Genomic DNA, 57,671 nt, shown 5'->3' with positions numbered 1-57,671 from the left:
CGGGCCGTACTGGTTGGCGAGGGTGGGGTTGCCCGTGAGTTCGACGAAGCGCTCCAGGGCGGGGGTGACGATCGGCTGCTCACCCGCGGTGATGATCTCCGTCAGGCGCGGCAGGTCCTGGCCGCCGTCGAACGCCCAGTCCGCCATGGACTGGAGGACGGCGAAGGGCACGAAGATCCGCTGTACGCCGTGGTGGTGGGCCAGTTCGAGGACCCGGGCCGGGTCACGCCGGTCCTCTTCCCCGATGAGCACCAGTTCCCCGCCGCTGCACCAGGTCGAGAAGATCTCCTGGAAGGAGACGTCGAAGCCGATCGGCGCGAACTGGAGGGTGCGGGTGCCGACGCCCGCGGTCGAGGAGGCACGCTGCCACTCGATGAGGTTGACCAGCGGTCGGTGCGGCATCACCACACCCTTGGGCCTGCCGGTGGACCCGGAGGTGAACAGCACGTACGCCTCGGACGAGGCCTGCGGGCGCAACGGCCCCGGGTACGCCTCGACGCTCTCCCCGGACAGCCGCGGCGCCGCGATCACTGCGCCCGTCGGCCGCGGGCCCGTGTACGCGTCATCGCTCACCAGCAGTTTCAGCCCGGCGTCGTCGATCATGCCGCGCAGCCGCCGCTCGGGCAGTGCCGGATCCAGCGGCACATAGCAGCCGCCCGCCATGAGGATGGCGAGGACGGACACCATCTGCGGAATCCCGCGCCGGGTGGCGAGGCCCACGCGCAGTCCGTCCCCCACTCCGTGACCGTCCGCCAGTGCCGTCGCCATCGAGGCGGCGGCGGAAAGGAGTTGGCCGTACGTCAGTGCCCGGTCGCCGTGGCGTACGGCCACCGACTCCGGATGCCGCTCGGCCTGCCGCACCACCAGCTCCACGACCGTGTCCGCCGTGAGTCGCCGGTGCGCTCCCGCTCGCACGGATGCTGTCGTCGTCATCGCCTGTCCCCCCGTCAGAACCGGTCGCCGCCGGCCAGAACTGCCTTCATCACCGAGCCGTCGGCGACGGCCGCCAGCGCCTGCCCGTGGTCCGCCAGCGCGTACTGGGTCACGAGGTCCGCCAACGCGAACCGGCGCGTCAGGGCGGGCAACAGCCGTACGTACTCGACGAGATGGGCGCCGGTGAACGCCCAGGAACCGACGACGTCGAGCTGCCGGTACACGATCTGGTGCGGATTGATCAGGGTGTCGCCGCTGTCGGTGTACTGGCCGACGATCAGGTACGAGCCTCCGCGCCGGGCCAGCCCGAGCCCCTGCCCGACGGCTCCGGGCACCCCGGTGCACTCGACGACGAGGTCCGCGCCGGCCCCGCCGCCCGTGAGCCGGCGGACCTCCGCGAGCGCGGTGTCGGTGTCGGCGGCCTCGACCAGATTGACGTGGTGGTCGCCGATGCCCGCCTGGGCCGCGAGCTCCAGCCGCTGCGCGGGGCCGCCGACGAGGATCACCCGGGCGGCTCCGGCGAGTTGGGCGAGCGCGGCGGCGGCGAGGCCGACGGGACCGGATCCCTGGACGACGACCGTCTCACCGACGCGGACCGGCCTGCGCTCGTAGAAGGCGTGCACCATGGTCGGCCCCGCGCAGGCCAGCGACATCGCGGCCAACGCCCCTACCTCGTCCGGGACCTTGACCACGGTGGTGCCGGGGTGCAGCACGATGTGGTCGGCCCAGGACCCGGCGAGCGGATACGCCCCGGATGCCGGCCGGTTCACCCCGTAGGTGCGGCGCTGCTCGCACAGTGTCGGCTCACGCTGCAGCCGGCAGGGCGGACAGGTGCCGCAGGCGAGCGAGGACGCCCACATCACCTCGTCGCCCGGCACGAGTGGAGCGCCGGAGGCGTCGAGATGGGTGCCGGGGGAGAGGGTGTGCACGGTGCCGAGCCCCTCGTGGCCCAGGACCAGGGGCACCGGTACCGGCAGATGCCCCTGCTGGAGGTGCAGATCCGTACCGCATACCCCGCCGTAGCGGCCGGCGACGACCATGCCGCCCTCGGGCGGTCGCGGCAGCTCGAAGTCGCGCAGGGCGAGCGGGCGTCCGAACTCCTCGAGCACCACGGCACGGCTGCGTCCGCGCTCGGTCACACCGCCTCCCCGACGCCCGCGAGAACGGGTGCGTCGTCGAGGACGCGCAGGGGAGTGGTGTCCCGGCAGACGACATGGTCCGGCCGGGGCTCGCCCAGCGGCCGGGGCTCGTTGGTCACGTCGTTGTACGTGAGGATCAGCAGCCTGCGGTCGAACGGCGACATGTTGGGCGCGGAGCCGTGGACGATCTCGGGATCGAAGAAGATCACCGAACCCGCGGCGCCCTTGGGGCTGTCCATTCCGTGCTCGGCGGCGAGCGCGACCATGTCGGCGGGCTTGAGCGCGATGTCGTCGGGGTCCAGGTGCTGTGCGGACCTGGCGTCGGACCGCGTGCGGCCGCTGCGCACGAGACCGTCGCGGTGCGAGCCGGGCACGAAGATGACCGGCCCGTTGAACTCCGTGACGTCGTCGAGAAAGACACCCACGTTCACCAGGCGCGGCGCGGGCAGGTTGTCGGCGATGCGCCAGGCCGCGAAGTCCTGGTGCCAGGCCCAACCGCCGCCACCCATCGCCGGCTTCGCGTTGATCTTGAATTGGTATACGTAGACCTCCGCCCCCAGCAGCCGGCGCACGGGCCCCAGGACTCCCGGGTGCCGCACCAGGGCCGCGAACTCCGGCTGCCGCCGGTGGGAGGCGTACACCGCGCGGACAGCGCGTCCGTCGTCCTCGACGATGCGGTGCTCGCCGGGTATCTCGCCGTCCCGGCGGAAGGACTCACGCAGTGACTCCACCTCGTCCGGGGTGAACAGGGAGTCGACCACGACGAATCCCCGGTCCCGGTATTCTCTTTCCTGCTCTTCACTGAGAAGCATGCGTCTCCCGCCCCACATTCGTTTTCTGCTCGTCCCGATGCGTTTCGTGGTGTTACGGCGTGGGCGCCGGCCACGAGGTGTCGAGCAGAACGGCCGACGGCTGGGCGGCCCGTACGTCGGTCGCGGCGGAGGATCCGGAAAACGTCGGAGTGGCCACGGCGAAAATGGCCAGAGCGAGCCCGAAGGCCGCCATCCACGCCGACTTCTTGCTGTTGTACTTGTTGCGGCTCTTGCGCTGATCCACGGCAGGCGTCCCTTTGTCTGTCGTACGAATCTTTCGCTCGAAATGCTCGCCGACCGCGGCATCCGCGTCCAGGGATTCGGGTTGACCTCGTGCGGCCATGGCCACTCCAGGTCAGTCCTGCCCTCGATGGCCGGCGCGCATACGGAAGACCCCGGCGGCCCAGTGGGCCGCCGGGGTGCGACGAGGTGCGAGGAGGGGGCGGGGGAGGGGAGGTGAGTGCGTGTCAGTCGTGCGGGGCGGCGTCCAGCCAGCCGCGGGCCGTGGCCTCGACTCCGGCCTGGAAGCGGCTCTCGCAGTCGAGCCGACGCATCAGGTCGGCGATGAGCCTGCGCAGCGTGCGCGGTGACACGCCCAGGTCGCGGGCGATGGCCTCGTCCTTGAGACCCTTGGCCATGAGCCGCAGCAGGGCCTGTTCGCGGCCGGTCAGCCGGTCGCCGCCGCTCTCCTCGTCGGCCTCGTCCTCCCCCTCCACAGCGCCTTCGACGGCAGGAGTGAGAGGGACGGCCTCATGGTCCCAGAGGTGGTCGAAGAAGCGGGTCAGGATTTCCAGGAAAGCGCCGCATTCCAGACGTAGGGCGGATCCTGCCTGTTCCATGGAAGGGGTCGACACCAAGGCCACCCGCCGGTCCGCGATAACCAGCCGGGCGGGAAGTACCGCGGCGATACGGACACTTGCCCCCGCGCTCTCCAGATCCCGCAGATGAGCGGGTCCGAACGAGGTGCGCAGCATCGCCGTCAGATGCATGGAACGCATGGCGACACCGCGGTCCAGCAGTTTCTTGTTCCGGACCCGGCCTTCCGCGAGCCGTTCCGGAGAAATGGGAATTCCGGGATGCATTCCGATCACCTCGGAACGGGCCAGACCCACGGCTTCTTCCAGGGCGCGGGATATCTCCGCCGAACCGTTCAGAACGTTCGCCTGGGCGAGATCCGTTTCACCGACGCGGGCGACCGCCAACTGCTCCACAATTTCGGAGAAGAGGCTGCGCGCGTGCTGTACTTCCGAGAAATGCCGTTCGAGAGACCGTTGTTGGGAGTCGAGCATCTCCCTGAGGGCCACCTCGGGGGACAGGACCGCCTCGTCCTGACACGCGTCTGTGCCGTTCTGTCGGTGCATGTCCGCCCCATCGCCGAGCCCCCCAGCTCACGGCGACGGTGACGTGATGCTCCGTGGGCCCGGCTGCCTCGCCAGGCCCTGCGTAACCATAGGGTTGCCATCAGGCAACCTCAAGGGGCCGTCTTGTCATACGAGATGGAACGTGTCACTCCGGCCCTGATGATCATTTTCCCTGGCCAGACGGCCTTCGCGGGTGTGGCGCCGTGCGGCCTGAACACCGTGTCCGGACCTTGGGGCACCGGTGAAAACCCTGTGGAAGCGGTGTCGGTGGGGGCCCTTATGCTGCACCGGACGATCACGCGGGACCACGGGAGGGCGCGGCATGTTGGGCAAGCTGTTCGGGAGCGGTGCGGAGAGAACGGCGGCGCACCCGCATGCCCTTCCGCCGCGCAAGCAGAAGCACGGGACGTACGCGTTGCGCGCGCTGGGGGACGCTCGGGTGCTCGCGCTGGTCGAGGCGGCCGACGCGGGCGACTGGACGGCGGTCAAAGCGGCGCTGGCCCCCTTCGACCTCGGCCGCGAACAGGCGGTCCTGGGGCAACTGACCGATGTGGACGGTGTGGAGGAGTGGATCGTCCGGGCCGCCGAGGAGGACAGGGACGACAAGGAGCTCCGGGCAACCGCCTTGCTGATATCGGGTGCGCGCCATGTCGCCTGGGGCTGGGAGGCACGCACGTCCGCCCGTGCCGTGGACGTCGGTCGCGAGCAGTGGCAGACCTTCTACGAGCGGCTGCGCATCGCCGAGGAGCATCTGCTCGAGGCCGCCGAGCTGCGGCCCGGCTGGGTCACACCGTGGCGCCATCTACTCACCTCGGGACGCGGCATGTCCGTCGACGACAGTGTCCAGGAGGCCCGGCTCGCGGCGGGTCTGCGCCGTGATCCGCTGAACCTGGACATCCATCTGGAGTGGGTGTCGCACCTGCAGCCTCGCTGGGGCGGAGAGCCGGGCCAGGCCCTGGAGTTCGCCCGGAAGGCCTGCGCCGCCGCGCCCGACGGGCACCGGCTCGGCTGTGTCATCGCCATGGCACATATCGAGGACTGGGTGGAGTCCGATGACCCCGAGTGTCTGCAACAGCCCCGGATCCGGGCCGAGTTGAGAGAGGCCGCGGAGCGCAGCATCCTGCATCACGCCTACGAGCGCCGCCTGGGCTGGCAGGGCGACTACAACACCTTCGCCATGGCCCTCTCGCTGGCGGGCAGCAGCACGGCCTCCAATGTCTTCCGCGAGCTGGAGGGTGTGATCACCCAGTGGCCGTGGACCTTCATGGCGGACCCGGAGACGGCGTACGCGCGCTTCCGCAAGGCCTTCTGAGCCACCGGCCATACCGCGGCTGCACCGGCCACGCCGTCGACGCCCGTCTCCGGCCGGCCCCGCGGACCACCGACCACCCCTGCCGTTCCCTCGACTCCGGACTGCCTCATGCCCCTGCGCGACACCTCCGCCCACCAAGCCGCCACCGACCGCACTTTCCAGGTCGACCTCCGCGGCCTGGTGGACCTGCTCTCCCACCACCTCTACTCCAGCCCCCGCGTCTACCTGCGTGAACTGATGCAGAACGCGGTCGACGCCCTCACCGCACGGCACGCCATCGAGCCCCACGGCGCCTTCGGCATCCGCCTCTACGCTGACGGCTCGGTGGTCCGCGTCGAGGACGACGGCGTCGGTCTCACCGAGGACGACGTACACACCTTCCTCGCCACGATCGGCCGCAGCAGCAAGCGCGCCGAGGGGATCGCCGAGCAACGCGCGGACTTCATCGGCCAATTCGGCATCGGCCTGCTCTCCTGCTTCCTGGTCGCGGACGAGATCCACGTCCTGAGCCGCTCCGCCCGCACTCCGGACGCCCCGGCGGTGGAGTGGCGGGGACGCGGCGACGGCAGCTACACCGTGCGTACGCTCCCCGCCTCCGCCCACCCCCGCCCCGGCACCACCGTCACGCTGACGCCGCGCACCGACGCGGGCGAGTGGACCCGCCCGGCCCAGGTGCACACGCTGGCCCGGCACTTCGGCTCCCTGCTGCGCCACCCGCTGACCTTCGACGACGGCACGGGCGGCCAGGGCGCGGCCATCAATCCCGAGCCCGCGCCCTGGGCGCGCACCCACCCCACCCCCGGAGCCCGCTCCCGCGCTCTGGCCGCGTACGGCCAGGAGGTCTTCGGCTTCACGCCGCTGGACACCATCGAACTGGACCTGCCCGCCGTGGGTCTGAAGGGCATCGCGTGCGTGCTGCCCGAGGCGGTGCCGGCCGGGCGCCGGCACGGCCACCGGGTGCACGTCAAAGGCATGCTGCTGTCCGAGCAGGCCGAGGAGATCCTGCCCGAGTGGGCCTTCTTCGTCCGTTGCGTCGTCGACGCCGAGAGCCTGCGCCCGACGGCCTCCCGCGAGTCCCTGTACGAGGACGACACCCTTGCAGCCGTCCGCGACGCCCTCGCCGAGCGGCTGCGCGCATGGATCGCCCGGGCCGCCGCCAGCGACCCGGACCTGCTCCACCGCTTCCTCCAGGCCCACCACCTGGCCGTGAAGTCGCTCGCGGTGCACGACGACGAGATCCTGCGGATGCTGCTGCCCTGGCTGCCGTTCGAGACCACCGACGGCCACTGCACCCTCGACGAGTTCGCGCGCACCCACCGCACGGTGCTCGTGACGTCGAGCGTGGAGGAGTTCCGACAGGTCGCGGCGATCGCCTCGGCGGCCGGACTGGGCGTCGTCAACGGCGGCTACACCTACGACCGTGAACTGGTCCACCGGCTGCCCGAGATCAGGCCCGAGGCCAGCGTCGCCGACCTCGACCCGGCGACCCTCACCGCCCATCTGGACCCCGTCGACCGGGAGACGGAACTGGCCGCCGCGGCCTACCTCGCCCAGGCCCGCGACGCCCTGTCCGTCTTCGACTGCGATGTCGCGCTGCGCACCTTCCAGCCCGCCTCCGCACCCGCCCTGCTGGTGGACAGCCGCGAGGCCCGGCACGAGCGCACCCGCTCCCAGCTCGCCCGTGAGCAGGAGGGCGGTCTGTGGGGAGACATCCTCGGCGCCCTGCGCCAGGAGGCGCCGCGGGCCCAGCTGATCCTCAACCAGCTCAACCCGCTCGTCCGCACCGCCGTGTCCATCGACGAGCCCGAGCTGGCCCGCACCAGCGCCGAAGCCCTCTACGGACAGGCCGCGATGCTGTCCCGGCGTCCGCTCAGGCCCGCCGAGTCGAGCCTGATCAACCGCTCCTTCCTCGACCTTCTCGCCCACGCCCTGCGCAAGGACAGCTGACGATGCCGACCGCACCCCTCCCTCAGAACACGGACGAACTGTTCCAGGCGCTCCAGGAGAACGACCGGCGCCCGTACGGCCGTACCCGCACCGTCACCGCCGAGGAACTCGTCGACGCCGCCGAGCAGTTCGAGGACCCCGCCGTCCTCATCCACGCACTCCTCGAACTCCAGGAGGCGTACACCTACGGCTCCGAACCCCGGAAGTCGCCCGTCGTCTTCGCGCGTCTGCTCACCCTCTTCGACGAGCAGCCCGACATCTTCGACGAGCGCCTGCGGCACATGCTGTTCTGGCGGTTCAAGTGGGTGTCCCACGCGCTGCGTCAGCTGCCCGAGATACCCCTGACCAGCCTGCGCCAGTGGCTGACGGAGATGCGCGACCGGTACGAGAAGGCCGACCTCGGCCTCCAGCCCTACTACGGACAGGCGTACCAGCTCGCCGTCCACATCGGAGAGGACACCAACCTCGCCTACGAGTTGTGGGCGGGCCGCACCCGCACCCGGCTCAGCGACTGCGAGGCCTGCGAGATCTGCCAGCGCGCCCGGTACCACCTCAGGGCGGGCGACGACGAGCGGGCCCTGCGCGCCTGGGAGCCCGTCCTGGCCGGGAAGGAGTCCTGCAAGGAGGAGCCGGCCCGCTCCGCCTCGTACGCGCTGCTGCCCCTGCTGCGTACCGGCCGCACCGACCGGGCCCGCGAACTGCATCTCGTCGGCTACCGCGCCTGCCGCCGCAACCCCTCGATGTCCGAGGAGGTCGGCCGGCACCTGGAGTTCTGCGCGCTCACCGGCAACGAGGCACGCGGTCTGGAACTGCTCGCCGAGAACCGGAACCAGTTCGACGAGGTCGACTCGCCGCTGGACCAGTTCGGCTTCCTCACCGGCGTGGAGGTCCTCCTCCAGCGCGTGGAAACCCTCGGCCACGGCGAACTGCCCACCGTCGGATACGCGGGCCGCACCTGGACGGTTTCCGGTCTGCGCGCCGAGGTCCGCAAGCGCGCCGACGACCTCGCCGCCCGCTTCGACACCCGTAACGGAACCACGGCCCACGCCGACCGCCGCAGGGCCCGGCTCGACCAGGCCCCGCTCCTGGACGCGCTGGAACTGACCCTGCGGCCCCGCAGCCTCGACGACGCGAGCCCGGCCTCCCCGGTCGCCGCGCCCGTCGTCCGTACGGCCGCCGCCGTCCCCGACGCGCTGCCCGAACTCATCCTCAGGGCACGAACGGCCGAGGAGGAGGGGCACCCGGACGCACATGCCTGCTGGGCGCGGCTGCGCGCGCTCGTGGCCGCCCGTGACTACACCCACCCCGACGACCCGGCCGTGGGCTCGCTCTTGCGGTTGCGCGCGGACCTGCTGGCCGACGAGGGGAACCGGGCGGGCGAGAAGGACGAGTTCGCCGACGCCGCCGCCCTCCACGAGGAGGCCGCGGCCCTGTACGACGACGCCGGACTGCCGGGTCACGCGGCGCTCGCCCGCGCCTGCGCCCTGCTCGCCACCGCCGAGATCCCCGCGGAGCGGGCCGAGGGGGAGAGCGGCGAAGGGGAGAGCGCCGACGGAGCCGGGGCGAAGGCCGCGTCGCTGACCGCCGCGCACGCGTCCATCGTCCGCCTCCATGAGGAGACGCCCGGACTCGCCCCCCACCATGAGGCCCGCCTGCTGCGGCTGAGGGCGACCGCGCTCGCCCTGCGCCTGCAGACGTCGGGCAGCGAGGCCCATGTCGCACCGGTCTTCGCCGAGGTGGAAGCGCTGCTCGCGTTCGCGACCCGGCACGCCCTCGACGGGCAGATCTCCGGCGCCCTGCTGCTGCGCGCCAGTACCCACGCCATCTCCGGCAACCTGCCCACCGCGGTCACCGAGATCGACGCGCTCCTGGACCGGCTGAAGGCGCAGGGCCCCGCCTGGCACCTGCCCCGCACGCTCGGACTGCGGGGCCGGTTCCAGTTCGGCCTCCAGGCCGCGCAGGCCGCGCACGCGGACCTGTCCGAGGCCCTGCGACTGGCCGCCGACTGGCCCGCCGACACGGTCGACACCGCCCGCCTCCACGGGGATGTCGCCCAGGCCTGCATGTACCTGGGCCGCCCCGACGAGGCACTGCGGCATCTGACGCGCTCCGCCGAGCTGGAACTTCGCCGCGGCAGCCGGACGGACGCGTTCTGCACCTACAGCAACGCGGCCCAGCTCAGCCTCGACCTGGGCCGTGTCGAGGACTGCATCGCCCTGCTCGACTCCCTGCTGGCCGAACCGGACGTCACCACCGGAGAGCTGAACGACCGGATCGTCGCTCAGCTGCGCCTGACCCGTGCCCGCGCGCTGCACACGGGGGAGGACCTCAAGGCCGCCACGGCGGAGTTCGTCACCCTGTCCGCCGAGTCGGCCGACTGGGACGACGATCCGGGGAGCCACGCCATGATCGCCGCGGAGACCGCCGTACTCCTCGGTGAGTCCGGCGAGTTCGAGCGGGCCCGCGAAGTCGCGGACCAGGCACTCGCCGCCCACGCCCGGGCCCCGCGCTTCGAGCACGTCAGCAACTCCCTGCGCGAACTCGCCCGGCTCCAGGCCCAGCAGCAGGGCTCCGACGGCCTGACCGACGCGCTCGCCTTCCTCACCGACGCGGGCCGCGTCGCCGACGAGGCGCGCGCCGCCGAGTACGAGGCCCAGGGCCGCTCCCTGGACACCGCCCTGGCCTACGAACACGGCCGGGTCAACGCCTACGCCGGCGAGTACGACGACGCCCTCATCGCCCTGGACAAGGCCCTCGCCCTGCTCGGCGAGCCGGGACGGGACGACGACGCCGGCGAATGGGCCGAGTGCGTCCGCCTAGCGGGCGCCGTGGAAGGCCTCTACCTGGAACGCCCCGCCCCCGCCCTCACCCGCCTCGACGCGGCCGTCTCCCACCTGACCGCCCTGGGCCACACCGAGGAGACCGAACCCCTGACCTCCTTGGCGGCCCGGCTGCGCGACGAGGAGTGACGCGAAGGGCGCCTGCCGGGGACCTTCCCTGACAAGGCGCCCTTCCTTCTTCGGCGAACAGCTCACTGCGGCCGAGCGGTTTCGCCGGCAAGGCTGAGGGGGGTCATTAGTGCACCTTCGTTCCTGCGGCGCCTGCGAGGGTGTCCGTGCAAGTCCGGTGAGAGCCGGCGTGACGGCCTGTGGTGGTCGCTCCGTCAGGGCCCCAGTGACACTGCCGCCCCCATGAGGAGTCAGCAGGCCTGACCGGCCCAGCGTCCGTACGACCGGACGAGCCTGACCCGTAGGGTCCGGCATTCGCCCAGGTCACCGAGTTGTTGCCGCCCCGGAAGGGGGATTGAGCAACAACTTCTCGCACCCCAGGATCGGGAGTGTTCCGTCCCCACTCGGCGATCCGGCGTCTTCAGTACGCCGGCCTCGGCAGGGACGGTTCCTCGGGCGGCACCCGCACACACCGCCGCGTTCCCGATCCGGACAAAGCATCCATAAGGAGCTTATTCGTGCTGACCTGGTTCACCGGGCGTCCGCTTCAACGGGTGCCGATACGCACACTGATCATCACGGTGCTCGTCACCGCCCTGGCCGCCACGCTCCTCGACGCCTCCATCGGCAGTCGCGTGTCCGACGCGGCCAGGAGGACGTCCACCTCGGTCACGCAGCTCTGCGAGGGGACGGTCGACGCGGTCGAGGCCGCCTACGGCACCCAGACACGGCCGGTGGCGAACGGGCCCGTCGTCGAGAGCGCGGCCTTCGACACCGGTTCCTCCACGGGCACGGTCTCCGCCACCTCGTACGCGCTCACCACGCACCAGGTGGCGACCCTGGCGGCCAAGAAGAAGGAGGCCGTCACCGACTGCACGGGCAAGCTGCACAACGTGGCACAGGCCAAGTGGTCCTACCTGTCGGCGCGGGCGGTGGAGATCGCCGTGGACGCCGCCATCACCATCCTCGCCTCCACGCTGATCTGCTCGCTCACCGGGCCGGTCGGCTGCAAGTGGGGCGTGCGGTTCGCGTCCTTCGTCGGCGGGTTCGTGGGCGCGCTGGCCTTCCAGTACCTGACCGACGGCTACATCAACTGGACGAGCGTCGGCGGCGCCTTCTTCGACGCGACCGTCTCGATGCTGACGTTCTCCGGCCTCGACAAGCTGGACGAGTCCTACGTAGGCAGGGGCGTCCGGGCCACCCTGAAGAGCGCCGGGCAGGCCATCAAGGCCGTCGGCGCCCGCATCGGCGGGGCCGGACCGAACATGGTCGGCAGTGTCCAGAACGCGCTGAACTACGTCATGGGCCACAACTTCGGCGCCTTCCCCATCGCCTACACCGGCGGCGGGTCCGTCGAGCCGGTCATCGCCGAGAAGCGGGGCCAGCCGATCGCCAACGGCCTGCAGTTCCGCATTCCCTCCCACGCCTCCGGCTCCCCCGTGCACGACGACCTGTACTCGGGCAGCTGGAACTCGCCGTACTACAACTGGGACGTCGCCGAGACGCCGCACTACAACAAGGACGGCGCGGTGGGCTACCTGATCGGCCAGGGCAGCAAGTGCCTCGGCTACACCTCCTCCGGCTACGCGGTCCTCAAGACCTGCAACTACAACGACTCCACCCAGTGGTGGTTCGTCGACGGCGACGAGCTGATGGCCAACAACGGCAAGTGCATGGGCGAGGTGGAGAACTCCCAGTCGCGCCAGATGGGCAGCTGTGACGGGCTCACCTACCAGGCGAACCCCGAGAACTTCGACGACCAGTTCATCGTGACCCCGCCCGGCGGTACGTACATTCCCAACACGGTCTTCAACTGGAAGAGCCACCTGTCCTACTACGAGCACGCGTGACAGCACCACGCCGCCGAGTGCGGTGAAGCACCAAGCCCGGGCCGGTGACCAAGGTCACCGGCCCGGGCGTTGTCCGATGCCGTTCGGTTCCGCCATAGTCCGGAAGCACTGTCTTTTGTTGCTTTTGGGAGCTTCGATTGGGTCGTCCCGAGCGCCCGGTGGACCCGGACGCCGGTCCGGTCCAGCGGTTCGCCCACGAACTACGGCTGCTGCGCCAGAAGGCGGGCAGCCCGTCGTACCGCGAGATGGCCCAGCACACCGGTGTGTCGGTGACGACCCTGTCCCGGGCCGCGGCGGGTGAGCGGCTCCCGTCGGCGGCGGTGACGCGGGCCTACGCGCGTGCGTGCGACGCGGACCCGGGCGAGTGGGAAGCGCGCTGGAAGGAGGCCGCGGCGGAGACCGCCGGGGTCCAGGCGGCGGCCCGTGACGGCGCGGGCACCGCCGAGGACGACGCGAAGTCGCCGTACCGCGGACTCGCCCGCTTCGAACCCGGCGACCGCATGCTCTTCTTCGGTCGTGAGCGGCTCGTCACCGAGCTGCTCGGCCTCGTGTGCGAGCGCCGCTTCGCCGCCGTGTTCGGCGCGTCCGGCAGCGGCAAGTCCTCGCTGCTGCGGGCGGGACTGATCCCCGCCGTCCAGGAGGCCGCCGGAGAGCGCGAGAGCCCCGCGGTCGTACGGATCCTCACACCGGGTGAGCGGCCCGCCGCCACCTACGGCCACCTGCTGGCGCCCGGGGACGGCGACCCCGACACCTGGCTCATCGTCGACCAGTTCGAGGAGGTCTTCACGATCTGCCGGGACCGCGCCGAGCGCACCCGCTTCATCGACCTGCTGCTGGCGGCCAGGGAGCCGGACTCCCGGCTGCACGTGGTCATCGCCATGCGGGCCGACTTCTACGGGCAATGCGCCGACCACCCCGGGCTCGCCGACGTGTTGCGTCACTGCGGGCTGCTGATCGGGCCGATGTCCGCGACCGAGCTGCGGGAGGCGGTCACCGGGCCCGCCTCCGTCGCCGGGCTCGTCGTCGAACGCGAGCTGACCGCCCGGATCGTCGAGGAGGTCGTCGACCGGCCCGGCGCGCTGCCCATGCTCTCGCACGCCCTGCTGGAGACCTGGCGCCGCCGGCGCGGCCGTATCCTCACCCTCGCCGCGTACGAGGCTGTCGGCGGCGTCCAGGGCGCGATCGCCGCGACCGCGGAGCACACGTACGGAGCGCTGTCGCCCGGCCAGGCGGACATCGCCCAGAGACTGCTGCTGCGGTTGATCACGCCCGGCGAGGGCGTACCCGACACCCGGCGCTCGGTCACGCGCGCGGAACTGGACGACTGGGGCGATCCCGAACTTCCGGCGGTCGTCGAGCGACTGGCCGCCGCCCGGCTGCTCGCCCTCGACGGCGACACGGTCGAACTCGGTCACGAGGCGCTCATCAGCAGCTGGCCGCGGCTCGGTCGATGGATCGACGAGAACCGGGGGCGGCTGATCGCCCATCGGCGCCTCGGCGAGGACGTACGGGCGTGGCTGGACCTGGAACGTGACGGCGGGGCGCTGTACCGGGGGGTGCGGCTGGAGCGGGCGGTGGAGCTGTTCGGGACGCCGGACACCGGATGGCGTCCCGTCCTCACCGCTTCCGAACGCGCGTTCCTGACCGCCGCTCTGCGGGCCCGTGACGACGAGCGGCACGCGGTGAGCCGTACCAGGCGAAGAACCCGGCGGCTGGTCACCGCCGCCGCCGCGCTGCTCGCCCTCGCGCTGGTGATCGGGCTGGTCGCCTGGCAGCAGTACGGCACCGAGCAGAGGGACGACCGGGCGGCGGCCGCCCAGCGGGTCGCCGAGGTGGCCGACAGCATGCGCACCACCGATCCCCGCACCGCCATGCTGCTGGGCCTGGCCGCCTGGCGGATCGCCGCGCTCCCCGAGAGCCGGGCGGCACTGCTCGCCGCGCCGGCCCAGCCCGAGCGCGACGCGTTCACGGATCCCGGGCCGGGCGGCGGCAGTACCGAACGGTTCCTCGTCCGCTCCGGACGCGTCCTGCTGAGCGTCAGCGGGCGCACCTGGCACACCTGGAACACGGTGACCCACCGGGCGATCGCCTCCGGTCGGCTGCCCGTCGACAGTCTGCGCATCGAGGCGGCGAGCCGCGACGGGAAGGTCCTGGCCCTCGACGACGACGCGGGCGTACGGCTGTGGAACCTGGCCACCGGCCGGTGGACCGGAAGCACGGCGGTCGACGCGGGTGCGGAACTCGACCCCGATGTGGCGATCGCCTCTGATGCGGAGATCGCCACCTTCGACGCCGCCGCCGACGACTACCTGCTCAGCTCCGTCAACGAACCGCGCGTCGAACTGCGCGCCCTCCCGGACGGCCGCCTGCTGTTCCGGGCGACGGCGGGCTCCGAGACGAACGTGGCCACCACGGCAGACGGCCGCCTCGTCGCCGTCTGCCCCACCCGCGGCGCCGTCCAGATCCACGACATCTCCAACGGTCGTACGCTGTCCGGTGGTTGGACGAAGAACAGCGGGGCGGGCAGCTGCGACGACGACAACTCCCGTCTCGTGTTCGACTTCGGCGGGCACCGGCTCGCGGTGGTCTCCGGCGCGGACGTGCGGGTGTGGGACCTCGCGTCGGGCCGGGAGACCGCCACGTTCGACGCCCCGGACTCGGAGTCCGTCGCGTTCAGCGCGGACGGCGCCTTCCTCGCCGCCGCCGGCCCGGCACAGCTCACCGTCTGGCGCCTGTCCGCACCCGACGCTCCCGTCTTCCGCCACTCCCTCGACGGCCGCCGCATCCGGGGCGACCTCGCCTGGGACCCGCACGGATCCGCACTGCGCTACCTCGAAGGCGGCACGGTCCACACCCTCGACCTGGGTCCGTCCGTCACCGCCGCCTGGCGGGACACGGCACTGGCCGACGCACTGCTCAGCCCCGACGGCCGTACGCTCGCCACCGCCGAACAGCGGCCCGACGGCTACGTCTTCCGGCTCCTGGACCCCGCCACCGGCCGTACCCTGCGCACCCTGCCCACCGCCGCGTTCCCCGTGCCCGCCGACGAAGCCGGGCCGGTGACGGCCGCGGACGCCCACCTGCTGATGACGTTCGGCCCGGACGGCACGGCCTTCGCCTACGGCGTCACCGCGCCGGACCGCGGCACCTCGGCACAGCCGCTGACCCTGTGGGACGTCCGCCGCTCCCGCGTACGGACGACGCTGGACCTCGCGGCCTCCTCCGCCATGTCCGCCGCCGTCGAGGAACTCGCCCTGGGCCCCGGCGGACGCCTCCTCGTGGCTGTCCGAGACACCACCGCCGGCACGACGGACGCCGAGGTGTGGGACACCGCGAGCCACCGCCGAACCGCCGACCTCGGAAACCTCGACGCCACGGCCCTCGCGCTGCGCCCCGACGGCGGCCTGCTCGTCGGCGGCGACCGGGTGGCGGCCCCGCCCGCCGGCCGCAGCACGTCCCGGACCCTGGGGCTCGGGCAGGAGACGGAGGCGGTGGCGTTCAGCGCGGACGGCTCCCGGGTCGCCGTCGGTGACGCGTCCGGCCGGGTCGCCCTGTGGGACGGCAGTCTCCACCACCGGCTCGGCGTCCTTCCCAACACCTTCCCGGACCCCGTCGGCAGCGGCGCCCCGGAAGCCGTGGCCGCGCTCGCCTTCAGCCCCGACGGCGCCACCCTCGCCGTCGCGGGAGACTCCGGCACCCTCCAGCTGTGGGACACCGCGAACCGGCAGCCCCTCGGCAGCGGCCTCACCACACCCGGCGAAGCCATGACCTCCCTCGCCTTCACGACGGACGGCACCTCCCTCTACGCCACCAGCCGCCACGCCCCCGTCCAGCGCTACCGGGTGACCCCCGCCTACGCCGCCACCTGGATCTGCGCCCACACCAACACGACGCTGACAGCGGCCGAGTGGCACACGTACATTCCGGACGCGTCGTACCGGGACGTGTGCCCGGGCAACGATTGAGGGCACCCCCGCAACAGCGGCACCGACGAGCCGACAACTCCCCCGTCTTTGAGGCATGCAGCGCGACAGCTGCACGCAGTGGGGAAGGTGGCAAGGAAACGGCCAGAAGAGGAAACGGCGTGTGGCCCCTACTGATGCGCCTGCCCAGCCGCAGGCCAGGCCGGGCTCGGCTCCGCCGTAGGGCACGACCGGCTCCTTTTCCGCCACTACGCCAAGTTCCTGGACGGGGTCCGGGAGCAGGCCAACCGCCTCATCGAGCAGTCCATGCAGGAGTGGGACCGCGTCAGCCAGGGCCAACAGCCTGTGAGCTGAGGGTTTGGTCCGTGACTGGTCCGGAAGAGCTGGTCGGGAGCGGGATAGGGGTGGGAGGAACTGGGAGTTACAACGTAAACGGCGCCTCGCTCCGAGTAGGTCGAGCGGAAGGCGCCTGACGGGCAAAATGCCAGGTCAGGCGCCTCGTTTCGTGCTTCTAGAAGAAGCCGAGCTTCTTCGGCGAGTACGACACCAGGAGGTTCTTGGTCTGCTGGTAGTGCTCGAGCATCATCTTGTGCGTCTCCCGGCCGATCCCCGACTGCTTGTAACCGCCGAATGCCGCGTGGGCGGGGTACGCGTGGTAGCAGTTCGTCCAGACGCGGCCCGCCTGGATCGCGCGGCCCGCGCGGTACGCGGTGTTGATGTCGCGGGTCCAGACTCCCGCGCCCAGGCCGTACAGGGTGTCGTTCGCGATTTTGACGGCGTCGTCGAAGTCGTCGAAGGACGCGACGGAGACGACCGGTCCGAAGATTTCCTCCTGGAAGATCCGCATCCGGTTGTCGCCCTCGAAGATGGTCGGCTGGACGTAGTAGCCGCCCTTCAACTCGCCTTCGTACTCGATGCGTTGGCCGCCGGTGAGGATCTTCGCGCCTTCCTGGCGACCGATGTCGAGGTAGGAGAGGATCTTCTCGAGCTGGTCGTTGGAGGCCTGGGCGCCGATCATCGTGTCGGTGTCCAGAGGGTGCCCCGGCTTGATCAGTTCGGTGCGGGCGACCGCCGCCTGAAGGAACTCGGCGTAGCGGCCGCGCTGGACCAGGGCCCGGGACGGGCAGGTGCACACCTCGCCCTGGTTGAGGGCGAACATGGTGAACCCTTCGAGGGCCTTGTCGCGGAAGTCGTCGTCGTGCGCCCATACGTCGTCGAAGAAGATGTTGGGCGACTTGCCGCCGAGTTCGAGGGTGACCGGCTTGATGTTCTCCGAGGCGTACTGCATGATCAGCCGCCCCGTCGTGGTCTCGCCGGTGAAGGCGACCTTCGCGACGCGCGCGCTGGACGCGAGCGGCTTGCCCGCCTCCACGCCGAAGCCGTTGACGATGTTGACCACGCCCGGCGGCAGCAGGTCGGCGATCAGGCTCATCCAGTAGTGGATGGACGCCGGGGTCTGTTCGGCCGGCTTGATGACGACCGCGTTGCCCGCGGCGAGGGCGGGGGCGAGCTTCCACACCGCCATCAGGATCGGGAAGTTCCACGGGATGATCTGCGCGACCACGCCGAGCGGTTCGTGGAAGTGGTACGCCACCGTGTCGTCGTCGACCTCGCCGAGGGAGCCCTCCTGCGCGCGGATCGCCCCCGCGAAGTAGCGGAAGTGGTCGATGGCGAGCGGGATGTCGGCCGCCAGCGTCTCGCGCACCGGCTTGCCGTTCTCCCAGCTCTCCGCGACGGCCAGCGGCTCGAGATACGCCTCCATACGGTCGGCGATCTTCAGCAGGATGTCGGAGCGCTCGGTCACCGACGTACGGCCCCAGGCCGGGGCGGCCGCGTGTGCCGCGTCGAGCGCCCGCTCGACGTCCTCCGCCGTTCCGCGCGCGACCTCGGTGAACGGCTGCCCGTTGACCGGCGAGGGGTTCTCGAAGTACTGCCCACGGGCCGGCGGTACGTACTCGCCGCCGATGAAGTGATCGTAGCGCGCCTGGTAGGAGACGATCGCGCCCTCGGTGCCCGGCGCCGCGTAACGGGTCATGCTGGTCTGCCTCCCTGCAGCAGCGCTGCCCGCCGTTGGGCAGCTCTCTGCGCGAGGCTAGGGACGGGCACGTTGCAACTACGTTGCCGTCTGCCTCAGGGGCAGGGCCGGAGCGCCCCCGGTGCCGCAACTCCCCGGCGCCGTACGTCCGGTGACGACAGCTCCGCCTCCAGGGCCGCCAGGCGCGAGCGCACCGCCGCCGTCGGACGGGCCGCCACCAGAGCCCGCCACACCTCGAAGTCGTCCTCGCCCCACGGCGTGTGCGCCCAGTCCGCCAGCAGGTCAGGGTCGCGGCGGGCGATCAACGCGGTACGGAGGCCGTCGGCGATACGGCGCCTGAGGCGCACCACCGAGGGGGCCTGGGAAGCGGGCAGCAGCGGACCGGAGTACGCCGTCGCAGCCGCCGTGACCGCACCGGTCTCCAGCCGCCGTTCCACGACGGAGACATCGGACTCGACCGGCACGGTGAGCCGGTAGGGACGCGAGGCCAGCAGGCCGGGGCCCAGCAGCCTGCGCAGCCGGGCCAGTTCGGCGCGCAGTGTCACCGGCGTCACCGACTCGTCCTCGTACAGCGCGCACAGCAGCTCGTCCCCGGTCAGCCCCTCCGGATGGCAGGACAGCAGCACCATGATCTCGCTGTGCCGGCGGCTGAGCCTGATCCGGCGGCCTCCGGTGAGCAACTGGGCCTCGTCACGGCCCAGCGCGGTCAGCTCGGGCAGGTCGGCCGCGGGCAGCTCCGGGGCGAGCAGCGCCAGATGGGACTCCGCGGCCCGCGCGACAGCCTGGACGAAGCCCAGACTGTGCGGATGCGCGAGCCCGTCCCCGCCGGTGATGTCCACGGCACCCAGCACCCGCCCGGTACGGGGATCGTGCACCGGAGCCGCCGCGCAGGTCCACGGCTGCACCTGCCGGATGAAGTGCTCGGCGGCGAACACCTGTACCGGCCGGTCGAGGGCGACCGCCGTCCCCGGCGCGTTGGTCCCGACCGCGTTCTCCGCCCACCGCGCCCCCGGCACGAAGTTCATCAGCCCCGCCTGCCGCCGGGTCGACGCATGCCCCTCGACCCACAGCAGCCTGCCGTGCGCGTCGCACACCGCGAGCAGATGCTCCCCGTCGGCCGCGAAGGTGCCCAGCAGTTCACGGAACAGCGGCATCACCCGGGCCAGCGGATGCTCCGCCCGATAGACACCGAGGTCGCCGTCCATGAGCTCGACGCTCGCGCTGCCGTCGGGCCCGACACCGGCCCGCGCGGAACGTCGCCAGGAGTCCGCCACCACGGGGCGCACCGGCCGCGGCACGGTACCCGCCTCGGTGAACGTCTCGTGCGCCCGGCGCAGCATCCGCGCACGCTCGGCGGGGTCGGCCCCCGGCTCCAGGGCCACCCACGGATCGGTCAACTGGGCCTCCCCGAAAGGCGATGCGGCTGGAGACATCGTCACTCCCGGTGCGCGCGCGGACAACCTTTTCGACCGGCGTCACCCGAACGACATCACTGCCCGGCGCGCTCGACCAGCCTCATATAGCGCTCCCAGTCCCAGTGCGGGCCGGGGTCGGTGTGGTCCGAACCCGGCACCTCGTGGTGCGCGATGATGTGCGCCCGGTCCTTCGGGATCGTGTACTTGGCGCAGATGTCGGCCGTCAGCCGCGCCGACTGTTCGTACAGGACGTCCGTGAAGTAGGCAGGGCGGTCCACCCACCCCTCGTGCTCGATGCCGATACTGCGCGTGTTGTAGTCCCAGTTCCCCGCGTGCCAGGCGATGTCGCCCTCCCGGACGCACTGCGCAATGTTGCCGTCCCGGGAACGGACCACGTAGTGGGCGGACACCTGCTTCTCGGGACTACGGAAGACACCCAGGGTCTTGCGGTAGCTCGTCTGCGTCACGTGGATGATCACAAGGTCGATGGGGTGGCTCGTCGGGCGGTTCGCCGAGGTGCGGTTGGCGGACGTCGCCGGCTGCCACTCGGCGAGCGCGTGGTCGACGGCGTGGGCGTCCGCTCCGGCGCGCGCCTCCGGCAGCAGCGCGTACGGGACGGCGGTGAGGGCGGCGCCCTTCAGGAGCCGTCGCCTGCTCGGCAGCGGTCTTGCCCGTTCCATGGACGATCGCCTTTCGGTGGTGCGGTGTTGTTCGAGACGCGGGTCAGGGACGGACGGTTGCCGCGGTCTCCCTCAGCTGCGCGTGCACACCGCGGTGCGTCTCCCGCGCGGGCAGCCAGTGCTTGACGATCAGCACCACGGGAGGCGGATGCCGCACACCGGCTCGAGCGACTCGCGTGAATCACGGTACGTCGCTTGCGGGTTGGGCAGAAGGAAGCAGCGTGTTTCGGTGGACGGCCTGCGACCTGTGGAAAACTCGCTCACTCGGCCGAGTGAACAAGGCGAGTGGACCGGACCGAAGTCGCCCTGGGGTCAGGCCCGTTCGGCCACAGCGGCAGGGTCGTCGAGGACGGCCCGCACCACCGAGTGCGCGGCCCCCAGCAACGGCCCCTCGGGACCCAGCCGCGACACGGACACCGGGCACGGCGGTCCCGCCGTCCGCCGGGCCAGCTCGGCCTCCAGCGAGGGCAGCAGCCATGGTGCGAGCCCGGACAGCTCACCGCCCAGCACCACGTTCTCGGGGTCCAGCAGATTGACCGCCCCGGTCAGCGCGACGCCGAGCGCCCGCCCCGCGTCCCGCAGGGCACGACGTACGTCGTCGTCCCCTTCGGCGGCACGCGCCGCGAGCAGCCCGACCCGGTCGCCCCCCGGCTCCAGACCGGCCGCACGCAGCACGGCCTCCTCACCGGCGTACTGCTCCAGGCACCCACGCCCACCGCACGGGCACTGCGGCCCCTCGGGTTCCACCGGCACATGCCCCAGCTCGCCCGCGAAGCCGCGGGTCCCGCGCAGCAGACCGCCGGCCACGACGACGGCCGCACCGATGCCGATCTCCGCCGACACATGCAGGAAGTCGAGCGGGGTGCCGTCGCCGAGCCAGAGTTCGGCGAGGGCGCCGAAGTTGGCCTCGTTGTCCACGGTCAGCGGGAACGCCGTGGGCAGCAGGGCGCCGAGGTCCGTGTCGTGCCAGTCGAGGTTCGGGGCGCGCACGACCGTACGGCCGTCGCGCGCCACCAGGCCGGGCACGGCCACGGCGAGCCCCGTCGGCCACAGGCCCTCGCCCTCCGCCTCGGTGACGACCCGGTCGATCAGCTCGGTGAGTTCCTCGATCACCGGCGCGGGGGAGCGACCGCGGTTCGCACCGTGCCGTACGGCACGGACCCGCACCTGGCCGCGCAGGTCGACCGCGCAGACCGCGAGGTGGTCGACGCCGACCTCGGCGCCGAGCCCGGCGGGACCGTGCGCGCTGACGGCGAGCGCCGACCCGGGTCGGCCCACCCGGCCCGGCCGCTCGGGGCCGAGCTCTTCGAGCAGGCCCGAGCGTATGAGCTCGTCGACGAGGGTCGACACGGCCGCACGGGTCAGCCTGATCCGCGAGGCGACGGCGGCACGGGAGAGCGGTCCCTCGGCGCTGACGGTGTGCATCACCCGGGCCAGGTTGCGGCGGCGCATGCCCTGCTGGGTGTCGGGCAGCGCGCGCCCCGGTCCGGCCGGGTGGGCGTCGTGCAGCGGTGCGGTCATGCCTCCGCCAGTCCTCTGGTGATCGATACGGTTCGCCGCGAGCCCGTCAGGCGGTGGGCGACCTCAGCGGGCCGCCGCGCGCCTGCCGGGCGGCGGACGTCTCAGCCGGTCTCCGCCGGCCTGTCCAGCAGCGGAGCCGCGTCGGAGAGTACCCCGGAGATCCTCGCCATCGTCGCCTCGTCCCGCTCCACGGCCTCCAGTACCGGGCCGGCGGTCGTGTTCCAGCGCCGGGCGACCGCGGCCGGGTCCTCGCCGGTCAGCAGGCCCGCCGCCTGGGCGGCCGCGCCGAGTGCGACGAGCTCCTTGGCCTCGGGGATCTGCACGGGACGGCCCGAGAGCCGGCGTACGGTCTCCTGCCAGGCCCTGCCCCGGGCGCCGCCGCCGATCAGCAGCAGCGGGACCGAACGGTCCGCGTCCTCGTCGAGGACCAGGTCGAGCGCGCCCAGCAGCGCGTGGACGGCACCGTCGTAGGCGGCCTGCAGGAGCTGGCCGCCGGTGGTGTCGTGCCGCAGGCCGTACAGGAGTCCGGAGGCGCCCGGCAGTGCTGGGGTGCGCTCGCCGTCCAGGTACGGCAGGAGCGTGACAGCGGTGGTGGGCTCCACGGCCTCCCGGTCGAGGCCGAGCAGGGCGGCGACGCGGTCGACGGCGAGCGTGCAGTTCAGGGTGCAGGCCAGGGGCAGCCAGTCCCCGTGCGCGTCGGCGAACCCGGCCACGGTGCCGGTCGGGTCGGAGGGGCGCCGCTTGGAGACCGCGTACACCGTGCCCGACGTGCCCAGGCTCAGCACGGGGGTGCCGGGACGCAGTCCGAGGCCCAGCGCGGCCGCCGCGTTGTCGCCGGTGCCCGGGGCGACCAGGGTGCCCTTGGAGAACGGCAGGTCATGGCCGTCGCGCACGGTCCCCGCCACCTCGCCAGGCCGGACCACGCGGGGCAGCAGGGCGGGGTCGAGACCGACGTGCGCGAGGGTCTCCTCGTCGTACGCCTCGGTCGCCGACACCCACCAGCCGGTACCGGAGACGTCGCCGCGGTCGGTCGTGCCCTGGCCCGTGAGGCGCTCGGTGAGGTAGTCGTGCGGGAGGCGCACCGCTTTGGTCGCGCGGATCGCGTCCGGCTCGTTCTCGGCGAGCCAGGCCCACTTCGTGACCGTGAAGGACGGGCCCGGCACGCTGCCGGTGCGCTCCGCCCAGGCCTTCGGTCCGCCCAGTTCCTCGATGAGCCGGGCGGCCTGCGGCGCGGAGCGCACGTCGTTCCACAGCAGGGCGGGGCGTACCGGCTCGCCCTGCGCGTCCAGCGTGACGAGGCCGTGCTGCTGCCCGCCGATCGACACGGCGGCGGCCTCGCGGGCCGCGTCACCGCACTGGTGCAGGGCCTCGCACAGGGCGTCCCACCACTGGCGCGGGTCGCTCTCGCGCCCCGCCCCGGAGGAGACGGTGTGCGACGCCTGTCCGCTCGCCACCACCCTTCCGGTCGACGCGTCGACGACCAGGGCCTTGGTGGACTGCGTGGACGTGTCCACGCCGACGACGAGCGGACCCTCGGCAGCTGACATCAGGCTCTCCCTTTTGCGTGCTCAAGCGGCTCGTGTCTCCGTCCGAAGACCGTCGGAGACATCTTGTCTCTTCCCAGAGACGCGATCGCATACTAATTTGTAAACGGCCATGACGAAATAGTCGCAAGCAATCAAGGAGTCGCGGCATGAACTACCAGCCCACCCCCGAGGACAGGTTCACCTTCGGCCTGTGGACCGTCGGCTGGCAGGGAAGGGACCCGTTCGGCGACGCCACGCGGAGTGCCCTGGACCCCGTCGAGACCGTGCGGCGCCTGGCCGAGCTCGGCGCCCACGGTGTGACCTTCCACGACGACGACCTGATCCCCTTCGGGTCCTCGGACACCGAGCGCGATGGCCACATCAAGCGCTTCCGGGAGGCCCTCGACGCGACCGGCATGAAGGTGCCGATGGCCACCACCAACCTCTTCACGCACCCCGTCTTCAAGGACGGCGCGTTCACCGCGAACGACCGTGACGTGCGCCGCTACGCCCTGCGCAAGACGATCCGCAACATCGACCTGGCGGTCGAGCTCGGCGCCGAGACCTACGTCGCCTGGGGCGGCCGCGAGGGCGCGGAGTCCGGCGCCGCCAAGGACGTACGCGTGGCCCTGGACCGCATGAAGGAGGGCTTCGACCTCCTCGGCGAGTACGTGACCGAGCAGGGCTACGACCTGAAGTTCGCGATCGAGCCCAAGCCGAACGAGCCGCGCGGCGACATCCTGCTTCCCACGGTCGGCCACGCCCTGGCGTTCATCGAGCGCCTGGAGCGCCCGGAGCTCTACGGCGTCAACCCGGAGGTCGGCCACGAGCAGATGGCCGGGCTGAACTTCCCGCACGGCATCGCGCAGGCCCTGTGGGCGGGCAAGCTCTTCCACATCGACCTCAACGGCCAGTCCGGCATCAAGTACGACCAGGACCTGCGCTTCGGCGCGGGCGACCTGCGGTCCGCCTTCTGGCTGGTCGACCTGCTGGAGAGCGCCGGTTACGCGGGTCCCAAGCACTTCGACTTCAAGCCGCCGCGGACCGAGGACTTCGACGGCGTCTGGGCGTCGGCCGCGGGCTGCATGCGCAACTACCTGATTCTCAAGGAGCGTGCGGCCGCCTTCCGTGCCGACCCGCAGGTCCAGGAGGCGCTGCGGGCCGCGCGTCTGGACGAGTTGGCGCAGCCCACGGCGGCGGACGGCCTGAAGTCGCTGCTCGCGGACCGTACGGCCTTCGAGGAGTTCGACGTGGAGGCGGCCGCCGCGCGCGGTATGGCCTTCGAGCAGCTCGACCAGCTGGCGATGGACCACCTGCTGGGCGCCCGCGGCTGAACGCACGCGCGCGTGCGTGTGTGATCGGTCTCCGGGTTTGATCGGCCCCCGCGCGGAATGCTCCGGAACGATGCCATCCATGGCATGAGTCGGTATCAACTTCCGTGCGGGGGTCGCGCCGTGCCCCGCACACGGCGACCCTGGACGGTATGGCCATGCCGCCCGTACCGCCTCAGCCGCCCGGGCCGCCGGACGACACGCCGCCCTACGGCGGCGGCTTCGGCCCTCCTCCTGAAGGCTTCGGCTCCTCGGGAGGGGGCTATGGGCCTCCGGGCGGGTACGGTCCGCCTCCCGGAGGCAACGGACCGCCCACGTACGGGGGATGGGATCCGCCTCCTCCGCCGGAACCGCCCGGTGGCCCGGGCCGGGGCCGCAATCCGCTGTTCATCCTGCTCACCGTGCTCGTGGTCGGTGCCGCCGTCGCCGCCATCGTGCTGATGGCGTCGGGCAGCGACGACGACTCGCCGGGCGACAAGCCCAGCGCGAGCGCGAGCAGTTCGCCCCGCCCCACCCTGAGCCTGCCGACCGGACTGCCCAGCGAGCTCCCGACGAAGCTGCCGACCCAACTGCCCTCGCAGTTCCCCACCGACCTGCCGAGCGAGTTCCCCAGCGGCCTCGAGTCGCTGATCCCGTCCTTCGCGTCCGACGAAGTGCCCTACTACATGCTGCGAACCGGCGACTGCTTCGACACCGACGGCGGCCGGCCCGGGCAGGCGGCCAAGCGCCCCTGCGGTAAACCGCACGACGCCGAGGTCGTGAAGATCGCGGAACTCGAGGGCGACTACACGACCGACGCGGCCCTGAAGAAGGCCGCGTCGGACCTGTGCGAGCGGACCCTCGACGACAAGGCGGCGGACCAGCCCGGCGGGACCGTGCGCGGCATCCTGGTGCAGTACCCGGACCCCGCCGGCTACCGGCTCGGCATCGACAACGTCGCCTGCAGCCTGGCCGCCGACACCCAGGGCGCCCGCAAGCTCACCGCACCCCTGACGTGATCAGACGCCGCGCGGCAGCCGCACGTACGTCACCGTCGTCTCCACCCCGCTGTCGACCAGCCGGCCCTGAGCGTCGAACGCGCCTGTGCCGTCGGTCATCCCGAAGTCGTTGTCGTTGATCAGGGCGAGCGTGTCGCGGTCCACGCGCGCGACGCCCTCGATCTTCCCCGGCACCCCGTCGACCGCGCCCAGGTCGACGACCGGACGCTTGGCGAGCACCGGCACACCCGAAGCGGCCGGATCGTCGAGCTGCTCCAGCGACGGCGACGTCGTGTCGTCGTCATAGGGGCCGCCGAGGATGTTCGCCTCGCGGTCCAGGTGGACGAGCTGGAGCCGTGCCGCCTTGTCGGTGCGCTCCTCGACCAGCAGACGGTTGCCGCCCACCGCGACCACCGAGGAGATCTTCAGCTCGGAGGTGTCGTCCTCGCTCGGGTCGACGACGTCCACCGGGTCGAAGCGGTACGCGTACTCGGCTGTGACGGCCTTCTTCCTGGGCGAGAACCGCAGCAGACGGGCGGTGCGCGACGCCTCACCCGCGTCCGTGTCCGGCAGGGACAGCGGGCTCTGCACGGCCAGCACGAGGTCGCCGCCCGGCAGCTGGGCGAGCCCCTCGAAACCGCGGTTGATCTTCCGGTGCAGCAGGACGGCGGGCAGCGCCTCCACCACCGGATAGCCGGCGCCGGTGAGATGCAGCCCCTCGGGGACGTAGCGCGTCAGCACCTTCCCGCGCGCGGAGACATGGACCAGCGAGGGCCCGTACTCGTCGGCGAGCCAGAAACTGCCGTCCGCGGCCCGCACGATGCCCTCGGTGTCCAGCCCGCTCGGGTTGTACGACAGAGACGTCCTCGCGTCATAGGTGTACGGCGCCTCGTCGCGCCCCTCCTGGTTCGGCAACCCGGTGACCGGCTTGCCGGAGGAGGTGGTGATCGGGACCGCGTCCAGCACCCTGACCGTGTCGCCGGACACCTTGATCCTCACGATCGCCGGGTCGAATCCGGGCACGGGGAACGTACGGCGCTTCGTGCCGTCGACCTTGATCTGGCCGTTGGGCCCGCGATCGGTGACGGTCCAGAACTCGCCCTTGCGGCCCGCGGGGTAGATGTCGCTGCCGATGCCGCCGACGTCCACGCCCCGGTCGTCCCCCACCGTGCCGGGCAACAGCCCGTTGCTGAACGCGCCCAGCGGGATGTCCCCGAGCGTCGCCGCGCGGATGACATGCGGCTCGCCCGACGCGGCGCCCTCGGCCGGGGAAGCGGCCACGAGCGCGGCCAGCACGGCGAAGGGCACGCCCGCCGCGAGGGAACGGTGGACGCGGCGCCGGCCGGTGGCAGACGGGGACATCGGGCCTCCTGGGTGCACAAGTTCACTGACAGCGGCCAGATTTGGGCCCCGTGTCGAACGCCGCACGACCGGCAGGTGAACGACGTGTGGCAGGGGCTCGTCGAGCGTGGGTGAGGATGGGGCCCATGACACAAGAGGTACTGCAAGTCGTGGCGGCCGCGATCGTCCGCGAGGGGCGGCTCCTGGTGGTGAGCAAGCAGGCGGCCCCCGAGGTCTTCTATGTGCCGGGCGGCAAACCGGACCCGGGCGAGGCGCCCCTGGAGACCCTGTACCGCGAGCTGGACGAGGAGTTGGGGGTACGGCCCCTGGAACCGCGGTTCCTGGCCGATGTCGAGGCCATGGCGGCCCTCGAAGGCGTGCCCATGCGGATGTCCCTCTACGGCGCCCGTCTCGCCCAGGTGCCGCGCCCCGCCGCCGAACTCGCGCACATGCGCTGGATCACCGGGCACGAGGACGACATCCGGATCGCGCCCGCGGTCAGGGACCACGTCCTGCCGATGCTGTGGCAGGGCCGCCTCACGGAGTCGTAGCAGCCCTGGCGGGCGCCAGGAACACGACCACGTCCGTCTCCTGGCCGGGCAGCGGTTCGGGCTCCGTCCAGCCGGTACGCCGGTAGAACGCGAGCGTGTCGTGCGCCTGGTCCCAGGTCAGCAACCACGCCCGGCCCTCCGGCACGGAGACGGTCAGGGCCGACAGCAGCCGACGGCCCAGACCCGTGCCGCGGGCGCGCGACCGTACGCCCAATTCGTCGACCTCGAAAGCGCCGACCAGCAGCTCGTCGACCCGGTCGGCGCCGAGCCGTCGGCTGACCTTGCCGTACGCGCGGTCGCTGCGAAAGGGGGACCGCGTCGTCCAGCCCGTGACGAAGCCGTCCACCCCACCGCTGTCCGAGAGCGCCAGGACGGCACGGAAGCCGGGGCGGTGCGCGTCCGTCTCCAGCCGCTCCCGGAACGCCGCGCGGGTCTCCTCGGCGTTCCGGTGGTCCCAGGGCGGGGCGGTGAAGATCTCGACGTACGCCTCGGTGAGCTCGTCCGCGACGGTGAGGATGTCCTGGCCGAAGTGCCTCATGACACATCAACCTATCTCCAGGGCCTCCTGAGCCGCAGCCAGCGCGGTCGCGGGATCCTGGACGCCGCCCCCCGCGGGCACCCAGCGGCCCCGCTCCTTCCGGTACGGCCACCAGCGGCCGTCCCGTCCCAGGCGCAACTGGCTCGAAGAGCCCACGACCGTCCACCGGTTGCCCCTCGCCCGCAACGACGGCCGCTCCTCCTCGTCCCACGCCGAGTCGAGCGCGGCACGCGCGCGTGCGAGCGTTTCACCCCCTGCCGTCCATTCCTCCTCGAGCACGTCCAGCGCGGCCACGCCTCCGTCCCGCCACGCGCGCATGGCCGGCGCCAACTCCTCCATGGCGCGCCCCGAGCCCTCTGCCAGCCGCTCCAGCACGGTCCTCTCCGAAATGCCCACCGCGAGGCGGACGGCGTCCTGGGCGAGCGTCAACTCGTCGTCGAAAGCGTCCTGTTCGGCCAGCAGACGGTATGCCTGTGCCGCGGTCCGGGCGGCCAGGAACTCCAGGGCGGCCGGACCGACACCGGAGGGGGCCGGCGTCTCGGTGTCCAGGGACGGTGGTACGCCGGGCTCCTCGGGGAGCTCCGGCAGGGCGGGCAGCGGCGGAAGGATGTCCCCGGCCGCGTACGCCTCGGCGGCGTCCACGCCCTCCTGCAGGGCCGGCGCCTCATCGGGTACGGCGGTGCGGTCCTGGAGGTCGTGCAGCAAGGCGCGTTCACCGCGGCCCCGCATCAGCAGCAGGACGAAGGGGTCCTCGTCCAGCAGCCGCGCCACCTGATAGCAGAGCGCCGCCGTGTGCCCGCAGTGGTCCCAGGCGCCACAGTCGCACTCCGGCTCCAGATCGCCCATCCCCGGCAGGAGTTCGACGCCCGCGGCCGCCGCGTCCTCGACCAGGTGCGGAGGCATGTCGCGGTCCAGGAGAGCCGCGACATGGCCGGCGCGCGCGACGGTCATGTCCAGGAAGCGGTCCCACTGGTCGTCGGACAGCTGCTCCAGCAGCACATCGGCCCGGTGCGGGGTGCGGTCGCGGTCCTGGACGACGGCCGTGATGCGCCCCGGCCGTACCGACACCGCGCCGACGGCTCCCGCGCGCGCGAGGCTCCGGCCGGTCTTCACCTGCGCGGTGTCGAGCGCGGCGTCCTCCAGCGCCTTCAGCCAGGCCTGGCCCCACCAGCTCTGCGCGAAGCCCCTCCCGCGCGCGGGAGGGAACGCGGCGAACGTGCGCTCCGTCTCGTCACTCATCGTGTGCCCCCTCGCAGTTCGACCAGATCCGCCAGCTCCGCGTCCGTCAGTTCCGTGAGGGCCGCCTCACCGGCGCCGAGCACCGCGTCGGCCAACTCCCGCTTGCGGCTCAGCATGTCGGCGATGCGGTCCTCGATGGTTCCCTCGGCGATCAACCGGTGCACCTGCACCGGCCGGTTCTGCCCGATCCGGTACGCACGGTCGGTGGCCTGTGCCTCCACGGCCGGGTTCCACCAGCGGTCGTAGTGCACGACATGCTCGGCCCGGGTGAGGTTCAGCCCCGTACCCGCCGCCTTCAACGACAGCAGGAAGACCGGGACCCCACCGTCCTGGAAGTGCTGGACCATCGCCTCCCGTTGAGCGACGGGCGTGCCGCCGTGCAGGAACTGCGAGGGCACTCCGCGGGTGGCCAGGTGCCGCTCGATGAGGCGGGCCATCTGCACGTACTGCGTGAAGACCAGCACGCTCGCCCCCTCGGAGAGGATGGTGTCGAGCAACTCGTCCAGGAGCTCCAGCTTTCCGGACCGTCCGACGATCCTCGGCCGGTCCTCCTTGAGGTACTGCGCCGGGTGGTTGCAGATCTGCTTCAGCCCGGTCAGCAGCTTCACGATCAGCCCTCGCCGCGCCATGTTGTCGGCGCCGGAGATCTCCGCGAGCGTCTCGCGCACCACGGCCTCGTACAGACCCGCCTGCTCCTTGGTGAGCGACACCGCGCGGTCCGTCTCCGTCTTCGGCGGCAGCTCCGGAGCGATGCCCGGATCCGACTTGCGGCGGCGCAGCAGGAACGGGCGCACCAGCCGCGACAGCCGCTCGGCGGCCCTCGGATCCCGGCCGCCCTCGATGGCCTGCGCGTACCGGGCGCGGAACGCGCCGAGGCGGCCCAGCAGGCCGGGAGTCGTCCAGTCGAGGATGGCCCACAGCTCCGACAGGTTGTTCTCCACCGGGGTGCCGGTGAGCGCCACGCGTGCGCGTGCGCCGATGGAACGCAGCTGCCGTGCCGTCGCCGAGTACGGGTTCTTGACGTGCTGCGCCTCGTCCGCCACGACCATGCCCCACGACACGTCGGCCAGCCGGTCGGCGTCCAGCCGCATCGTGCCGTACGTGGTGAGCACGAACTCCCCGGCGGCCAGGGCGTCCAGGTCCCGTCGCGGCCCGTGGAAGCGGCGCACGCGCGTGCCGGGGGCGAACCTCTCGATCTCGCGCTGCCAGTTGCCCATGAGGGAGGTCGGGCACACCACGAGCGTGGGACCGGCGGTGGAGGCATCCGTCTGCCGGTGCAGATGCAGCGCGATCAGCGTGATCGTCTTGCCGAGCCCCATGTCGTCGGCGAGACAGCAGCCCAGCCCCAAGGAGGTCATCCGCGCCAGCCAGTTGAGGCCGCGCCGCTGGTAGTCCCGCAGCGTGGCCGCGAGCTCCGCGGGCTGCTCGACCGGCTGTTGCGCCTCGGGGTCCGCGAGCCGTTCCCGCAGGTCCGCGAGCCATCCCGTGGGGTGCACCTCGACCCGGTGGCCGTCGATCTCCGTGGAGCCCGTGAGAGCGGCGCCGAGCGCGTCGACGGGGGTGATCTTGCGGTCCTGCTGGGCGCGGGCCCGGCGCACCTCCTGCGGGTCGATCAGGACCCACTGGTCGCGCAGCCGCACGACAGGGCGGTTCGACTCGGCCAGTCGGTCGAGCTCCTCGCGGGTGAGCTGCTGGTCGCCGAGTGCGAACCGCCAGTTGAAGGCCAGCAGCGCGTCGGCGGAGAGGAACGAGGGGGTGTCCGAGGAGAGTCTGCCGGGCTCCGACGTGTCGTCCGGCGGACCGACCACCGCGCGGGCCGTCAGTTCGCGGGCGAGCTCCTTGGGCCAGTGCACGTCGACTCCGGCGCCGGCGAGGGTCCGGGCGCCGGCCGAGAGGAGATCGATGACCTCCTCGTCGGCGAGTTCGAGCGCGTCCGGCACGGCCGCCGAGAGCAGGGGCGCGAGCGGCGGCCAGGCGCGGGCCGCGCGGCGCAGCGCGAGCAGGGCGTCCATCCGCGCACGAGGGCCGAACGCCCCGCCCGGCCCTGTCCACACCTCGCCGGCGTCCGCGACCAGCGCCGGATCGCTCACGTCGTGCACCTGCAGCACGGCCCGGAACGCCGGGGTGGCCTCGTCCCGCGCCGCGGTCGAGAGACCGGGTGCCTCGATCCGCAGCGACAGCCGTACGCCCGCGTCGTGACCGGCGGCCACATCGGCCGCCCAGGCCCGGTGCCCGGGCACGTGCTGCGGTTCCCGCGCCGCGTAGGCGGGGCCGCCGGTCACGAGCGACGCGGCGGGGGAGCGGGGCAGCGTGTCGGCGATCGCGTCGAGGAAGGCGCGCAGCAGCCGCTCGGGATCGGGCAGCCGCAGCGGTGGGCCGCCGTCGAGCGGTACGGCGTGCGCCTCGGGCGGCATCGCCGCGGCCAGCGCCCGGATACGCTCGACGTCCTCGGGGCGCAACGGACCCACGCGCCAGGCGTCGTTGTCGCCCTCGGACAGGCCGGGCAGCAGCAGTCCGCGAGCCGCGAGCTGCAGTGCGTGCACGGCGGCCGTGCCCCAGAACACGGTCGCCCGATGGCCGTGCGTGGCGGCACGCGCACGCGTGAGGACGGGCAGGGCCGCCCGCACCGGCAGCAGCACGGCCGGCACGGTCACCGTCTCCACCCCCTCCTCGCCGGGCGCGACGACGGTCAGGTCCTCGACGTAGCCCGACGCGACGGCCGGCGGTGCGTCGCCATCGGGGTCCCAGAAGGCGACGGAACCGGTGCGGGCCGGGTCGCCGGGGACGAACACGGCACAGCATCGGGCCAGTTCAGAGATCTCGGACGGTGTTGCCGCGGGAATCCTCGGCACAGGAATGCGATACTCCTCAAACTTGACTACTCAGCGCGGAGTGGCCGAGGGTACAGCACCTGCTCGGTCGACCCGGAATGACCGGGCCGTGATCTGGGTCACCTCATGGTGGGGATGGGTATCCCTGTCTCAGGGACACCTAGGGGTAGCGCCTCAGGGACGTCTCAGGGTCGTGGTGCGGAACCGTGGGGAGCGCGGGCCCGTTCTCAGGACAGAGAGCGGCTGTGGCCGCGGAGGAGGCGACACATGTCGAAGAACGCGAAGATCGCCGCAGGAGGTGTGGCGGTCGGCATCCTTCTGCTGATCTGGCTGCCGTGGTGGGCCGCGCTCCTGATAGTCCTGGGAGTGCCGGCCGCCGCGTACCTCACGCTGGACCCCTCGCAGCGGCGCAGGTTGCGCCGTGTCTCACGCAAGGAGCTCGGTCGCTGAGAGCCTCGGCTACCGGGCCGCCTCGGCCCGGTCGGCCAGGGTGCAGGAGTTGACCACGTCGCCGCTCGCGGGCCTGCTCACGGCATGGTCCGCGGGCGGCGGGGTGCCTCGCTCCACCCATGACACCAGCGCGTCGAAGGCCGACCGGTAGCAGGGCAGGATCGGCCGCAGCAGGTCCGGATAGGTGTCGTACAGGCCGTCGACATGCGTGCCGCCCTCGACCGTGTAGTAGCGGTGCACACGGCCCCTGCCGCTCGCGTCGACCATGCGCGCGTACACATCGGAGTCGGCGGCCTCGGGCAGCAGCGCGTCCAGGTCGCCGTGCAGGGTGATCAGCGGTCGGCCGATCCGTCCGGTCAGCGCCACCCGGGCCACGGCGCGACGGACGGACGCCGGGCGTGCGGTGTAGTCGTAGACCGCGTCGGTGGCGCAGGGCGCCAGCACCTGCTCCGTGGTGGTCCCCGCGGTCGGGCCGGGGCAGGCGGGGTCGTAGGCCGGGTCGAACTCGGCGCGGTAGATCTTCTGCGTGACCCCCAGTAGGCCTTCTCGTGGTACGGCCACAGGAACTCCGAGCCGCGCGCGAAGCCCACCGCATACAGGTCCTCGTCCCGCGCCGAGCCGGTCGTACGGGCCACGGCCGCGGGCAGCGAGGTGAGCAGATTCGGGCCGTCCGCGGTCCACAACGCGCCCTCCCAGTCCACGCCGCCGTCGTACAGCTCCGGATGGTTCTCCAGCTGCCAGCGCGTCAGATAGCCGCCGTTGGAGATGCCCGTCATGTACGTGCGGCTCGGCGTGTGCCCGTAACGCCGGGCCACCGCACGCTTGGCCGCGCGCGTGAGCTGGGTGGTGCGCGCGTTCCACTCGGCGACCGCGTCACCGGGGCGGGTGCCGTCGCGGTAGAAGTCGGCGCCGTTGTTGCCCTTGTCGGTCGCGGCGTAGGCGTAGCCCTGCGCGAGCACTTGGTCGGAGATCGCCGTGTCCGTGGCGTACTGCCTGCGCGTACCCGGTGCGCCGGTGATGACGAGTCCGCCGTTCCAGCGGTCCGGGAGTCTGATCACGAACTGGGCGTCGTGCTGCCATCCGTGGGTGGCGTTGAACCGGGAGGGGTCCGGGAAGTAGCCGTCGATCTGCACACCGGGAACCCCGGACGGGGTGCGGGTCGCCCTGGCCGTCAGCCCCGCCTGGTCGGCCGTGTCGGTGTACGGGGTGCCGGCCAGCCCGGTGGTCGTCAGGTCCGTGAGACACGCGCTCCGTTGGAAGGCCGCGCCCGGCACGTGGACGCGGTCCTGTCGTGCGCAGTGACCATCTGCCGTGCCTGCGGCGGGAGTCGGCCAGGTGAGGACCGTCGCCACGAGTGCGGCGGCGAGGAGCGGGACGCCTCGGGACAGGTGCATGAGGGCCTCCGGTACGGGTCGGGGAGTCGCGGGCTGCCTCATGGTGCGAGTGCTGTACGGCGCCATCCATGGGTCGGGGCCACATGGAATGAGCTCGCCATATGTGAAGTGCCGTGTGGAGGAAGGGGATCGAAGAGGCGCGAGAAATTCGTTTGCGCAGGTGATCAGCGGCACCCCACCATGGCCGACATGACTTCTGGAAAGGGGGCCCAGCGACTCCACGGTGAGCGCTGATGGCCGCATACGAGGCGTCCCCGACGCCGTCCCGACAGCCCCAGAACCCGCCGGCGCCCCTGACGCCCGCCTGGCTGAGGGCCCACTTCGACACCCTGCCCTTCCCGGCCCGTACGAGCGCCCTGGCGCGCTATGCCCGCACCCTCGCTCCGGGCGCCTACGAGACGCTCCACCATGTCCTCGACCACGGCGATCACGCCGACCGGCACACAGCTCTGTTCCTCGCGGTGGTCCGCCGCGACCTGGAACGGGTGACGGAGGCTCTCGCCGACCCGCTGCTGGGACGCCGGGCCCGCTCGGCGGCCATCCGGCTGCCCGTACCCGAACAGGCCCTGGTGCGCCTGGCCCTGAGCGACATCAGGGCTGTACGCCACGACACCTATCGACTCCTCAAGCTGAGCCGCCGTACCGCACTGGCGGCCAGGCTGCTGCCGCAGATCCACGAATGCCACGGCGGCCGGGAAGCGGCCGCACTCCTGCCCGCCTGCCCACCCGAGACGGTGGCCGAATGGCTGCCCCGCGTCGAACCGGCACCCGGCGTCCTCAACTCCCTGGCCCGCACCGCCCCCTACGCCGTCGCCGTACACGTGACGGCTCAATGCGCGCACCGTCCCCAGCACCTGACCCGCCAGTTCCGTGCCGTCGCGTCGCTCGCCGCCCGGCGTGAGCCGCGCGCGGCGCTCCTGTTGCTGGAACGGACACCGCTGCTGCTCACTCCCGCAGCCGTCCTCTCCGCCCTGACCCGGCCCGCCGAAGCACTGGCGGTGCTGCGCACACCACCCCCCGGCCCCGGCGACCGCGCCCGGGAACGCCTCGTCCCCGTAGGCCCGCTGCCGCCCTCGCTGCGCCAAACGCTCCTCGCCCTGCCCGCACACGACCTGGCGGAACTCGCCGAGCACTGCCGCTGCACCGGACGCCGACCCGTCGCGCCGGGCCGCACCGACGTCACTCCGGACGATCTGCTCGCTCTCCTCCCACCCGCCGAGCGGCGTCGCATCGTCGAGAAGCACACCAGGGCAACGCCACGGCCCGTCCCGGCGCCGGTCAACGCCCTGGCCGCACTCGAACCCGCCGACCGGGCGGATCTGGTCCGTCCCTCGGCGGTGCGCGGCGAACGCCGCCCCTGGAGCCTGGTCCGAGCGGCACAGGCCCTGCCGCTCGCCGAGGGTGAACCGTTGCTGAAGGCGCTCGCGGACAACCACCGCGTCCAACACCGCTCCCTGGCCTGGCCCGCTCTGCTGATCTGCGCCGAACTCGAAGGCGACCCCGAGCAGTTCGCCCGTATCGCCGCCGACTGTGAACGGGCCTGGCACGACCAGGACGCCGTGCGCCGTCCCGCGCTCGAACAACTCGCGGGCGCCGCCGGTCACCTGCTCGCCGCCCTGCCCGAACGCGTCCTGCGTGACGCCGTCCTCACCACCGTCCAGGCGCACGACTCGACGGAAGACACCGTCAGGGCCGCGCGACGACTGCTCCACCGGGTCGCCGAGCGGGCGGCGGCGACCGGCCGCCCGGACCGGGCGGCCTACGCGGCCGGACTGCTCGGCGAACTCGTCACGCGCCCCGAACAGACCGAGGCGCTGCCCCCGTTGCACGTCGGCGAGACGACCGCCCGGGCCATCTGGACGGCGATCGCACCGACGGCCCTGCGCCGGCCCGAGGTGGGCACCGCCCTCACGGAGCTCCTCGCGACACACCTCACCGCGCTGCCGGAACTCGACGCCGAGGCGCTGCGGCTCGCCGCCGAGTGCGACGATCCGCACCTCGCGACGCGTGCCGCGGCGGCATGGGTCCGACCGCCGCGGCTGCGCGAACAGCGCTGCGCCGAACTGATCGCCCTGGACCCGACCTTCGTCACCGTTCCCGTCGTCCTGCGGACCGTCGCCACCCGCCGCACCGATCTGCTCGACCCCGTCCTGGCCGCCGCACGCGAGGGCCTCCCCGGCCGGTTGCGCACCCGCCGCACCACTTGGACACTGCACCTCGCGCCCGGCGTCGCCGGAAGGTGGCTGCCTGCCCAGCGGGACGCCTGGGAAGAGCACCACGCGCGCGTGGTGCTCGACGAATCGGCTCCGCTGCGCGTGCGGACCGATGCGGCGAGGCTGCTGAGGGACCCCGAACGTCTGACGGCGCTCACGCAGGATGCCCCACAGCCGGTGGCAGCGGCGGCACTCGTGGCCCTCGGCGACGTCCCGGACCGCGATCATGTCTCTCTTCTGCTGCGGCACGCGGGAACCGGGGGCGTGCGCGGCCGTGCCGCGATGGCCTCGGTGCGGCGGCTGATCGCACGGCTGCCGGACGACGAAGCGGTACCCCTGCTGGCACCCGTGGCGTGCGCCGCGGACGGCCCGGTGGGCGCCCGCAAGGAAGCCGTACGGGCGCTGGCCGACCTCCCACGGCAGGACGCCTTCGAGGCCCTCCTGGCGGCCTGGGACGTGCCGGGCCGGCATCGGGACGTGCGCGCCGTCCTCGCCCGCGTCCTGCTGCCGGCGATCGACCACCGGGACGTGGCCGACCGTCTGGAGGGGGCTGTCCATGAGACCGCCGTACGCGACGAGGTCGTACACGCACGCGTGGGCATCGGTCGCACGGTTCCGAGGGAGGCGTACGCCGCCTTCCTGGTACGGCTGATGGAGACGGGCGACGAGGACACCGTGGTCGCCGCGTGCCAGGTGCTTCCGACGTGGCTGGCGCCCGGCGCGGCCGACGGGCTCCATGCGATCGCGGATGCCCTCGCGGCCCCGGCTCACCCGCGCAGCGTGTGGGACGCGGCCGCGCGCCAACTCCTCCGGCTGCCGCCGGGTCCGGTAACCGAGTCGGCGTTCCGGGGCGCCTTCGACGCTCTGGCCGCACGAGCCGTGGACCCACGCGCGCGTGCCGATGCGCTGCGGCGGCTGCACGCGTGCGCCGAGTACTCGGATCCAGGAGGCGGCGAGGGGCCGTCGGCGGTGCTGGACGCGCTCGCCGACACCCTGGAGGCCGTGGGGCTCCACGCCGACGCCGCGCGTGTGAGCTGGGACAGCGCCATGGTGCTCGTACGCAACGGCGAACACGACGGACACCGGTGGGAGAGAGTCGCGCGCCAGTGCGAGGCGGGGGCGGGACGGCTGCCGACACGGCACTGCGTACCGGCCGATCTGCACCGGCCACGCGTGCGTGCCGCCCTGCTCGCCGCCGCGCGGACCCTCCGTGCCCGTGGCTCCGCCGTGACCGGCCGCCTCGCGCTGGAGCTCGTCCGGGCCGGCGGCCGGGCGGCATCCTGGGACGAACCCTGGCGGGCAGAACTCGACGCGCTCAGGGCCCACCAGGACGCGGACACCGTCGTGGACGCCCTGTTGGTGGACCCGGACGGCCGCGGCCGTCGATGACCCGGTTCAGCTGGGACGTACGGCCATCTTGTCGAGCGCCTCCAGCAGCCCCGGCAGCTCCGGGCCGCGGCCGACCGGCAGCACCTCGCCGGGCTCGTCGTCGAGCAGCACGAACGCGATGTCGTCGGTCCTGGCCACGAGCGACCAGCCGGGTCCGTCGGCACGCAGGGTGCGGGCGTCGCCCGGCGCGAAGGACGACCGGACCCGGCCCAGGGGCGGCGGCGTGTCCACATACCCACGGGCCTCCGCGAGGACACGCCGGATGCCGCTGTGGCCCCCGGGCGCGCCCACCTCGCCCTCCCCGCCGTTCTCGGCGGACTCCACCGGTTCCGGCACCGGGAAGTCGGCGTCGTCGATCTGCTCACGCCACGTGGCCCACTGGAGGGCGATCTCGTCGGCCCCCAGCCGACGCTGAGCCGGCCCCCAGACGCTGGTGTCGGGCGGCGTCAGCGCAGGGCCGTCCGCGACCTCCGGCTCGGGATCGTGCGGCGCGGGCACACCCGGAGCCGCGACGGCCACGGCGAGGGGCCAGCCCGGCAGGCCGGCGACGACCGTGCGTTCGTCGGGCGACAGGTCGTACTCCATGCCGCAGTCCCAGGACGCGATGGCGACGGCGACCAGCGAGACGTCGTCGATGACGACCGTCCAGCGGGAGCCGTCGCCGTCCTGGCCGAGCACCAGGCCGTACCCGTCGGCGAGCGGCGCGAGACCGAGCGCCGCACAGGCCTCCGGATAGTCGTCGCCCAGCACGCTCGGGAACTTCGCCGGCGTCAGCAGCACCGCCGTCAGCACATAGAGCGCGTCGTCCTCGGCGGCGACGGTGTCCTCGTCCGTCCCGGCCATCCCAGCCTCCCCATCGGTATGTCCAACGGCGCGCACCCTAGTGTGCGCGGAAGCCGCTTGTCACGACTCCCCAGCCCACCCGGAGCTGCTGTTTTCCGGCCGGACAGGGCGAATCGGCCTCTTTGGACCGTCGATCAGGCCGCCGGAAGCCCCAGGAGGGCACGGGCCACGGTCTGCGGCGACTCGTCGCGCTCCCGCGCGAGCGCGATGACCGCCCGGCACGCCAGCTCGCTCACCCCGAACGACAACGCCTCCGGAGACACCCAGCCGACGGCCTCGTCGATCTGGTCCTGGTCGTCCTCGGCACAGGCCGAGACGTAGGCCGCCGCGGCCTCGAACAGGTTGTGCGCGCGTTTGTCCCGGCTGTTGTCCGTCTCGGTGCGCTCGGTGTCGAAGAATCTGGCGAAGGACTTGCGGACCCTGCCGAACATGCTGACCACCTTCCCCCTGCGTGGTTGGCTGACCGATCGTTCATCTCCCCCTACTCAACGTAGGGTTGGAGCTCCGGCGGTAGAAGGGGGGGGCGGCGTGGAAGCGCGCCGCCGACTCTCGGTGATCTTTGGGAGAAGGCGCAACGGTGTCGTCCCGCCATACGACGACGGCGAGGTGCGGGGTGTCGAGCAGAACGTGTGCGGTCTTCCACTCGTGGACTTGCTCGTTCAGGCGGCAGCGCGATCCCGAGGCCCAGTGCGCGCCGCGTCGTGCTTGCGAGTACGCCTCCTTGTCCGCCGCCTCCTCGCTGCCGGGCAGAGCCAGCCCGAGGCCGGTCGGGGTGGTCGAGACCGAGCAGAGTGCCAGGTCGCCGTGGGAGGCGAGCGCGTAGTACAGCGGCGGGTCGGTGTCGACGGCCGAAGTGTGGGGCAGGGCGCACGATGGGCAGGGGCGCGTGACGACGTCGATGTCCTCCGAGGCCCTTCCCGTGCGGGCGGCCAGCAGTCGTCGGAGTCCGTCGTGGGCCGGTTGCGCAGCCGTGAGCAACCACAGGTCCGGTCCGTCGGTGTGCCATTGCCGTGCCGCGGGCGGGTCGTCGGGGTCGAACGGGACCGCCTCACGGGTGCGGTACGCGGCCCAGCCGCCGTACGGATGCGTCGCGGGCGCGAAGCCCAGCGGAGCGCCCGGAGCCGCGGCCATCCGCTCCGGCGTCCAGTACGCGAGGAGGTCCTGCCGCCGATCGAGCAGTTCCTGAGGCAGAGCGGGCGCTTCTTGACGCAGGTGCTTTTTTCTCATACGGCTCCCTCCCGGGATGGCGAGTTCGAGGCGCTCCGAAAAAGGGCCGGAACGCGGTCAACTCGTCTTTCTACGCAGAATACTTGTGTCTTCTCACAACAAGGCGACCAAGGGAGCGGATCGGTGAACTCTGCCGTAGGAACGGGCCGTCGGAGCGAGGGCGTCGGACGGGGCGAGCGGCACGCGGTCGTCGTGGGCGGCAGCATCGCGGGGCTCCTCGCGGCGCACGTCCTGGCCGGGCACTGCGACCGGGTGACCGTCGTCGAACGTGACCGGTTCCCGGAGGCCACCGGGTCACGGCCCGGCGTACCCCAGGGCCGGCATCCACATGTCCTGCTGGAGGGCGGGCAGACGGCCCTGGAGTCGCTGCTGCCGGGCTTTCTGACGGAACTGCAGGAGGCGGGGGCGCCGCGGGTGGGGATGCCGTCGGACATGGTGCTGTGGCAGAACGGCCGCTGGCTTCGCCGGTGGCCCGCGTCGACGCACATATACACCGGCTCCCGCGCGCAGCTGGAGGAGCTGATACGGCGGCGGGTTCTCGCCAATCCGGTGATCGGCGTGGTGGAGGGCGCCGAGGCCGTCGGGCTTCTCGGTGATGCCTCGCGCGTACGGGGCGTACTCCTGCGGGAACGTTCCGGCGACGTCGGCGCGGACCCCCGGGCCCTGGAGGCCGACCTGGTCGTCGACGCCTCCGGCAGCGGCACCAGGGCGCCGCAGTGGCTCGCGGCGATCGGCGCCGAGACCGCGCACGAGGAGACCATCGACACCGGGCTCGCCTACGCCTCGCGCGTCTACCGAGGCAGGAAGGGCACCCTCGACGGCGAGACCCTCGGCCACTACGTCTACCCCGGGCTCGACCAGGTCAACGGCGGCGGTGCGCTGCCCCTGGAGGACGGCAGCCATCTGGTCATCGTCTCGGGGCTGCGCGGCGACGAACCGCCCACGGGCGACGACGAGTTCGAGACGTACACCAAGCGACTGGCGCATCCGCTCCTGGACCGCTGGCTGGACGAGGCCGAACCGCTCTCTCCGGCGTTCGGCTACCGGCGGACCGCGAACATCCGGCGCCGCTACGACCTGCCCGGCCGCCGCCCGGCCGGATTCCTCGCCACCGGCGACGCCCTGTGCACCTTCAACCCGATCTACGGGCAGGGCATGGCCATCGCCGCGATGAGCGCGGTCGCCCTGCGCGACACGTTCGCCGACCACCGCCGCACCCCCACCACGCGCCGCGTGCAGCGGGCGCTGCTCGCGGCATCCCGCCAGGCGTGGGACATCTCGGCCGGAGCGGACCGCGGGATGCCGGGCGCGGTCGGCACCGCGGTCGCCGCCGGACCCGCGGACCGCGTCGCCGGGTGGTACCTGCGCCGCGTCACGGAACGGTCGCCCGGCGACCCCGTAGTGGGGCGCGCCTTCCGTGCCGTGCTGGTCCTCGCCGAGCCCGTCACCGCCCTGTTCGCCCCCTCCGTCGCCCGGGCCGTCCTCTTCAGCCGGCCCGGGCCGACGCCCGCCGAGCCGCCGGAGACACCGGAGGAACGCGGGCACTGAGCGTCAGAGCCCGCTCTCGTCGCGGCGGCAGTACAGGAAGAGATGGGGCTCGGGCCCCGCACTGGGGTGGTCCGGGGTGAAGGTCAGGCCGTGCCGGGACAGCACCGTCAGCCCGGCCGCCTCCACCATGCCGATCACGTCGTCCTCGGCGAAGCTCGTCGCGCGGACCGGCCGGCCCATGAAGACCACCTCGACGTCCTGCACGTCGGCGGGCACGGTGGCCAGCACCAGATGCCCACCGGGCCTCAGGGCCAGGGCCAGTCGCCGCACCAGGTCCGACTGCTGGGCGCGGGTCATCTGCAGCAGCGAGAAGAACACGCACACCCCGTCCAACGAGTCCGCGTCGAGCGGGACATCGCGGATGTCGGCCCTGCGGAACTCGGCCTCGGGGACCTGACGGGTGGCGAGTTCCACCATGACGGGGGAGACGTCGACGCCCAGTACCGAGTGCCCCGCCCCGACGAGCGCCGCCGCGGTGGGCCGCCCGGTGCCGCTGCCCACGTCCAGCGTCCGCGCGGCGGGAGGCAGCCGCTCGATCAGCCACTCCAGCGCGGACAGGTGCGCGGGGGCATGGGCGAACGCCTTCTCGTAGTCGGCGCCCAGCGCGTCGAACAGCACGGCGGCGGGCGGCCGTTGGTCCTCGTGCGGCACGTCGGTGTCCCTTCGCTCGCCGACCCGCATCGTCGCATCCGTCGTACGCGGGCCACAACGGTCGCCCGGTGCGCGTCCCGGCATCCCGGACAGGGGAGAATGGGGCAGTACCCCACGGTCGACTCTTGCGGAGGAGCGGGCACATGCAGGACGCGCGAGCGGGACAGGTCGCCGGGCCCGAGGACCTCATCGATGTGGCCCGCCTGGTCACGGCGTACTACGCGCTGCACCCCGACCCGGCCGAGCCCGGGCAGCGAGTGGCGTTCGGTACCTCCGGACATCGCGGCTCGTCGCTCGCGGCGGCCTTCAACGAGGACCACATCGCCGCCACCAGCCAGGCCATCTGCGAGTACCGCGCCGCCCAGGGCACCCACGGCCCGCTCTTCCTCGGCGCCGACACCCACGCCTTGTCCGAGCCCGCGCGGATCACGGCGCTGGAGGTGTTCGCCGCCAACGACGTGGCCGTCCTCATCGACCAGGCCGACGGCTACACACCCACCCCGGCGGTCTCGCACGCCATCCTCACCCACAACCGGGACCGCACCTCCGGCTTCGCCGACGGCGTGGTGGTCACCCCCTCGCACAACCCGCCCGCCGACGGCGGCTTCAAGTACAACCCGCCGAACGGTGGCCCCGCCGGGTCCGAGGCGACGTCCTGGATCCAGGACCGCGCCAACGAGATCATCACCGGCGGTCTGAAGGACGTACGGCGCATCCCCTACGCCCGTGCGCTGACCGCACCCGGCACCGGCCGTTACGACTTCCTCGGCACCTACGTGGCCGACCTGCCGAACGTGCTGGACCTGGACGCGATCCGGGCCGCCGGCGTGCGGATCGGCGCCGACCCGCTGGGCGGTGCCTCGGTCGCCTACTGGGGCCGGATCGCCGAACAGCACCGGCTCGACCTGATGGTGGTCAACCCGCTCACCGATCCCACCTGGCGCTTCATGACGCTGGACTGGGACGGCAAGATCCGTATGGACTGTTCCTCGCCGTACGCCATGGCCTCGCTCATCGAGCAGCGCCACCGGTTCGACATCGCCACCGGCAACGACGCCGACGCCGACCGGCACGGCATCGTCACGCCGGACGGGGGCCTCATGAACCCCAACCACTATCTGGCCGTGGCGATCTCGTATCTGTTCTCGCACCGGGAGCAGTGGCCCGCGAGTGCCGGGATCGGCAAGACCCTGGTGTCGTCCAGCATGATCGACCGGGTCGCGGCGGACGTCGGCCGGCCGCTGGTCGAGGTCCCGGTCGGCTTCAAGTGGTTCGTGGACGGCCTGTCGGACGGCTCGCTCGGCTTCGGCGGCGAGGAGTCGGCGGGCGCGTCCTTCCTGCGCCGGGACGGCTCGGTGTGGACCACCGACAAGGACGGCATCATCCTGGCCCTGCTCGCCTCCGAGATCACGGCGGTCACGGGCAGGACCCCGTCGCAGCACTACGCCGATCTCACGGACCGCTTCGGAGCCCCCGCCTACGCGCGCGTGGACGCCCCCGCCTCCCGCGAGGAGAAGGCGCTGCTCGCCAAGTTGTCTCCGCGCCAGGTCACGGCCGACACCCTCGCCGGCGAGCCGGTCACCACGGTGCTCACCGAGGCCCCCGGCAACGGCGCGGCCCTCGGCGGCATCAAGGTCGCCACCGCCAACGCCTGGTTCGCGGCCCGCCCTTCGGGCACCGAGGACGTGTACAAGATCTACGGGGAGTCCTTCCTCGGCGCGGACCATCTGCGGCAGGTCCAGGAGGAGGCCAGGTCCGTGGTGCTCGAGGCGCTGGGCGCGTGACGCGCACGACCGGCGGTGAGGTGACCTCAGCCGTCCAGTGAGGCGAGGGTGTCCCGCAGCCAGGTGAGTTCCGCCCGGGACGTGGCGCGCGCGATCGTCAGGATTCCGCGCCGGAAGGGATCGTCCAACTCCTCGGCGCGCAGCGGCCGGTCACCCTCGTAGAAGAAGCTCGCGGGTTCCTCCAGGAACGCCAGCCTGCGGCGCAGCACGGTCGCCTGCGCCGCGGCGTCGTCCAGGTGCCGGAGGAACGCGAGCAAGGTGAACCAGCGGTTCTCGTCGGTGATGTCGCGCTGTACGGGCTCGGCGAGCCGGCGGCGCAGATCGCGTCGGCCGTCCTCGGTGAGCGTCAGGACGTGTCGTGGCGCGGCGACGGAACCGGGCTCCGTCGCGCGTTCCAGCAGCCCGGCCTTCTCCAGTCGCTTGATCGCCGGATAGAGCGTGCTCTCCGCGATGGGCTTCACGTGCCCGGTCAGCGCTGCGATGCGTTTGCGCAGCTCGTAGCCGTGCAGGGGGGCGTCGTACAGGAATCCGAGGATGGCGAGCTCCAGCATGCCCGCATTCTGCCGTACGTCCGGTGTACATCGCTTGATGAATACATCGTCTTTTCTATACCTCGTAACCGATGTATTGTCGGAGCGATGGTTCGCAAGGGTGGCTCCCGAGGACGCCGCCAAGGACGCCACTACGAGCGCCGCTCAGGGAGGACGCGATGAAGCAGGCCGAGTTCGACGGCAAGGGAAGCTGCATCCGCTGGACGGAGGTGCCCGGCGAGGAACCCACACGCGTGTACGTGCACGGACTGGGGTCGGTCTCGTCCGTGTACCACGCCCATATCGCGGCCCGGCCCGAACTCGCGGGCAACCGAAGCCTGTTCGTGGACCTGCCCGGACACGGCATCAGTGACCGGCCCGAGCACTTCGGTTACACACTCGACGACCACGCCGGCGCGCTGGCGGCGGCGCTGGACGCGGCGGGGGTCACGGGTGCCGAGCTCATCGCGCACAGCATGGGCGGCGCCGTCGCCCTGGTGCTCGCCCACCGGCGTCCCGAACTGGTCTCCCGCCTGGTGCTCACGGAGGCCAACCTGGACGCGTTCCCACCGCCCGCCGCGGGCAGCAGCGGCATCGCCTCCCACGAGGAGGAGGCCTTCGTGGACGGTGCCTACGCGCGCGTGCTGGAACAGGTCGGGCCCCTGTGGGCGGCGACCATGCGACTGGCCGACCCGCGCGCCCTGCACCGGACGGCCGTCGGGCTGAGGCGCGGGTCCGACCCGGTCATGCGCACCATCCTCGAAGATCTCACCGTGGAGCGCGTGTATCTGCAGGGCGAGTTGAGCGGTGAACTCGAGGGCAGGGGTGATCTGGAGGCCACGGGGGTGCGCGTGGTGACCGTGCCCGGCGCGGGTCACAACGTCATGTTCGACAACCCCGACGCCTTCGTGGCGGAGGTCGCCGGGCGGGGCTGAAGGGGCGGTGCCGCAGGGTCAGGCGTCCCGCACGGCCAGCGCCAGGAACCGGATGTCCTCGTCGACGTACGACGTCATGCGCCACCCGGAACCGGCCAGCAGAGGCCGGAGGTTGGGCTCTGCACGCAGGTCGTCCGGCGTGATCTGCCGGCCCTGTCGTGCCGCGAGCGCCGCCCTGCCGATCGGGTGGAAGAGCGCCAGCGTGCCGCCCGGACGCACCACACGCGCCAACTCCCGCAGGTTCTCGGCCGGATCGGGCAGATGGGAGATCAGCCCCGCCCCGAACACCGCGTCGAGCGACTCCGCGCGCAGCGGCAGCGCGGCCACGTCGGCCAGCAGCAACTGCCCGTCCCGGTCCCGTCCGGCCCGTACGGCGGCCTGGAGCATGGCCGGGGTCAGATCGGCCCCCAGGACCACTCCCGAGGGCCCCACGGCCGCACGCAGGGGCGGCAGGGCGCGCCCGGTGCCGCAGCCGGCGTCGAGCACGCGATCCCCCTCGCGCAGCCCGAGGCCGGAGACCGCGGCGGCGTAGGCGGGACCGTCGTCGGGAAAGCGGGCATCCCAGTCGGCGGCTCGGGCGCCGAAGAACTCCTGGACATGTGTGTGGTCGTCGCTCATGTTCCGCATGATCTCTCACCGACAAGGATGATGCTCCTGCGCACACGTTCGAGCGCGCCGCGATCGTTCAGGGGCATCTCTGCGTCATATTCCAACACCTTTCGAACTGCGCCCCCTTTGTGCGCCCATGCCCCGACTAGCGTCCCGGAGCCATGGGACACCTGGACCACGCCGCACTCGGCTGGCTGACCCCCGTGCTGTCGTACGTGATGGCCTGCATCGGCGCCGCACTCGGGCTGCGCTGCACCGTCCGCGCGCTCGGCGCCACGGGGCGTTCACGCCGCAACTGGCTCATCACCGCCGCCTCCGCGATCGGAACCGGCATCTGGACCATGCACTTCGTGGCCATGCTCGGCTTCAGCGTCAGCGGCACCGACATCCGCTACGACGTGCCGCTCACCATCGTGAGCCTGCTCGTCGCCATGATCGTCGTCTGTGCCGGCGTCTTCGCCGTCGGCTACAGCAAGGACCGCGCGCGGGCGCTCTTCCTGGGCGGGCTCACCACCGGACTCGGCGTGGCGAGCATGCACTACCTGGGCATGGCCGCCGTCCGTCTGCACGGCGACGTGAAGTACGACCCGGTCCTCGTGGGACTGTCCGTGCTGATCGCCGTCGTCGCCGCGACGGCCGCCCTGTGGGCCGCGCTCAACATCAAGTCGCCCGTCGCCGTCACCGTCGCCTCGCTCATCATGGGAGCCGCGGTGAGCAGCATGCACTACACCGGGATGTTCTCGGTGAGCGTGCACGTCAGCCCCTCCGACGCGGCCCTGCCCGGGGCCACCGCGATGCAGTTCATCTTTCCCCTCGCCGTCGGCCTCGGGTCCTATCTCTTCCTGACCTCCGCCTTCGTCGCGCTGTCGCCGACGTCGGGGGAGCGCGAGGCGTCCGCCTCGGCCCAGCGGCCGGTCGAGAGCGTCACCCACTGAGGGATCCGCCGGGCCGCCGGGCCCGCCCACCGACCACTTCCGAGGCAGGAGGCCATGCGTACATCCCGTAGGACCCCCATGAACGGCGCCGACGCGTCGGCTCCGTCCCCCGCCCGCGGCCGCCGCGCCCACGCCGGACCACCGGCCGACGAACGCCTGGACGAACCGGTGGGCGCCGTACCGGACGAGACGCCCACGCGCGCGGGACGGTGGCTGATACGCCCGCGCACCGTGCGCGCCAAGATCGTCTGCCTGCTGATGGTGCCGGTGGTCTCGCTGCTGGCCCTGTGGGCGTACGCCACCGTCACCACCGCCCAGGACGTCTCCCGGCTGCGGCAGTTGCAGCGGGTGGACGCCGAGATCCGGTCCCCGGTCGCGGTCGCGGTCGCCGCGCTCCAGACGGAACGCGCGGCCGCGGTGCGCTATGCGGTCGCCCCGACCGACGGCCGCGGCGCAGACTTCAAGGCGCTTGCGGAACGCACGGACAAAGCCCTGGACAAGCTCCGGCTCGGCGACGACAACACCGTCGCCGACGGCGAGGAACTGCCCGCCGGAGTGGCCCAGCGCCTCGAGACCTTCGTGACCGGCGGTGAGCAACTGCGCTCCGTGCGGGCCGCGGTGCTCGACCGCCGCGCCGGCTGGGACGAGACGTACGGGCGCTATACACGGACCATCGCCACGGCCTTCGGCGTGGGCGGTGCCCTCACCGGCATCCAGGACGCCGAACTGGGCTCCGACGCACGCGTGCTGCTCGAGTTCTCCCGCGCGGGAGAGGCGTTGGCCCAGGAGGACGTCCTGCTGGCCGGCGCACGTCTCGCCGGGCGCATCGACGGCGAGCGGCTGCGGCTGTTCACCGGCGCCGTCGAAACCCGCCGAACCCTCACCGAATCCGCCGTCGCCGACCTGCGCGGCCCCGAACGCGCCGCCTGGCAGGACCTCGCGGACGGCAGCGACTACGCGGCCGTGGGCACCGTCGAGGACAAGGTCCTCGCGAGCCGTGCGGGCGCGTCGGCGATCGCCGCGGCGCCCGAGGCCACCTGGAGCAAGGCACACGCGCGCGTGCAGGACGGGATGCGGACCATCGAGGAGGACGCCGGACGCGGCGTCGCGGACCAGGCGGACCCGTTCACCCGCGGTCTGCTCACCCCGGCCGGTGCCGCCGTCCTGTTCGGCCTCGCCGCCGTCCTCGCGTCGCTCGTCATCTCCGTACGCATCGGACGCGGTCTGGTCATCGAGCTGGAGGGCCTGCGCAACCTCGCCCTGGAGATCGCGCGGCGCAAACTCCCCGAGGCGATGCGGAAGTTGCGCGCCGGCGAGGAGATCGACGTCCAGGCCGAGGCCCCGCCCGGACCGCCCTCGGAGGACGAGACGGGGCAGGTCGCCGAGGCCCTGGGGACCGTGCACCGCGCCGCGCTGCGGGCCGCCGTGGAACGCGCCGAACTCGCCAGCGGCATCTCCGGGGTGTTCGTCAACCTCGCCCGCCGCAGCCAGGTCCTCGTGCATCGCCAACTGAGCCTGCTGGACAACATGGAACGCCGCTCCGAGGACCCGGGCGAGCTGAGCGACCTCTTCCGGCTCGACCACCTCACCACCCGTATGCGGCGCCACGCGGAGAGCCTGATCATCCTCTCCGGAGCGGCACCCGGCCGGGCCTGGCGCATGCCGGTCTCCCTGACCAACGTGGTGCGCGCGGCCGTCTCCGAAGTGGAGGACTACGCGCGCGTGGAGGTACGACAGCTCCCCGAGGCGTCCGTCGTGGGCGGGGCCGTCGCCGACGTCACCCACCTCCTGGCCGAGATCGTCGAGAACGCCGCGCAGTTCTCGCCCCCGCACACGCGCGTGCGCATCACCGGCGAACCGGTGGGCAACGGCTACGCGATCGAGGTCGAGGACCGGGGGCTGGGCATGGGCAAGGAGTCCCTCGCCGAGGCCAACCACCGCATCGAGCAGTCCGAGGCGCTCGACCTGTTCGACAGCGACCGGCTCGGACTCTTCGTGGTCAGCAGGCTCGCGGCCCGCCACGGCATCAAGGTCCACCTGCGCACCTCGCCCTACGGCGGCACCACCGCCGTCGTCCTCCTGCCCACCGCCCTTCTGCACAGCGGTTCGGAGGAACGTTCCCCTCGCAAGGCCGTGGACCAGGAACACATGTACGCGCGCGTGCCCGGCGCGACCAGGCCGCGGGAGTCCGTGCACGCCTCGGCCGACCGGCCGGCCCTGGTGGCCCCCGCACCGGTCGCCGCGGAGGCCAGGGCGGAGGTCGCGGCCTCGGCGCGGGCGGAGTCCGGGTCCGGCTCCGACAGCCCACCCCCCGGAGTCACCACCTTGCGACTGCACCGTCCCCCGGACGACTCCGAAGCACCGGAAGCATCGGACGACCTCCCGCGCCGCGTCCGGCAGGCGAATCTCGCCCCTCAGCTGCGTGAACCACGTACGGAGGAACCGGAACCACACTCCGACCCACGGGGTGAGGACCGGCGCACCCCCGAGCTCGTACGGGACCGGATGGCGGCCTATCGCGACGGCTGGGCACGCGGCGGCGGCCGCCGGCCCGGCCGCGGCGCCACCCCGGATTCCGCCGCGGTCAGCGACAGCAGCGAAGGAGACCCCGCATGATCCAGGACCCCAGCATGAGGGCAGCCCAACGGTCCGGTGAACTCGACTGGCTGCTGGACGACTTGGTGCTGCGCGTCAGCGAGGTACGGCACGCCGTGGTGCTGTCCAACGACGGTCTGGCCGTGGGGGCGTCGACCGATCTGCGCCGTGAGGACGCGGAGCACCTGGCCGCGGTGGCCTCCGGTTTCCACAGCCTGGCCAAGGGCGCAGGACGCCACTTCGGCGCGGGCGGAGTGCGCCAGACCATGGTCGAGATGGACGACGGCTTCCTGTTCGTGGCCGCCGCCGGTGACGGCTCCTGCCTCGCCCTGCTCACCGCCGTGACCGCCGACATAGGCCTGGTGGCCTACGAGATGGCACGGCTCGTCAAGCGCGTCGGCGAGCACCTGTACACGGCGCCGCGCATCGCCGCGCGGCCTCCCGCCGGATGAGACGAGAAGGGCGGTCCACGCTCATGACGGAGGACATGACGGACGCCCCGCGGGAGCAGGGCAGTCAGTGGTACGACGGTGAGGCGGGGCCTCTCGTCCGCCCGTACGCCATGACGGGCGGACGCACCAAACCCGGCCCCACCGGGGTGCGTTTCGACCTCATCGCCCTGGTCACACTGGACGCGGCCGCTCCTGGTGTCGACGACGACACCGCGCTCGGACCGGAGCACCGGGCCCTGATCGAGCTGTGCCGTGTCGAGACCCAGTCGGTCGCCGAACTCGCCGCGGGCGCCGACCTGCCCGTCGGCGTGGTCAGGGTGCTGCTCGGTGACCTCCTGGAACTCGGCTGCGTCACCGTCAGCCGCCCGGTACCGCCCGCGCAACTTCCTGACGAACGGATTCTGCGCGAAGTGATCGAAGGACTGCGGGCACTGTAGATGAAACTTCGTAACCGAACGCGCGCGAACCGGCCACATCGGTCAAATAGCGGTGTAACCCTTCGAAGGGGTACCGCAGTTGTCATCATGCTGACTTCGCACACCTGCACCGTCGGCCGTTACCGGTACTCCCGAGAGAAGTGATCAATGGTCTCCGAGACTTCCGATGCCCAGGGCGGCGAGTCGACCGCGCTGGCGTTGAAGATACTGGTCGCCGGTGGATTCGGCGTGGGCAAGACCACCCTGGTGGGCGCGGTCAGTGAGATCAGGCCGCTGCGCACCGAGGAACTCCTCAGCGAGGCCGGTCAGTTGGTGGACGACACCGGCGGCGTGGACCAGAAGGTCACGACCACGGTAGCCATGGACTTCGGCCGCATCACCATCCGCTCCGGTCTCTCCCTCTACCTCTTCGGCACCCCCGGCCAGGACCGCTTCTGGTTCCTGTGGGACGAGTTGTCGCAAGGCGCCCTGGGCGCCGTGGTCCTCGCGGACACCCGGCGCCTGGAGGACTGCTTCCCGGCGGTCGACTACTTCGAGCACCGGCACATCCCGTTCGTCGTGGCCGTCAACTGCTTCACTGGCGCCCGCACTTACGGCGCCGGCGACGTCTGCCGCGCCCTCGACCTCGACCGCGGCACCCCCGTGGTGCTCTGCGACGCCCGGGACCGTGACTCCGGCAAGGAAGTGCTGATCCGGCTAGTCGAGTACGCGGGACGGATGCACACCGCCCGACTGCTCGACTCGGTGGGCTGACCCCGGCCACCGTGCAAAGGTTCGGCCATCTTCCGCGGCTTGGCCCGTCCTCCTTGCCGAGGCCCTGGCCGTCGGGAAGGGTGGCCGGGAGATCCTCCGGCCAGGGGGAGACGTCACACGGGGAGACGGAAACATGGCGCAGAACCAGGGACTCGGCTGGTTGCTGGACGATCTGACGGAGCGTGTCGACCACGTACGGCACGCACTGGTCCTGTCCAACGACGGGCTCGTGGCGGGTGCGAGCACGGGGCTGCGCCGCGAGGACGCGGAGCACCTCGCCGCCGTCGCGTCCGGACTGCACAGCCTGGCCAAGGGGTCCGGACGCCACTTCGGCGCCGGCAGAGTGCGCCAGACGATGGTCGAGTTCGACGACGCGGTGCTGTTCGTCACCGCGGCGGGGACCGGCAGCTGTCTGTGTGTGCTCAGCGCCGCGGAGGCCGACATCGGGCAGATCGCCTACGAGATGACACTGCTCGTCAATCGCGTGGGCGAGCACCTCGGCGTGGACGTCCGCCGACCCGAACAGAGCTCGGCCATGGACCTCTGACCTGCTCCTTCTCCCTCCCCCGCGGAGTTATCCACAGGCTCGGCAGAAGATCCGCCGGACCGGTTACGGTTTTTCACGGCGAGCGCACACAGCGTGAGCGACCGACTCCACGGGGGAGTACGACCATGTCAGGCAGCACCGTCACCGCAACCCACCAGCTCTCCTGCGCGCCGAGCCGCGCGGCACGGGAACTGGGGCTCAAACGAAGCGAGTTCGACCTCGCCGTCCACCTCGGCCACATCTGGAGTGTCCCCGACGAAGGCGGTGGAGGCCGTCGCGTCACCCGCTCCGAGATCGACCGGCTGCGCACGGAGGACGGCTTCCCCGACGCGCTGCAGGAACGAGTGCGGGTCGTGGGCACCACCGAGGGCGCGGCCGTCATGGATGTGCCCGTCAGCAGGTTCACGCGCCTGGCGCGACTCGGCGTGGTGGCGCCGGTGCGCTTCTACCTCAACCGCTACCGGGCGGTGGTCTGGCTGTATCTGGCCGAGGAACTCCGGCAGTTCGCGGCCGATGAGGAGAACTCCCCACTGCTGAACGCCCGTCGCACGCCCGAGGGACTGCGCGACCTGCTGGACGCGGGGCTGGACCTGAGGGCGCGCAACTGGCGCGGGCGTCACCGGGAGTTCCTGCTGCGAGTGGCCGACGGCCCATGGGAGAGCGCCGGGGCCCTGGCCGCGTTCCTCGACCCCGTTCAGATCTCGGAGATCGTCCCGGACCCCTATGAACGCTCGCACCTCATGCGCTTCCGGCCGGGCCCGCCGACCCAGGGCGCGCAGGGTTCGCCCGCCGCATACCTCGCGGAGAGGATCATGACGGCGGACGACCCGGACGAGATCAGCTGGCTGAGGGCCGATCTGACCCGGACGCTCGAGGACGCCCGCAGGCTCCGGCCCGCGCCACGACCCGTTGCGAAGCAAGCGCCTCCCGGGCCGGAGCGGAGGTCCACCGTCTGCGAGCGGCCGACCGCCGCCCCCGCCGTTCCCGAGCAGCCGTCCCGTGGCCTGCTCGGCTGGCTGCGCCGCAAAAGCGCGTGACCCGCAGCAGAGGCCCAGTGACCTACAGCGCCCGGAACAGCCCTTCCTGGACGACCGACACCAGCATCCGCCCCTCCACGTCGTAGATCCGCCCGCGGGCCAGGCCCCGACCGCCCGTCGCCACGGGCGACTCCTGGTCGTACAGGAACCACTCGTCAGCACGGAACGGCCGATGGAACCACATGGCGTGGTCCAGCGACGCGATGTCGAAGCTCCGCGGGCCCCACAGGGGTTCGACCGGGATACGGACGGCGTCCAGGAGGGTCATGTCACTGGCGTAGGTCAGCGCGCAGGTGTGCACGACCGGGTCGTCGCCGAGCGGCCCGACCGCGCGCATCCACACCGCGCTGCGCGGCTCGGCGTCCTTGACCTCCTCGGGTGTCCAGCGCAGCCGGTCCACATAGCGGATGTCGAAGGGCTGGCGGCGCGCCATCCGCTCCAACTGCTCGGGCAGCGCGCCCAGATGCTCCCGGATCTCGTCCGTGACCGACGGCAGCGACTCCGGGTCCGGGACCTTGCGGGCCGGCGGCAGCTGGTGCTCGAAGGAACCTTCCTCAGGCTTGTGAAAGGAGGCGGTGAGATTGAAGATCGTGCGGCCCTGCTGCACCGCGGTGACCCGGCGGGTCGTGAACGACCTGCCGTCCCGCACCCGTTCGACCTGGTACACGATCGGCACGCCCGGCCGGCCCGGGCGCAGGAAGTACGCGTGCAGCGAGTGCACCGGGCGGTCGCCCTCGGTGGTGCGGTTGGCGGCGACCAGTGCCTGGCCCGCCACCTGGCCGCCGAAGACCCGCTGCAGGGACTCGTTCGGGCTCAGGCCGCGGAAGATGTTGAGCTCGATCTGCTCCAGGTCGAGCAGGTCGACCAGCTTTTCGGCCGGGTTCGTCATGGGTGGGATTCTCCTGTGCTCACAGCTGACCGACATCAAAGACCCGGACGACCGCGCGGCCCTCGGCGTCGGAGGCCGTCAGATCGACCTCCGCGCTGATGCCCCAGTCATGATCGTCGTTCGGATCGTCGAAGATCTGGCGGACCCGCCACAGACGGTTCTCCGGCTCCTCCTCGATCAGGAGCAGCTTGGGGCCGCGGGCGTCGGGACCGGTGCCCAGGTCCTCGTACTCGTCCCAGTACTTGTCCATCGCCTCGCCCCAGGCATCGGCGTCCCAGCCGGCCTCGGCGTCCAGCTCGCCCAGCTCCTCGACGTGGTCCAGGGCGGCGAGCTCGACACGGCGGAACATGGCGTTGCGGACGAGGACCCGGAAGGCGCGCGCGTTGGTGGTGACCGGCTTGACCTCATCGGCCTTCTCCTGGGCCTCCTCGGCGGTCATCTCCTCCGGGTTGGCGAGCTGCTCCCACTCGTCCAGCAGACTGGAGTCGACCTGGCGCACCATCTCGCCGAGCCACTCGATGAGGTCCTGGAGGTCCTCCGACTTGAGGTCGTCCGGGATGTTGTGGTCGAGCGTCTTGTAGGCACTGGCGAGGTAACGCAGGACAATGCCCTCGGTGCGGGCGAGCTCGTAGAAGGACACCAACTCCGTGAAGGACATGGCCCGTTCGTACATGTCCCGGATGACGGACTTCGGGGAGAGCGGATGGTCGCCGACCCACGGGTGGCTCTTGCGGTACGTGTCGTACGCGTGGAAGAGCAGCTCCTCCAGAGGCTTCGGGTAGCTGATGTCCTGGAGGCGCTCCATGCGCTCCTCGTACTCGATGCCGTCCGCCTTCATCGCGGCCACGGCCTCGCCCTTCGCCTTGTTCAGCTGGGCGACGAGGATCTGGCGCGGATCGTCCAGCGTCGACTCGACGACGGAGACCATGTCCAGCGCGTAGGACGGCGATTCGGGGTCGAGGAGTTCGAACGCGGCGAGCGCGAAGGTGGACAGCGGCTGGTTCAGCGCGAAGTCCTGCTGGAGGTCCACGGTGAGGCGGACGATGCGACCGCTGGCGTCCGGCTCGTCGAGCTTCTCGACGATGCCGCCGTCCAGCAGCGAGCGGTAGATCGCGATCGCCCGCCGGATGTGCTTCAGCTGCTGCTTGCGCGGCTCGTGGTTGTCCTCCAACAGGTGCCGCATCGCGTCGAAGGCGTTGCCGGGACGGGCGATCACCGACAGCAGCATCGTGTGCGTGACCCGGAAGCGGGACGTCAGCGGCTCGGGGTCGGAGGAGATGAGCTTGTCGAAGGTGTTCTCCGTCCAGGCGACGAAGCCCTCCGGAGCCTTCTTGCGGACCACCTTGCGGCGCTTCTTGGGGTCGTCGCCCGCCTTGGCGAGCGCCTTCTCGTTCTCGACGACATGCTCCGGCGCCTGTGCGACGACGAAGCCCGCTGTGTCGAAGCCGGCCCGCCCGGCGCGTCCGGCGATCTGGTGGAACTCACGGTTGCGCAGGGTGCGGACGCGGTTTCCGTCGTACTTGGTGAGAGCCGTGAACAGCACCGTACGGATCGGGACGTTGACGCCCACGCCGAGCGTGTCCGTTCCGCAGATCACCTTCAGCAGACCGGCCTGCGCGAGCTTCTCCACCAGACGCCGGTACTTGGGCAGCATGCCCGCGTGGTGGACGCCGATGCCGTGCCGCACGTAACGGGAGAGGTTGCGGCCGAACTTGGTGGTGAAGCGGAAGTTGCCGATCAGGTCGGCGATCTGCTCCTTCTCCTGCTTCGAGCACATGTTGATGCTCATCAGCGCCTGCGCCCGCTCCACGGCCTGCGCCTGCGTGAAGTGCACGATGTAGACCGGCGCCTGCCTGGTCTCCAGCAGTTCGGTCAGCGTCTCGGTGAGCGGGGTGAACTTGTACTCGTAGGACAGCGGCACCGGACGGACCGCCGAGCGGACCACCGCCGTCGGGCGGCCGGTGCGCCGGGTGAGGTCCTCCTCGAACATCGAGACATCGCCGAGCGTGGCCGACATCAGGATGAACTGCGCCTGGGGCAGCTCCAGGATGGGGATCTGCCAGGCCCAGCCGCGGTCCCCCTCCGCGTAGAAGTGGAACTCGTCCATGACGACCTGGCCGACGTCCGCCTGCTTGCCGTCTCGCAGCGCGATCGAGGCGAGCACCTCGGCGGTGCAGCAGATGACGGGCGCGTCGGCGTTGACGGACGCGTCGCCGGTCAGCATGCCGACGTTCTCGGTACCGAAGATCTTGCACAGCTCGAAGAACTTCTCCGAGACCAGCGCCTTGATCGGCGCGGTGTAGAAGGTGACCTCGTCCCGGGCCAGCGCGGCGAAGTGCGCGGCCGCCGCGATCATGCTCTTGCCGGAGCCGGTGGGCGTCGACACGATCACGTTCGCACCGGAGACCACCTCGATCAGCGCCTCCTCCTGATGGGGGTAGAGCGTGAGCCCGCGCTCCCCGGCCCACGACTCGAAGGCTTCGTAGAGGGCGTCGGGGTCTGCGGTCTGCGGCAGCTGATCGATGAGGGTCACCCACCCATCTTGCCTGCCCTTGTGCCCCATAGGGGAATCGGATGCGGCGGCGAAGATCACGAGCAGTACGCTGTGTCGCCGACAGAGCGTCAGCAGGGCCGTTCAACTGGACAGCGGCACAAGAGGAATGGGGCGGGCAACGGCGATGATGGGACCAGCACACTCACTGTCGGGGGCTGCCGCCTGGCTCGGCGTCGGAGCCGCGGCCGCCGCGGCGGGCCACACGATGCCCTGGCCGGTCCTGCTGGCCGGCGCCCTGATCTGCGCGGGGGCGGCGCTCGCCCCCGACCTCGACCACAAGGCGGCCACCATCTCGCGGGCCTTCGGCCCCATCTCACGGGGCCTGTGCGAGATCGTCGACAAGCTCTCGTACGCCGTCTACAAGGGGACGAAGAAGCAGGGCGACCCCCGTCGCTCCGGCGGCCACCGCACCCTGACCCACACCTGGCTGTGGGCCGTGCTGATCGGTGCGGGCGCCTCGGTCGCGGCGATCACGGGCGGGCGCTGGGCGGTCCTCGCGCTGCTCTTCGTGCACATGGTGCTGGCCATCGAGGGTCTGCTGTGGCGGGCGACCCGCGGCTCCAGCGCCGACATCCTGGTCTGGCTGCTGGCCGCGACCAGCTCGTGGATCCTCGCCGGCGTCCTGGACAAGCCGGGCAACGGCTCGGACTGGCTGTTCACGGCGCCGGGCCAGGAGTACCTGTGGCTGGGCCTGCCCGTCCTGCTGGGCGCGCTGGTCCACGACATCGGGGACGCGCTGACGGTCTCCGGCTGCCCGATCCTGTGGCCGATCCCGGTGGGCCGCAAGCGCTGGTACCCGATCGGGCCGCCCAAGGCCCTGCGGTTCCGGGCGGGCAGCTGGGTCGAGCTGAAGGTGCTGATGCCGGCGTTCATGCTGCTGGGCGGGGTTGGCTGTGCGGCGGCGCTGAACTTCATCTGAGGAAGCGGCCGGGAGCAGCTGACCGGGGCGGCATCGAGGGGCGCTCGCCCCGTACCGCCCCGGCCCGCCTCAGCCGGCGCTCACCCCTCGGCGTTCTGCCCCGTCCCACCGCCGTACCGCCGCTCGAACTGCGCGACCCGTCCCTCCGAGTCCACCGTCCGGGCCTTGCCGGTGTAGAAGGGGTGGCTCTCCGAGGAGATCTCGACGTCCACGACGGGGTAGGTCTCGCCGTCGTCCCACTCGATGGTCCGGTCGCTCGTGGCGGTGGACCGGGTCAGGAAGGCGTAACCGGCGGCGCGGTCGCGGAAGACGACCTCGCGGTAGTCGGGGTGCTTGTCCTGCTGCATGTGTGCTCCTCGGGGTCAGCCGGACAGGGCGTCCTCGTCGACGATGTGCATCGCGGCCTCCTCGGCCGACGCCGCCGCACCGTCGATGCCCACATCCGTGGCGATCAGGCCACTCTCGTCGTCCTCATGGGCGCCCTCGTCGGGGGCCACGAGCCGGCCGGAGCGGCGGGCGCCGACCTCGTTGTCCAGGAGTTCGCCGTCGCTGCCGTCGCAGTCGCCGAGGCCGTCACCGTCGGGCACGGGGGCCTCCGGCAGCTCCTCGGCGAGCCGCTGGTCCAGGGTCTCGTGCTCGGCCGCCGTCACACCGGTGTGCTCGACCGCCCAGGGACGCTCCGGAGGAGACCAGCCCCGGTCGAGGGGGTCGCCGACACCGTCGTCGTCGAGGGTGTCCTCCGGATCCAGCAGGCCCGCGTCGTCCTGGAC

General features: G+C 71.9%; 45 protein-coding genes and 1 pseudogene (2 of these 46 running past the window's edge). 21 read left to right on the top strand and 25 right to left on the bottom strand.

Going from position 1 to position 57,671, the window contains the following annotated elements; all coding sequences use genetic code 11:
• The 5 genes from TN53_RS05775 to TN53_RS43985 all read right to left on the bottom strand — a co-directional run.
• A protein-coding gene (locus tag TN53_RS05775; protein WP_095046313.1) for a non-ribosomal peptide synthetase crosses the window boundary here: on the bottom strand, nucleotides 1–933 show its start. Its footprint begins 2,256 nt before the window's first position; the window shows 933 of its 3,189 coding nt (coding positions 1–933); its start codon is at nucleotides 931–933; its stop codon lies beyond the left edge, outside the window.
• A gap of 14 nt (nucleotides 934–947) precedes the next feature.
• Nucleotides 948–2,072: a zinc-binding dehydrogenase gene (locus tag TN53_RS05770; protein WP_046257261.1), complete on the bottom strand. Its 1,125-nt coding sequence runs from the start codon at nucleotides 2,070–2,072 to the stop codon at nucleotides 948–950.
• The gene (locus TN53_RS05765; RefSeq protein ID WP_046257260.1) at nucleotides 2,069–2,884 is read right to left on the bottom strand and encodes a phytanoyl-CoA dioxygenase family protein; all 816 of its coding nucleotides are present in this window, start codon (nucleotides 2,882–2,884) and stop codon (nucleotides 2,069–2,071) included. The genes TN53_RS05770 and TN53_RS05765 overlap by 4 nt, the downstream gene beginning before the upstream one ends.
• Nucleotides 2,885–2,936: 52 nt before the next feature.
• Nucleotides 2,937–3,128 (bottom strand): hypothetical protein, encoded by a 192-nt coding sequence (locus tag TN53_RS47195; protein WP_046257259.1) that lies wholly within the window; start codon nucleotides 3,126–3,128, stop codon nucleotides 2,937–2,939.
• 223 nt (nucleotides 3,129–3,351) lie between these two features.
• The gene (locus tag TN53_RS43985; RefSeq protein WP_052745142.1) at nucleotides 3,352–4,245 is read right to left on the bottom strand and encodes a helix-turn-helix transcriptional regulator; all 894 of its coding nucleotides are present in this window, start codon (nucleotides 4,243–4,245) and stop codon (nucleotides 3,352–3,354) included.
• A 322-nt stretch (nucleotides 4,246–4,567) separates the two neighbouring features.
• Between TN53_RS43985 and TN53_RS05750 the strand changes: the two genes are divergently transcribed.
• The 5 genes from TN53_RS05750 (at nucleotide 4,568) to TN53_RS05730 (ending at nucleotide 16,267) form a co-directional block, all read left to right on the top strand.
• Nucleotides 4,568–5,557, top strand: a complete 990-nt coding sequence (locus tag TN53_RS05750; RefSeq protein WP_046257258.1) for a hypothetical protein — start codon at nucleotides 4,568–4,570, stop codon at nucleotides 5,555–5,557.
• Between the two features lie 108 nt (nucleotides 5,558–5,665).
• Complete coding sequence (locus TN53_RS05745; protein ID WP_046257257.1) at nucleotides 5,666–7,504, top strand: HSP90 family protein; 1,839 nt, start codon at nucleotides 5,666–5,668, stop codon at nucleotides 7,502–7,504.
• 2 nt (nucleotides 7,505–7,506) lie between these two features.
• Complete coding sequence (locus TN53_RS05740) at nucleotides 7,507–10,473, top strand: hypothetical protein (protein WP_046257256.1); 2,967 nt, start codon at nucleotides 7,507–7,509, stop codon at nucleotides 10,471–10,473.
• Nucleotides 10,474–11,006: 533 nt separating this feature from the next.
• Complete coding sequence (locus tag TN53_RS05735) at nucleotides 11,007–12,302, top strand: RICIN domain-containing protein (RefSeq protein ID WP_159038100.1); 1,296 nt, start codon at nucleotides 11,007–11,009, stop codon at nucleotides 12,300–12,302.
• 137 nt (nucleotides 12,303–12,439) lie between these two features.
• On the top strand, nucleotides 12,440–16,267 hold the full coding sequence (locus tag TN53_RS05730) for a helix-turn-helix domain-containing protein (RefSeq protein WP_046257254.1): 3,828 nt from the start codon (nucleotides 12,440–12,442) through the stop codon (nucleotides 16,265–16,267).
• Nucleotides 16,268–16,736: 469 nt separating this feature from the next.
• Here the strand turns inward: TN53_RS05730 and TN53_RS05725 are convergent, their stop codons facing one another.
• The 5 genes from TN53_RS05725 to xylB all read right to left on the bottom strand — a co-directional run bounded on the left by TN53_RS05725 (nucleotide 16,737) and on the right by xylB (nucleotide 23,423).
• Nucleotides 16,737–18,260, bottom strand: coding sequence for an aldehyde dehydrogenase family protein (locus TN53_RS05725; RefSeq protein WP_046257253.1), 1,524 nt, complete (start codon nucleotides 18,258–18,260; stop codon nucleotides 16,737–16,739).
• Between the two features lie 95 nt (nucleotides 18,261–18,355).
• A complete protein-coding gene (locus TN53_RS05720; protein ID WP_046257252.1) occupies nucleotides 18,356–19,657 on the bottom strand; it encodes a GAF domain-containing protein in 1,302 nt (433 codons plus the stop codon).
• 92 nt (nucleotides 19,658–19,749) lie between these two features.
• Nucleotides 19,750–20,355, bottom strand: a complete 606-nt coding sequence (locus TN53_RS05715) for an N-acetylmuramoyl-L-alanine amidase (protein WP_046257251.1) — start codon at nucleotides 20,353–20,355, stop codon at nucleotides 19,750–19,752.
• A gap of 312 nt (nucleotides 20,356–20,667) precedes the next feature.
• A complete protein-coding gene (locus TN53_RS05710; RefSeq protein WP_046257250.1) occupies nucleotides 20,668–21,876 on the bottom strand; it encodes an ROK family transcriptional regulator in 1,209 nt (402 codons plus the stop codon).
• A 101-nt stretch (nucleotides 21,877–21,977) separates the two neighbouring features.
• Nucleotides 21,978–23,423, bottom strand: a complete 1,446-nt coding sequence (xylB, locus tag TN53_RS05705; protein WP_046257249.1) for a xylulokinase — start codon at nucleotides 23,421–23,423, stop codon at nucleotides 21,978–21,980.
• Nucleotides 23,424–23,569: 146 nt separating this feature from the next.
• Here xylB and xylA point away from each other — a divergent pair, with 146 nt between their 5' ends.
• The gene (gene xylA / locus TN53_RS05700) at nucleotides 23,570–24,736 is read left to right on the top strand and encodes a xylose isomerase (protein WP_046257248.1); all 1,167 of its coding nucleotides are present in this window, start codon (nucleotides 23,570–23,572) and stop codon (nucleotides 24,734–24,736) included.
• Nucleotides 24,737–25,134: 398 nt separating this feature from the next.
• Entirely contained in the window at nucleotides 25,135–25,731 is a 597-nt protein-coding gene (locus TN53_RS48180) for a hypothetical protein (RefSeq protein ID WP_046257247.1), read from the top strand.
• On the opposite strand, the gene TN53_RS05690 is transcribed toward TN53_RS48180, so the two are convergent.
• Complete coding sequence (locus TN53_RS05690) at nucleotides 25,732–27,072, bottom strand: esterase-like activity of phytase family protein (RefSeq protein ID WP_046257246.1); 1,341 nt, start codon at nucleotides 27,070–27,072, stop codon at nucleotides 25,732–25,734.
• Nucleotides 27,073–27,197: 125 nt separating this feature from the next.
• Between TN53_RS05690 and TN53_RS05685 the strand changes: the two genes are divergently transcribed.
• On the top strand, nucleotides 27,198–27,602 hold the full coding sequence (locus TN53_RS05685) for an NUDIX hydrolase (RefSeq protein ID WP_095046311.1): 405 nt from the start codon (nucleotides 27,198–27,200) through the stop codon (nucleotides 27,600–27,602).
• Here TN53_RS05685 and TN53_RS05680 read toward each other — a convergent pair.
• From TN53_RS05680 to TN53_RS05670, 3 genes are read right to left on the bottom strand one after another with little or no spacing between them, the layout of a single operon-like run.
• Nucleotides 27,589–28,140 (bottom strand): GNAT family N-acetyltransferase, encoded by a 552-nt coding sequence (locus TN53_RS05680; RefSeq protein WP_046257244.1) that lies wholly within the window; start codon nucleotides 28,138–28,140, stop codon nucleotides 27,589–27,591. The genes TN53_RS05685 and TN53_RS05680 overlap by 14 nt on opposite strands.
• A gap of 6 nt (nucleotides 28,141–28,146) precedes the next feature.
• Nucleotides 28,147–29,379: an SWF or SNF family helicase gene (locus TN53_RS05675; RefSeq protein ID WP_046257243.1), complete on the bottom strand. Its 1,233-nt coding sequence runs from the start codon at nucleotides 29,377–29,379 to the stop codon at nucleotides 28,147–28,149.
• Nucleotides 29,376–32,231: a DEAD/DEAH box helicase gene (locus tag TN53_RS05670; protein ID WP_046257242.1), complete on the bottom strand. Its 2,856-nt coding sequence runs from the start codon at nucleotides 32,229–32,231 to the stop codon at nucleotides 29,376–29,378. The genes TN53_RS05675 and TN53_RS05670 overlap by 4 nt, the downstream gene beginning before the upstream one ends.
• A 246-nt stretch (nucleotides 32,232–32,477) precedes the next feature.
• Between TN53_RS05670 and TN53_RS05665 the strand changes: the two genes are divergently transcribed.
• A complete protein-coding gene (locus TN53_RS05665; RefSeq protein WP_046257241.1) occupies nucleotides 32,478–32,660 on the top strand; it encodes a hypothetical protein in 183 nt (60 codons plus the stop codon).
• Nucleotides 32,661–32,669: 9 nt separating this feature from the next.
• Here TN53_RS05665 and TN53_RS05660 read toward each other — a convergent pair.
• Nucleotides 32,670–34,054: pseudogene (locus tag TN53_RS05660) on the bottom strand (tannase/feruloyl esterase family alpha/beta hydrolase).
• Between the two features lie 233 nt (nucleotides 34,055–34,287).
• Between TN53_RS05660 and TN53_RS05655 the strand changes: the two are divergent.
• Nucleotides 34,288–37,656 carry a hypothetical protein gene (locus tag TN53_RS05655; RefSeq protein WP_046257240.1) on the top strand — a complete coding sequence of 1,123 codons (3,369 nt, stop codon included), beginning with the start codon at nucleotides 34,288–34,290 and terminating at the stop codon, nucleotides 37,654–37,656.
• A 6-nt stretch (nucleotides 37,657–37,662) separates the two neighbouring features.
• Here TN53_RS05655 and TN53_RS05650 read toward each other — a convergent pair whose 3' ends face one another.
• The 3 genes from TN53_RS05650 to TN53_RS05640 all read right to left on the bottom strand — a co-directional run bounded on the left by TN53_RS05650 (nucleotide 37,663) and on the right by TN53_RS05640 (nucleotide 39,726).
• Nucleotides 37,663–38,499 (bottom strand): hypothetical protein, encoded by an 837-nt coding sequence (locus TN53_RS05650; protein ID WP_046257239.1) that lies wholly within the window; start codon nucleotides 38,497–38,499, stop codon nucleotides 37,663–37,665.
• 134 nt (nucleotides 38,500–38,633) lie between these two features.
• On the bottom strand, nucleotides 38,634–38,930 hold the full coding sequence (locus TN53_RS05645; protein WP_046257309.1) for a hypothetical protein: 297 nt from the start codon (nucleotides 38,928–38,930) through the stop codon (nucleotides 38,634–38,636).
• A gap of 40 nt (nucleotides 38,931–38,970) precedes the next feature.
• Nucleotides 38,971–39,726, bottom strand: coding sequence for a hypothetical protein (locus tag TN53_RS05640; protein WP_159038099.1), 756 nt, complete (start codon nucleotides 39,724–39,726; stop codon nucleotides 38,971–38,973).
• A 192-nt stretch (nucleotides 39,727–39,918) separates the two neighbouring features.
• Between TN53_RS05640 and TN53_RS05635 the strand changes: the two genes are divergently transcribed.
• On the top strand, nucleotides 39,919–41,274 hold the full coding sequence (locus tag TN53_RS05635) for an NAD(P)/FAD-dependent oxidoreductase (RefSeq protein WP_046257308.1): 1,356 nt from the start codon (nucleotides 39,919–39,921) through the stop codon (nucleotides 41,272–41,274).
• Between the two features lie 3 nt (nucleotides 41,275–41,277).
• Here TN53_RS05635 and TN53_RS05630 read toward each other — a convergent pair whose 3' ends face one another.
• On the bottom strand, nucleotides 41,278–41,955 hold the full coding sequence (locus TN53_RS05630) for a class I SAM-dependent methyltransferase (protein ID WP_046257237.1): 678 nt from the start codon (nucleotides 41,953–41,955) through the stop codon (nucleotides 41,278–41,280).
• A 113-nt stretch (nucleotides 41,956–42,068) separates the two neighbouring features.
• Here TN53_RS05630 and pgm point away from each other — a divergent pair, with 113 nt between their 5' ends.
• Complete coding sequence (gene pgm, locus TN53_RS05625) at nucleotides 42,069–43,709, top strand: phosphoglucomutase (alpha-D-glucose-1,6-bisphosphate-dependent) (protein WP_046257236.1); 1,641 nt, start codon at nucleotides 42,069–42,071, stop codon at nucleotides 43,707–43,709.
• Between the two features lie 26 nt (nucleotides 43,710–43,735).
• On the opposite strand, the gene TN53_RS05620 is transcribed toward pgm, so the two are convergent.
• On the bottom strand, nucleotides 43,736–44,260 hold the full coding sequence (locus tag TN53_RS05620) for a PadR family transcriptional regulator (protein WP_046257235.1): 525 nt from the start codon (nucleotides 44,258–44,260) through the stop codon (nucleotides 43,736–43,738).
• Nucleotides 44,261–44,418: 158 nt separating this feature from the next.
• Here TN53_RS05620 and TN53_RS05615 point away from each other — a divergent pair, with 158 nt between their 5' ends.
• On the top strand, nucleotides 44,419–45,174 hold the full coding sequence (locus TN53_RS05615) for an alpha/beta fold hydrolase (RefSeq protein WP_046257234.1): 756 nt from the start codon (nucleotides 44,419–44,421) through the stop codon (nucleotides 45,172–45,174).
• A gap of 18 nt (nucleotides 45,175–45,192) precedes the next feature.
• Here the strand turns inward: TN53_RS05615 and TN53_RS05610 are convergent, their stop codons facing one another.
• Entirely contained in the window at nucleotides 45,193–45,792 is a 600-nt protein-coding gene (locus tag TN53_RS05610) for a class I SAM-dependent methyltransferase (RefSeq protein WP_046257307.1), read from the bottom strand.
• 152 nt (nucleotides 45,793–45,944) lie between these two features.
• Between TN53_RS05610 and TN53_RS05605 the strand changes: the two genes are divergently transcribed.
• From TN53_RS05605 to TN53_RS05575, 7 genes are all read left to right on the top strand, one after another.
• Nucleotides 45,945–46,718 carry an MHYT domain-containing protein gene (locus tag TN53_RS05605; protein WP_046257233.1) on the top strand — a complete coding sequence of 258 codons (774 nt, stop codon included), beginning with the start codon at nucleotides 45,945–45,947 and terminating at the stop codon, nucleotides 46,716–46,718.
• 54 nt (nucleotides 46,719–46,772) lie between these two features.
• Entirely contained in the window at nucleotides 46,773–49,334 is a 2,562-nt protein-coding gene (locus TN53_RS05600) for a nitrate- and nitrite sensing domain-containing protein (protein ID WP_046257232.1), read from the top strand.
• Nucleotides 49,331–49,765: a roadblock/LC7 domain-containing protein gene (locus TN53_RS05595; protein ID WP_046257231.1), complete on the top strand. Its 435-nt coding sequence runs from the start codon at nucleotides 49,331–49,333 to the stop codon at nucleotides 49,763–49,765. Before TN53_RS05600 ends, TN53_RS05595 begins: the two co-directional genes overlap by 4 nt.
• 23 nt (nucleotides 49,766–49,788) lie before the next feature.
• Nucleotides 49,789–50,202, top strand: a complete 414-nt coding sequence (locus tag TN53_RS05590; RefSeq protein WP_046257230.1) for a DUF742 domain-containing protein — start codon at nucleotides 49,789–49,791, stop codon at nucleotides 50,200–50,202.
• A gap of 147 nt (nucleotides 50,203–50,349) precedes the next feature.
• Nucleotides 50,350–50,955, top strand: a complete 606-nt coding sequence (locus TN53_RS05585; RefSeq protein WP_046257229.1) for a GTP-binding protein — start codon at nucleotides 50,350–50,352, stop codon at nucleotides 50,953–50,955.
• A 133-nt stretch (nucleotides 50,956–51,088) separates the two neighbouring features.
• Complete coding sequence (locus TN53_RS05580) at nucleotides 51,089–51,502, top strand: roadblock/LC7 domain-containing protein (protein ID WP_046257228.1); 414 nt, start codon at nucleotides 51,089–51,091, stop codon at nucleotides 51,500–51,502.
• A gap of 125 nt (nucleotides 51,503–51,627) precedes the next feature.
• The gene (locus TN53_RS05575; protein ID WP_046257227.1) at nucleotides 51,628–52,539 is read left to right on the top strand and encodes a DUF6397 family protein; all 912 of its coding nucleotides are present in this window, start codon (nucleotides 51,628–51,630) and stop codon (nucleotides 52,537–52,539) included.
• Nucleotides 52,540–52,561: 22 nt separating this feature from the next.
• Here the strand turns inward: TN53_RS05575 and TN53_RS05570 are convergent, their stop codons facing one another.
• A complete protein-coding gene (locus TN53_RS05570) occupies nucleotides 52,562–53,428 on the bottom strand; it encodes an acyl-CoA thioesterase (RefSeq protein WP_046257226.1) in 867 nt (288 codons plus the stop codon).
• Nucleotides 53,429–53,447: 19 nt separating this feature from the next.
• Nucleotides 53,448–55,961, bottom strand: coding sequence for a DEAD/DEAH box helicase (locus TN53_RS05565; protein WP_046257225.1), 2,514 nt, complete (start codon nucleotides 55,959–55,961; stop codon nucleotides 53,448–53,450).
• A 145-nt stretch (nucleotides 55,962–56,106) separates the two neighbouring features.
• On the opposite strand from TN53_RS05565, the gene TN53_RS05560 reads away from it, so the two are divergent.
• Nucleotides 56,107–56,901, top strand: coding sequence for a metal-dependent hydrolase (locus tag TN53_RS05560; RefSeq protein ID WP_046257224.1), 795 nt, complete (start codon nucleotides 56,107–56,109; stop codon nucleotides 56,899–56,901).
• Nucleotides 56,902–56,981: 80 nt separating this feature from the next.
• Here the strand turns inward: TN53_RS05560 and TN53_RS05555 are convergent, their stop codons facing one another.
• Nucleotides 56,982–57,248, bottom strand: a complete 267-nt coding sequence (locus TN53_RS05555; protein WP_046257223.1) for a type B 50S ribosomal protein L31 — start codon at nucleotides 57,246–57,248, stop codon at nucleotides 56,982–56,984.
• Between the two features lie 15 nt (nucleotides 57,249–57,263).
• A protein-coding gene (locus tag TN53_RS05550; RefSeq protein ID WP_046257222.1) for a DUF5709 domain-containing protein crosses the window boundary here: on the bottom strand, nucleotides 57,264–57,671 show its 3' portion. Its footprint extends 54 nt past the window's final position; the window shows 408 of its 462 coding nt (coding positions 55–462); the start codon falls outside the window, past its right edge; the stop codon is at nucleotides 57,264–57,266.

It is taken from the genome of Streptomyces sp. WM6386 (assembly GCF_000972385.1).
Taxonomy (GTDB): Bacteria; Actinomycetota; Actinomycetes; order Streptomycetales; family Streptomycetaceae; genus Streptomyces.
Note: the sequence above shows the minus strand (reverse complement) of the source record. Positions and strands in the feature narration are given on the sequence as shown.

What these genes read in the sequence shown, in the direction of transcription:
- TN53_RS05765 (WP_046257260.1), bottom strand. Translation starts at nt 2,884, where the DNA reads ATGCTTCTCAGTGAAGAGCAGGAAAGAGAATACCGGGACCGGGGATTC.
- TN53_RS43985 (WP_052745142.1), bottom strand. Translation starts at nt 4,245, where the DNA reads ATGCACCGACAGAACGGCACAGACGCGTGTCAGGACGAGGCGGTCCTG.
- TN53_RS05750 (WP_046257258.1), top strand. Translation starts at nt 4,568, where the DNA reads ATGTTGGGCAAGCTGTTCGGGAGCGGTGCGGAGAGAACGGCGGCGCAC.
- TN53_RS05745 (WP_046257257.1), top strand. Translation starts at nt 5,666, where the DNA reads ATGCCCCTGCGCGACACCTCCGCCCACCAAGCCGCCACCGACCGCACT.
- TN53_RS05740 (WP_046257256.1), top strand. Translation starts at nt 7,507, where the DNA reads ATGCCGACCGCACCCCTCCCTCAGAACACGGACGAACTGTTCCAGGCG.
- TN53_RS05725 (WP_046257253.1), bottom strand. Translation starts at nt 18,260, where the DNA reads ATGACCCGTTACGCGGCGCCGGGCACCGAGGGCGCGATCGTCTCCTAC.
- TN53_RS05715 (WP_046257251.1), bottom strand. Translation starts at nt 20,355, where the DNA reads ATGGAACGGGCAAGACCGCTGCCGAGCAGGCGACGGCTCCTGAAGGGC.
- TN53_RS05710 (WP_046257250.1), bottom strand. Translation starts at nt 21,876, where the DNA reads ATGACCGCACCGCTGCACGACGCCCACCCGGCCGGACCGGGGCGCGCG.
- xylB (WP_046257249.1), bottom strand. Translation starts at nt 23,423, where the DNA reads ATGTCAGCTGCCGAGGGTCCGCTCGTCGTCGGCGTGGACACGTCCACG.
- xylA (WP_046257248.1), top strand. Translation starts at nt 23,570, where the DNA reads ATGAACTACCAGCCCACCCCCGAGGACAGGTTCACCTTCGGCCTGTGG.
- TN53_RS05690 (WP_046257246.1), bottom strand. Translation starts at nt 27,072, where the DNA reads ATGTCCCCGTCTGCCACCGGCCGGCGCCGCGTCCACCGTTCCCTCGCG.
- TN53_RS05685 (WP_095046311.1), top strand. Translation starts at nt 27,198, where the DNA reads ATGACACAAGAGGTACTGCAAGTCGTGGCGGCCGCGATCGTCCGCGAG.
- TN53_RS05680 (WP_046257244.1), bottom strand. Translation starts at nt 28,140, where the DNA reads ATGAGGCACTTCGGCCAGGACATCCTCACCGTCGCGGACGAGCTCACC.
- TN53_RS05675 (WP_046257243.1), bottom strand. Translation starts at nt 29,379, where the DNA reads ATGAGTGACGAGACGGAGCGCACGTTCGCCGCGTTCCCTCCCGCGCGC.
- TN53_RS05665 (WP_046257241.1), top strand. Translation starts at nt 32,478, where the DNA reads ATGTCGAAGAACGCGAAGATCGCCGCAGGAGGTGTGGCGGTCGGCATC.
- TN53_RS05655 (WP_046257240.1), top strand. Translation starts at nt 34,288, where the DNA reads ATGGCCGCATACGAGGCGTCCCCGACGCCGTCCCGACAGCCCCAGAAC.
- TN53_RS05650 (WP_046257239.1), bottom strand. Translation starts at nt 38,499, where the DNA reads ATGGCCGGGACGGACGAGGACACCGTCGCCGCCGAGGACGACGCGCTC.
- TN53_RS05645 (WP_046257309.1), bottom strand. Translation starts at nt 38,930, where the DNA reads ATGTTCGGCAGGGTCCGCAAGTCCTTCGCCAGATTCTTCGACACCGAG.
- TN53_RS05640 (WP_159038099.1), bottom strand. Translation starts at nt 39,726, where the DNA reads ATGAGAAAAAAGCACCTGCGTCAAGAAGCGCCCGCTCTGCCTCAGGAA.
- TN53_RS05630 (WP_046257237.1), bottom strand. Translation starts at nt 41,955, where the DNA reads ATGCGGGTCGGCGAGCGAAGGGACACCGACGTGCCGCACGAGGACCAA.
- pgm (WP_046257236.1), top strand. Translation starts at nt 42,069, where the DNA reads ATGCAGGACGCGCGAGCGGGACAGGTCGCCGGGCCCGAGGACCTCATC.
- TN53_RS05620 (WP_046257235.1), bottom strand. Translation starts at nt 44,260, where the DNA reads ATGCTGGAGCTCGCCATCCTCGGATTCCTGTACGACGCCCCCCTGCAC.
- TN53_RS05615 (WP_046257234.1), top strand. Translation starts at nt 44,419, where the DNA reads ATGAAGCAGGCCGAGTTCGACGGCAAGGGAAGCTGCATCCGCTGGACG.
- TN53_RS05610 (WP_046257307.1), bottom strand. Translation starts at nt 45,792, where the DNA reads ATGAGCGACGACCACACACATGTCCAGGAGTTCTTCGGCGCCCGAGCC.
- TN53_RS05605 (WP_046257233.1), top strand. Translation starts at nt 45,945, where the DNA reads ATGGGACACCTGGACCACGCCGCACTCGGCTGGCTGACCCCCGTGCTG.
- TN53_RS05600 (WP_046257232.1), top strand. Translation starts at nt 46,773, where the DNA reads ATGCGTACATCCCGTAGGACCCCCATGAACGGCGCCGACGCGTCGGCT.
- TN53_RS05595 (WP_046257231.1), top strand. Translation starts at nt 49,331, where the DNA reads ATGATCCAGGACCCCAGCATGAGGGCAGCCCAACGGTCCGGTGAACTC.
- TN53_RS05590 (WP_046257230.1), top strand. Translation starts at nt 49,789, where the DNA reads ATGACGGAGGACATGACGGACGCCCCGCGGGAGCAGGGCAGTCAGTGG.
- TN53_RS05585 (WP_046257229.1), top strand. Translation starts at nt 50,350, where the DNA reads ATGGTCTCCGAGACTTCCGATGCCCAGGGCGGCGAGTCGACCGCGCTG.
- TN53_RS05580 (WP_046257228.1), top strand. Translation starts at nt 51,089, where the DNA reads ATGGCGCAGAACCAGGGACTCGGCTGGTTGCTGGACGATCTGACGGAG.
- TN53_RS05575 (WP_046257227.1), top strand. Translation starts at nt 51,628, where the DNA reads ATGTCAGGCAGCACCGTCACCGCAACCCACCAGCTCTCCTGCGCGCCG.
- TN53_RS05570 (WP_046257226.1), bottom strand. Translation starts at nt 53,428, where the DNA reads ATGACGAACCCGGCCGAAAAGCTGGTCGACCTGCTCGACCTGGAGCAG.
- TN53_RS05560 (WP_046257224.1), top strand. Translation starts at nt 56,107, where the DNA reads ATGATGGGACCAGCACACTCACTGTCGGGGGCTGCCGCCTGGCTCGGC.
- TN53_RS05555 (WP_046257223.1), bottom strand. Translation starts at nt 57,248, where the DNA reads ATGCAGCAGGACAAGCACCCCGACTACCGCGAGGTCGTCTTCCGCGAC.